Below are 57,671 nucleotides of genomic sequence, written 5' to 3'. Positions count from 1 at the left end.
TGCCAGGTTTAGCGAATAATCGTATCGTGCGTAGATTGCGGGTTCAAGTATGGATTTTGAGAATCCTTTACCTTATTATAGTCCTAAGCAATGCCTGCACGATATTATGATAGCCGGCAACTATGTTACCTTACCTATAAGTGCCAGGTTTAGCGAATAATCGTATCGTGCGTAGATTGCGGGTTCAAGTATGGATTTTGAGAATCCTTTACCTTATTATACGCTTAACCACTGCGTACACGATACTATTATTTGCTAAACCTGGATTTTGCGCATAGTTGCTTTTCCACCACCATTCTATCACATGCAAAAACCCGCAGCAAGCATTAGCTCCTGCGGGTAATAATAAGCTCTGATCTGTCTCTTAGCTCTTCCTGTTCTGTTCGTAGGTCTCTACATAATTGGCTATGAAATCTACCGTGCCGTCATAACCAAGGAGTGATGAGTTAACTGTAAGGTCATAGGAACTACAGTGGCCCCATTTCTTTGATGTGTAATAATTGTAATAGCTGCGACGCTGCTTGTCCTTCTTGATCATCAGATCGATAGCCTTATCGTCACTGGTCACATCATCAAAACGGTCTCTGATAGCTTTGATCTTGTCTGCTTCGTTACCGGTGATAAATACCCTTACTAGATTAGGAAAATCAGATAAAGCATAGTCTGCACATCTGCCGACTATAACGCATGGACCTTCTTTGGCAATGGCCTTGATGGCATCAAACTGTGCAAGGAATACCTTGTGGCTGATAGGCATGTCTACAAAGCTGGATGAATTATATCCAAAGGAATATGTATCAAGCACCAGATTGTACATAAAGGAGCTGGTAGGCTTCTCATCATGGTTTTCGATCATCTCTTCGCAAAAACCGCTTTCTTTTGCAGCTCTGGCGATCAGTTCCTTGTCATAACATTTGATCCCGAATTTAGCTGCAAGCTTTTCGCCGATCACTCTGCCGCCTGAACCAAATTCACGTCCTACCGTAATAATCGTATTCATAACAACCTCCTCCATGCCTTGTATTAGTGGTCATGTGTAAAGATTATTTTATTGCCTTGCTTTGTCTGAATATGCAAAGTTTGTTTGCATAAGCAAAGATCATCTATATAAAATAATTATATATAAAAATCGGGTAAATTACCAGTAAATAGCAATAATAGTCTGGCAATTGTATGAATTAAATCAAATGCTGCGAACACATAATATCAGGTTAACACTTCAAGGAGATGCCTAAAATAATCCGGAAGCTCAGCCCTAGTCTCGATATACTCTCCTGTTCTGGGATGTTTAAATCCCAGTATCATAGCATGTAAGCATTGTCCCTGGAGCTTGAAGCGGCTCTTACGGCCTGAAGCATATAATTCATCTCCCAGAAGGGGGTGATTAATGGAAGCCATATGCACTCTGATTTGATGGGTACGGCCTGTTTCCAGCTTACAGGCGATATAGGTCATTCTGTCATTTGGGAAGCGCTTTAGTACTTTGTAATGTGTTACTGCAGGCTTGCCGTTTATTTCATCAATGGCCATCTTTAATCTGTCATTTTTGTTTCTTCCGATAGCACCCTCTATGGTGCCCTCATCCTCTTTTATAATGCCATAGCATATTGCATGATAAATCCTGTTGATGGAATGTTCCTTGAGCTGCGCTGCGATGCTGTTATGAGCTTCATCATTCTTACAAATGAGCACAGAGCCTGTGGTATCCTTGTCTATTCTGTGCACGATACCGGGCCTCATGACACCATTGATACCGGAGAGCGAGTCTCCGCAGTGATACATGACTGCATTAACCAGAGTGCCGCTGTAATGACCTGCAGCGGGATGAACGACCATATCCTTGGGTTTATTTACTACCAAAAGATCATTATCTTCATATAGTATATCCAAAGGAATATTCTCGGCTTCTATATCGAGCTCTACAGGTTCAGGAATATCCAGACTTATCACATCTCCTGCCTTTATGCAAACAGAGCCCTTTTTGATCTCCTTGCCGTTTATTGTGGCATTGCCGGAGCTTATGAGATTTTTGAGAAAAGATCTGGAATGACCTGTATCAAGCTCGCTAAGATATTTATCTATTCTTTTGCCATCATCTTCTGCAGATACTATAAATTCAGACATAGGCATCCTTTTTTAATCATTATGGTTTTCTGTAGTGGAAGTATTATCACAAGGCTTTGTCTCAATCGTTTGATCAGCTTCATCGTTTTTTTCAATAGGTTCAGTATTCTCAGCCTTTTTGGCTGTCTTCTGACTATAAAAACTCAGGAAAGCAAAATCTTCTTCCTTGTAATAAAAAAGAAGGAAATATACAAGCAAAAAAGTTGATACTGTAACATATATATCGGCAACATTAAAGATAGGGAAATTGATCAGCTTAAAATATATAAAATCAATAACGTATCCGGTGTTGAACCTATCAAACATATTGCCTAGAGCGCCGCCTGCAATTGTGCAGAGGATAAAGTGGAGCCTTGTATATCTCTTGTCATCAGGTAGCATTAAAAGGATATATGAGATCACCAGGCATATAAGTATGGCGATGATGATAAAGAAGGTCTTTTGATTCTGGAGCATACCAAAAGCAGCGCCATGATTTTCCAGGTAATGGAGCTCTAAGACATTCCTGATTATAGGAAATGCTGCCTTATCCTTTAGATAGCTTACTGCAGCCTTCTTGGTCATAAGGTCAATGATTATCAGAAGAATGGTAAATATAATATCGAATATTATAAATTTCTTTTTATGACTGTTAAACTGAGGCATTGGATAATCATCCTTTCAACTATTATTCTCCGTCTACGAAGAGAATTTCTTTAACAGCTTCTCTTATCTCTTCATCTGTTACATCAGTGCTGATAAAGGCATCACCTATATCATGAAGGAGTATGAATCTAATATGACCGTTGTCCATTTTCTTGTCACTCTTAACAAGATCTGCGATTTCATCAGGATTCACATCTTCAACGCTGATGGGCAGTCCAAAGGGAACGAACATATCTCTTATCTCATAGCAGGTACCGGTATCAATAAGCCCCTTCTTCATGGAGATATAGGCAGCTGCAATGCATCCAAGTGCAACGCATTCACCATGGAGCAGGGTGAAATTCTTGGCCTTTTCAATGGCATGACCAATGGTATGACCAAAGTTCAGAAGGGCTCTTTCACCTTTCTCATGAGGATCATGCTCTACCACGTCTCTCTTGATCTCGCAGGAACGCTTGATCATCTTTTCTAATATCTCATGATCTCTTGTAATGATCTCGTTGAAATTCTCTATCATCCAGAAATAATAGCTCTGATCCTTGATAAGGCCATGCTTAAGGACTTCTCCCATGCCTTCAGACAGGAGCCTTCCGTTTAAGCTGTCCAGAGTAGTCACGTTGGTATATACAAGCCTGGGCATATAAAAAGCGCCTACCATATTCTTGTATCCATCAAGGTCTACACCTGTCTTGCCGCCTACTGAGGAGTCGGTTTGAGCAAGGAGGCTGGTTGGGAGCTGTATAAATGCAATGCCCCTAAGATATGTAGATGCTGCAAAACCTGTAATATCACCGGTCACGCCGCCGCCAAGAGCTGCCAGCATATCATGCCTGTCAAAATGCTTGGCAACCAGAAATTCATATATATTCTGTACTGTTGTAAGGTTCTTGTTCTCTTCGCCTGCGGGAATGGTAAATACATATACTTCGCTGCATACCTTGCAGAGCTGCTGACTTACAAGTTCTGCATAGAGAGGCCCTACATTGGAATCTGTTATGATAGCGGCTCTTCTGCCTGCAAAGCCCAGCTTGTCTACCTCAGAAGCCAGGCCGCTGTAACTGCTGTCTATCACGATGTCATATGCCTTTTGATTTTGATATTTTACTGATAATCTGTCCATACTTATCCTTTCATAACGCGATATATGCGATAAAAACAGCGGAAGCAATATATACTTACTCCCGCTGCATAAAATACTAAACCTATATAAAATATAGAATAAATAGGCAAAATCAATTAATCCCCCTTAAAGGGAGTCGCTTCTGCAATTGGAAGATATCACAGGATCTGCTGAGGACCTTCGTGTACGAAGGAAGTATTATTAAATGATCCGGTGATCATCTCCTGAAAATCTCCTGTAATATCAACGCTTGAAGGTGTGATAATAAAGATATACTTTGAAATCTTCTGGAGATTACCTGAAATAGCAAAGCAGGAGCCTGATGCAAAATCAATGATCCTCTGAGCTACTTCAACATCAAGGCCTTCCAGATTAAGGACTACTGCCCTGTTGGTCAGAAGTGTTTCTGTGATCTCTTTAGCTTCTTCAAAAGAATTGGGTTTGATGACACATACTTCCATGCCGGCACCTGATATAGTCTTCTTGTGATTGGAAATATTGGTAACAGGTTTGAATGGACTCTGTTTATTAAGCTTCTCCTCCGGAACTTCAATACTGGGATCATCTTTACCGATAGGTGCGGTCTTCAGAGCTGCGGAACCCTTGTCATAGTACTCTTCATCATTCTCGTCGTAATAATCATTCTCTTCACCAAGTCTGATGACTTTCAGGAAATTCTGCATAACATTCATATTCTCTCCTCACTCCTCGTGTACGATACCGAGGCAACAACCCTTTCCATGATCAAATATCCATCCATAGGATGAATGCTCCCAACTCCTTATATTATGACTATATTAAGGCAAAGTGTCAACCTTCTTAATAATTCATGATATCAAAACACAGTTAAATAATTTGCATTATTTATATATGATCTCGTTGTTGATCACTGTCTCTGCATCCAATACGATATAGTCGTGTTCTCTAAGACCGTAGGAGGTATTGGATTGTACTATAGCATAACTCTCATTGCTCTCCATGATATCTATTACGCAGAAGTCGGCATATCCCTTATTGATGTTATATACGCCGTGAAGGGATGATGTCATGCCAACGCTGAATTCTTCTTTACTGTCAGGAGCTATTATCACATCACCTGCACTTAGGGAATCTGTATCTATATAGTAGGTATCAAAACCTGTCTCGTTGCCATCTTCATCCTTTTCATGGAGCTTGGCATAGATATTGGTAGCTATGAATTCTGTTGATACAGAGCCGTCTTCCAATATTGTCTTTCTGTCTACACCATATTTGCCCTGGTCATTCTTATAGATATATGAGGAATCAATGGTATAAAAATCCTTATCAAGGATTGCTGACGAAGGTATTTTAAGACCTTTGACTGCATCTGTTATGAGCTCTACGTAGAGGAAGCGGTCTGATGCAAAGTTTATCATGGAATTGGTAAAGGATAGAGAAACAAAACAGTTGCCTTCATTATCTGTATATCTGGCCACCTGTCCCCATGCTGTAGCCTGGTTCTTCAAGAATCTGACTTCAATATATTCTTCTTTTTCAAGCTCCTTAGCAGTCTTTTCATCAGCTACCTGTATAACAATCTGCCAGTCTTCATCTGTAGACAGCTTATAACAAGGAGAACCGGTGGTGATGATATCTCTGGAAGTGAAATATTCAGGAGTATATTCCTCTTCATCAAAATACTCAGGCTTCATCTGCTCGAGAGTCAAGTTTTCAAAGCCGTCTATTGAATAGATCACTGTACCGCTCTCTGGTGCAAATTGATATTTGAAAGCTCCGCTTTGAGAGCCAATATCGCTTATGGAATTAAGATATGAAGAATTAACAAGCTTGGAAACAGAGCCCCTTATGCTGCTGCTAAAGTCATATACAGAAAGAAAAGATCTTTCGTCAAAGGAAGACTGGAAGGAACTGATCTCGTTTCTGAGCTTGGAATAATCAATATCAGTAAGTACTGAAGTAGAGCTGTCATTAAGACCTCTGCTGTCGGCAAGGGTATCGGATTCATCAGTGATGCATACCAGATCCCCTTTGGCAACATGCCTGTCTTCCATTGCAAAATAATATACAGGTCCTGAGCTTGATGAATTAACTACCCTCTCCTTACGAAGAGTTATAGCCCTGTAGGTATTATTCTGAGACAGACTTCCGGTAGTTACCTCATAGCCTGTAATATGCTTCTTGCTGTAGTAATTTACAATACTGATGATCACGTATATAAGAAGGCCTGCAAAAAAAATGATTGTCAGGCCACCCAAGCCTCCGCGATTATTAAATTTTCTGATATTGCTCTTAGAGCCAGCTGCCATCTATATCCCCTTGTAATAATTGTTCTTATGACCGGAAAAAGTCTGCTAATTTACGCCTGGCAGCCTTTCCGGGGCGGTACTGCAAAAAAGCCGCGGCTATGCCGCGGCTTGTAAGTACGCGTTGTAATCAAAGTGCAATAGAAATCTTGGAATGAACAGCTTCAGGGAGCTCTTCCTTGTCCATGGAAACGCTGAGAACAAAATCGATTCCGAACTTATCACTTAATTTATCAAGTTTCTCTATTGTAGGTGTTATATCATTACCCTCAAGGCAGGCAATGTTAAGGAACGAATCAAGATATACCTGCTGAAGATCATTGTCCTGTGAAATAATACCACTGATAAAGCCTATAAACTCGTCTGTAGTGTTGACCATATAATCAGGAACCACAATAAGACGTATCTTATTATTCAGTTCATACATGTGTTTGGTGTTTTTGTCGAGAAATACGACTGTTCCAAGAGTGTTCTTGATTTCGGAATTAACCTTGTCGAGAAGACATTTTGTCTTGCCCTTCCCCTTTTTACCTACGATAAGCGAAACCATAAGCGTTACCTCCCTTGAGTTATGAAATTAGGAAATTCCCTACAACTATTATAACTTTCATGGCCATCTTTTACAATAGATATCTGTTCTAAAGTAGGCTTAAATACTAATCCTTCATAAGTAGTAAGACAGCCACATTATCAAGCATTTTAACCAGTTACCGCCTCTTCAAGAAGCCGTGTCATCTCGTCATAAAGAGTGTCCGTACTGTCTGCTCTTAGTATCACAGCTATATAAGGATTGGCATATTGATCCTTGGCAAGGAGTATGAGACAGTGGCCTGCCGCACTGGTAGTTCCTGTCTTGCCTCCGATTACTGTGATATTGCCGGGAGCCTGTCTTACGCCCTTGATATAGCCGTTGGTGGCTTCAACTTCTATCTCCTTGGTGCTGCCGTCTCCTGCTGCATAACTGGTCCTGTAGGAAGACATATTGATGATCTGTACGAAATCATTATATTGCATGGCAGCATTGAAGATCAGATACATGTCATAAGCTGTGACATAGTGATCCTCCTGGGTCAGGCCGTGAGGATTGGCAAAATGGCAGCCTGTAGCGCCAAGAGCTCTTGCTTCCTTGTTCATGAGAGCTACAAAGCTGTCGGTCCCGGGGCCCAGATTATCTGCTATGAGCATGGCAACATCGTTGGCAGAATATATGAGCAAAAGGTGCAGCGCCTGATCCAGAGTCATGCTATCGCCCTTCTTGATACCTGCGAGCTGGGCTCCCGCCTCACTTATCACAACTGCATCTGTTGCAGTAAGAGTCTGAGACAGACTGCCATATTTAAGAGCTACAAGCGCTGTCATCACCTTGGTAAGAGATGCAGGGTTGACCTGCTCATTGACATTTTTGGCATAGAGAGTCTTCTTGCCTGTCAGGTCAAATAGGCCTGCCACAGAGCTTTCTGTCATATCAACCTTGTCTGTAGCGATATCAGTAGGAGCTACACAGAGATCAGATGAAAAAGTATCCAGGAATTCAACTTCATAAAGAGAACTATCAGGTCCTGCCTTTTCAGAATAAGGCAGATCATAAGAAGCAGCTCCGCATCCTGTAAGAAGCGCACTGCTAATGATCATAGAAAATATTAGTCGGGGTAAATTATTAATGCTAATAGAATACCTATTAGCATTAAAGTGGTCAGCTTTGAAAAAAGCTCTTATATAATGAAAGATGTTATTTATACATTTCACGCCACTCAAGATCTCCTCTGTCCAGGGATTTGATAAGAAGCTCCGCTGATGCAAGATTGGTAGCAACAGGGATGTTGTGAACGTCACAAAGTCTCATAACATTATTGATATCAGGCTCATGGGACTTCACAGTCAGAGGATCACGCAGAAAAATAACAAGGTCGATTTCATTATGCTCAATAGCAGCACCTATCTGCTGCTCTCCTCCCAAATGACCTGCGAGATATTTGTGTACGGTCAGATTGGTAACTTCCTCTATAAGACGACCTGTTGTGCCCGTGGCAAACAGCTCATTTTTAGATAAGATACCCCTATATGCAATGCAGAAATTCTGCATAAGTTTCTTTTTGGCGTCATGTGCAATAAGTGCAATATTCATATTATTCCTTTATTTCCTTGTCTGTCTGATTTTGGTATTGGACGTTATTAATTATATCATATTTTTACTCTTACGATAGAACAGATATCATAAAAGATACTCAGAAATATTTGTTCCTCTGCTGAAGGCTGACATTGAGCACCAGGCCTATACCTATGTATACGCTGACAATGGATGTAAGTCCGGCGCTGACAAGAGGCAGCGGTATACCGGTATTGGGCAGTACTCCGGTTGCAACGCCTATATTCATCAGTCCCTGGAAGCCTATCCAGCAGCCAATGCCTGTTGCTATGATCTGGCCTGCAAGGTCTCTTGCCCTTCCTGCGATCAAAAGACACTCTACCATTATAGCAAGCAGCAAAAAGAGTACAATACATGACCCTATAAAGCCAAACTCTTCTCCAATAACTGTAAAGATAAAGTCTGTCTGGGATTCGGAAATAAAGCCTGCATTAAGAACCGAGTTGATCTCATTGGAATTAAAGCCCTTGCCCTGCAGCTGTCCCGATCCTATGGCCATAATGGAATTCATGGTCTGATAAGCATCTGAATCAGCATAATTCTCAGGATGAAGCCAGGCCAGGATCCTCACCTGCTGATAATCATGGAGAATGGGACTTCCGGGCATCATAGCAAGGTAAAAGACAAGTGCACCAAGAGGGATAGTTATCACCAGTACAGCCGTAATGAATTTCCAGCTGATGCCGCTTACAAACATGATACATACAAATATTATGACAAACATGATACTGGTGGAAAGGTCAGGCTCAAGCAATATCAAAGCCAGAGGCGGCAATAGCAAAAGCAGACAACTGGCTATATAGCCCAAAGTTTTGACCTTCTTTTGATTGAGCAAACAAAACTTGGAATAAAACAGTATAAGAAGGGCCTTGGATATCTCCGAAGGTTGAAAACGAAAACCGCCGATATCAAGCCATCTCTGGGCACCATGGCTACCGCTTCCCAGTAGTATAACTCCTCCCAGAAGTATGATCGTCAGTGCATAATAGCCCCAGTAAAATTTTGACAAAAAGGCATAGTCAAAGAGGGACACAACGATCATAGCAACTACGCCAAGAGCAATACCCATGAGCTGCTTGCTCCTTAAGGATTCATCGGATGAACTGACAGCGATGACTCCCACTATTGAGAGACATATGACCAGAACAACAAGGATAAAATCGTAGTTCCTGTATTTATAGGTTTTAAGTCTGTTAAACACCGCTTTAATCATATAAAACCTCGTAATTATCTCTAGCAAAAGCTTACAGCTATATTAGTCGTCATTGGTACCGCCGCTAACCTGCTCTACTTCGCCGCCCAAAAGCTCTTCTCTTGTCTTTTCGCCAAAATAATACTGATATACATCATGAGTGATCTTGGCAGCATAGGTTGAAGAATAACCATAGGCAACTCTGGTCGTGATGGATATCTCAGGATTACTATACGGCGCATAGCTCACAAAAAGAGCGTGATTGGCTCTGTCCTTACGCTCCTGAGCCGTACCAGTCTTGCCGGCTATCTCAACCTTCATATCCTTATAATCCGATCTTGACTCTACCACGCCTCTCATACCCTTATGAATAGCATTCCAGTATTCAGTGGGTATGCTGTCCATGGTATTTCTTACAGATGCAGAATAATCCTCCAAAAGGTTGCCGGCTGAGTCTGTGGTCTTGTCGATCAGAGTCAGATTATAGGTGGTTCCGTTATTGGCTACACTCGTAATATACCTGGCCAGCTGTGTTGTGGTATAGGAATTGGTGCCCTGACCTATGGCAGAACGTACAGCGTCCTGATCAGATACAGAGGGTTCATTCTCTTCTATTTCAACTCCGCTCTTGTCAGTAAGACCATACATATCAGCATATTTGGCCAGTCTTTCAAGACCCATATCCGAGTCATAGCCGTTTCCATTATTTCCAAGTCTGTAGCCTACTTCATAAAAGAAACCGTTGCAGGAATTGGTAATACCCCCTGAAACATCAAGTGTCCCGTGAGCAGAGGGATATATCCAACACTTTGCCGGGGGAGAGATCTTTTCAAATATGCCTGTACAGGTGATCTCTGATGCAGTGCTGATCACGCCTTCCATTAGCCCCGCTGTTGCTGACATGGGCTTGTAGGTTGAACCGGGAGCTGTCTTTTGCTGAGTTGCATAGTTATATAGCGGATTAGACAGGTCGGCTCTCAGGCTGGCATAATACTTGGCATCTACTCCATTAGCCATCCTGTTATTGTCATAACCCGGGTAGGACACCAGAGCTTTTACGTCTCCGGTATTAACATCCACTATTACCATTGAGCCGGTACAAGGATCCAGGTTGAGCTGGGCAGGCGTGAGGTCCAGTTTCTTTATCCTGTTCATGATAAAAGTATATGAATTTTCAGCAGAACCCTTCCAGAGGGCCATTTCATCATCGTCAAGGCTTACGACCTTTTGCTCAAGCAGCAGCTCGCAGCAATCTCTACCTGTTACCATATCAGATGCCAGCATATACCTGTATAGCATCTTGTGGAAAGTCACATCCCTGGTCAAAAACTCATTTATATAATCAACGATATTGATAAAAACTTCATCTGATGCAGAATACTGGCTATCCAGGTTAAGCAAAGAGATGTCTATCCAGTTCTGCATTATTGCATAATGGAGATATTCATTCAGAGATATTGTCTCGTCTGTCTTGTACTTGATATAAGTCTCATCCTCAGAATTCTCACCTGTGAGAACTCCCTTATTTCTCAAGCTGTCTGTAATATAGGTCTCATAGTTCTTGTACTCAAGACTGAGCTGGTCATAAGGGGTTTTGGTATCTGTAAGCTCTGCTCTAAGGCCCAGGAGAACTGATGACAACTTATCATCAAATACCTCTTTGACCTTTTTCTCTGTTTCACCTGCATGGGGATCGTCAAAATGGGTTACATCAATGACCGTATTCTCGAAAAGCTTGTAATATACATCATAAACAGGGATCATGAGATCGCTGGAATTTGCAGGTATATTGACTTCCTTACTGTTGACTATCTTGGCAGAAAGTATACCTGCAAGCCTGCTCTCAAGCACATCATAAGCAAGCTCAGTCAGATCCTTGTCAATGGTAAGATAGACATCATTGCCGGCTATAGGCTCTACGTATTCGCTGGTCTCCAGTGCCTGCCCCATCTTGTCAACGTATACGGTTTCCGAGCCCTTCTTACCCTGGAGGACTGTCTCCATGGTCTGTTCGATACCGGATTTGCCTACAGTATCATTGCCGGAATAATTCATACCGGGATTCTCAGCCCTTAAAGTCTCCAGCTCTGACAAGGATACCTTGCCTGTATAGCCTATTACCTGAGCAAAATACTTGGAGTCAACATATTTTCTGGAGGTGCTCTCTTTTATGCTCACACCTTCCAGATCGATACTGTTCTCCATGATATCCGATACAGTCTGATCAGATACGTTTTCTGCAATGGAGGTATCAATATATTTCTGGAATGAGTTGAGATTCATGTTATATCTAAGGGTTGCCAGTTGCAGAAACCTTCGGCTGCTCATACCTCTTCCGGCTACAAAAGAACTCTTGTCCTGGGGATCTGTATACTCTCCGATCTTGAACTTGTTGCCAAGATAATTCATAACATCAAGAGCAGTGGAGCTTTTCTCTTCAAACTTAAGATTATCTGTCCTTGAATAGCCGTATACATCGGCAAGGAACCTTAGTAGAGAGCTTCCGCTAACGGTAAACTCAAATTCTCCGGAATCTGAAAGCTGTATATTAAGGTCACTGACTACTTCATCTCCGTTTTTCTCTACAATGTCTATTACCCTGCCCAGAGTCTCGTTAATATTGGCATGACGGGAAGAGCCGGATTCAAATACATCTTCAATAACAACAGAATTGGCCAGCTCATTATATGCCAGTAGGTTACCGTTACAATCGTAGATATTGCCCCTGGTAGCAGGTATATCCTTTTCCTTTTTGATGCGCAGCTGAAAAGAGTCCAGATAGGATTCGCCGTTTACGATCTGGAGATTGAAGAGACGGGTAACAAGCCCGCTTGTAAGAAGGAGTCCCACCAGTCCTATTATGGTAAAGCGGGATGTAAGAAATTTCAGGACTATATCTTTAAGGTCATCAAACAAATTTACGTGCCCCCTTTGATACGATCATATCCATTTTCGTATTTACGAAGAGGATAATAGGATAAACAAATACTGCTACCACACTGGTATAGATAAGCTCGGGAATAATCACATGTGTCATATAATGACCCATATCAAATCTGGCCCTGAGCAGGAACATCAATATATAATAAATAAAGCCGGATATAAAGTCACTTATACTGATAAGCGCGAGGGGAAGAATATAATTATCCGGAAAGAAGACTCTGTGGAAGAAACCGCAGATATAGCCCTCATACATATAAATGATGGCATATATACAGATAAAGTCTCCAAAGAAAATATCAGCCAAAAGTCCTGCAAAAAAGCCAGTAAAAAGTCCTGCCTTCTCCCCTCTCATCATGGCGGTTGAAGCAGTAATGATGATCAGAAGATTAGGTACAATACCACCAAAGCTGAAATATGAAAATACAGAGCTTTGAAAAATAAAGCATATGATTATAAGTACGAAAGTAACAAGAGTTTTTCTCATATTGATCCTAATACCTCAATGATGAACTCATGATACTAATCATCAGGAGTTTCAGAATTAATTACCTGTTTCTTGCTGGTTATGACCAGAACCTCATCCAGATGTTCAAAGTCCACAGCAGGCGTAAGTGTACCTGATTTGGTAAGATTATTGGAATCAGCTTCAATAGAAGTGATATAGCCTACAAGTATACCGGGAAGATATTTATCAGAGATATTGCTGGTCACTACCTTATCTCCTATGCTTACAGCATCTATATCATCCTGAAGCTTGGAAAATGTAATGACTCCCTCACTATAGCTCTCCAGGTCACCGGTTACTATAAGATTATCACCTGTATTGAGGACCATGGAGCTGGTGGAGATATTATCGGATATCACAGATGTGACCTTGGACCATCCGGGACCTATGGAAGTGATCCTGCCTACAAGTCCGCCACCTGCGATAATATTCATATCAATATCCAGACCGTCATCAGTGCCCTTATCTATAACGAAATTGCTGTACCAGTTGCCTGTATCCCTGGCTATGATCCTGGCACCGGTTTTGGAATATGAGCTGTATTCCTTGTCCAGTTCGTAGAGGTCTCTCAGGTTATCAAGCTCATACTTATCCTGAGTAAGCCTGGCATTTTCTTCCTTTAGTTCCTCTACCTGCTGTCTAAGAACACCGTTCTCCTCGCGGAGTGTGGACATATCAGCAAAGTATTCGGCCTTATCTTTAACATAGCTTCCTGCTGTGCTGATACCCTTTTGAAAAGGTACCACAAAAACACCTGCCACCGTGCCAGCGACACCGGAAAACAGGTTAGTTGTCAATGTTATTACAATAAGTGCTATGGAAACAATTGTTAAAGCAAAGAGGAGATATTTGCCCGGAATGGAAAACTTATCTCCTCTCTTATTGATCACAGGATTCATTTAACTGAGCCCTCTGCTATGGCAAGTGACTTGTACTGGTCATCCTTGATGATCTTGGAAAGACCAAGTGCAACTGATTCAACGGGTTCCTCAGAAATATTAACATTCAGTCCGCAGCCGTTGGAAATCTGCTGAGCCAGGTGACATACCTGGGAGGCACCACCTGTAAGGTAGAGGCCGTTCTTGTAAATATCCGCAGCCAGTTCCGGAGGCGTACGCTCAAGAATTGCTCTTACATTATCAAGTATGTTATCAAAGTTCTCTACAAGGGCATAATTGATAATATCTGTAGGGATCTCTCTTTCAATGGGAAGACCTGTAACAATATCCCTGCCGTATACTACAGCAGGCTTGCCCTCTTTCTCTAAGTCTCTGAGTGCTATCTTAACATTTTCAGCAGTCTTGCTGCCTACGATAAGGCTGTATTCCTTACGGATTGCGGTCCTTATGGAATCATCAAACTTTCTGCCACCTACCTTTATGAGCTTGGACTGTACTATTCCGCCCAGTGACAATACTGAGATCTCTGTAGTATCAAAGCCTACATTTACTACCAGTACACCATTGGAATTCTTAACATCCACATCCATGCCCAGTCCGTCTGCAATGGGCTTATATACTACATTGACCTTGCGGGCTTTGATATTGGATTCGTGGATCAGATCTGTAAAAGCTCTCTGCTCAACAGCTGTAATATCGTAAGGTATTGCGATGTAATAATCAGCGGCCTTGACATTGCCATTCATCTCATCGCCGATAAAGAGGCGCATGAGCATCTCCATGTGATTGATCTGGGCGATGACACCGCTGTTAAGGGGCCTTGATACAGAAATATTATCAGGAGCCTTTTCGTACATCTCGTATGCTGCATCGCCGTATGCCAGGACATTATTCTTGTTCTGGATGGCGATCATATTCTTCTGGACTGTAACAGAGTCAGTTGACTTGTTATATATCTTAATGGCATTTGTGCCAAGATCTATACCGAATAAGTTATTCAAAACAAACCTCCGAAAACTGTGAAATAAAGAAAAATAGCGTGCTTAATTATTTTACTACAAGTTGAGCTTTGTCTACAAGCCCTTTATCAAGCATATACTGCACAGTTTTCAATATTCCGAACTTGGCATGAGGAAATGTAAGGCCGCCCTGGAAGTATACTGCATAGGGAGGGCAAATTGGGCCGTCTGCGCTCAGCTCTATGGAAGAGCCTGATACAAAGGCACCTGCAGCCATGATCACCTGGCTGTCATAGCCGGGCATATCCCAGGGTTCGGGGGTTACAAAGCTGTCAACAGGAGCTGCAGCCTGGATACCTTCACAAAAGGCGATGACGCCTTCAGGCTTTCCAAAAGACACAGCCTGGATAATGTCATACCTTTCTTCAGAGCCGTTTGGAACTACATCAAAGCCGAATCTCTCATAGATATTGGCAGCAAAGATAGCACCCTTAAGAGCTCCGGCGGCAACAGTAGGCGCAAGGAAAAGACCCTGATAAAAGCTGGGGAGGACTCCAAGAGAAGCTCCTACCTCCTTGCCAAGGCCGGGACTTGTAAGCCTGTATGCCGCATTTTCGATGCAATCCTTCCTGCCTGCAATATATCCGCCTATAGGAGCCAGTCCGCCGCCGGGATTCTTGATAAGTGATCCTACCACCATATCAGCTCCAAGATCGGAAGGCTCTATTGTCTCAATAAATTCTCCATAGCAGTTGTCTACCATGCAGATGATATCGCTCTTAACAGACTTGATAAAGGAAATCAGTTCGCCTATCCTCTCAACTGATAAGGTGGGACGAGTCTGATAACCCTTGGACCTTTGGATTGTCACAAGCCTTGTTTTGTCATTTATGGCATTTTTGATGCCTTCATAATCAAAGCTTCCGTCAGGAAGAAGGTCTACCTGAGAATAGCTGATGCCGTATTCCTTGAGTGAACCCTTGGAAGGTCTGATGCCTATGACCTCTTCGAGGGTATCATAGGGCTTGCCCACAGGGGACAAAAGCTCATCGCCCGGGCGAAGATTGCTCATAAGTGCCAGGGCAAGAGCATGAGTACCGCAGGTGATCTGGGGTCTTACCAGGGCATCTTCTGTATGAAAGATATTGGCATAGACCTCTTCCAGAGTATCCCTGCCTGTATCGTTATAACCATAGCCTGTGGTACCCATAAGGCAGGCCTCCTGGACCCTGGCCTTTTGCATGGCACCTATTACCTTAAGCTGGTTGTATTCTGCGATCTCGTCAATATGATCAAATCTTTCTCTAAGGCCTTCTAAAATCTTTTCGCCAAATTCATAGACCTCCTTTGAGATCCCAAGACTTTCATATATTGAAGCTGTATTACTATTGTGCATCTTATACCTCTATTTACTGATCTAAATGTGATAAGAGCTCTTTTAATACCAGAGCATCGTCTCTATTATACATGGACTTGTCAAGCCATATCACATCCTTCTCCCTGCGAAACCAGGTCAGCTGCCTCTTTGCAAAATGCCTGGTGTTGAGCTTGATAAGATAAATAGCTCTGTCCAGATCATACTCTCCCTTAAGATAGCCCATAATCTCTCTGTATCCAAGCCCCTGCATGGATGTCATATCATCCTTAAGGCCCATATCAAGGAGACGCCTGCATTCATCTACCAGACCTTCTTCTATCATCATGTCTATCCTTTTCTCTATCCTTTCATAGAGATACTGCCTGTCATCAGTAAGGACAAAGTATCTGAAATCATAGGGAGAAGTTTTTTCATGCTGCTCTTTGTTGTGATCCGATATTCTCCTGCCGGTCTTTTCATAGAATTCAAGGGCCCTTATCACACGTTTTACATTTCCTGCAGGTATATCCTCAGCAGATACAGGATCAATGAGCCTTAGCCTGTCATGAAGTACTTCCGGGCCCTTGACCATGGCGATCTGCTCCAGACCTTTCCTGTAAGTGGTATCAGAATCAGTCTGGGTAAAATCAATATCATAAAGTACAGACTGGATATAAAAGCCTGTTCCTCCTACAAGGATCGGTATATGACCTCTTTTGTATATACCGTCCATGGCTTCCTTTGCTTTCTGCTGAAAAAGGACTACATTAAAATCTTCATCAGGCTCCAGGACATCAATAAGATGATGAGGGACACCATCTGTGTCCTTTGCCTTTATCTTATCGGTACCAATATCCATATGACGATATACCTGCATGGAATCAGCAGATATTATCTCGCCTCCTACTGCCTTTGCAAGGCTTATGGATAACCTGGACTTGCCTACTGCCGTGGGGCCTGTAAGGATTATAAGTTTATTCATATTATGAGTTTACTCCACAACCCTCTTAAAGCGCTTCTCCAGCTCATATTTGCTCATGGATATAATGGTGGGTCTGCCGTGAGGGCAATTATAGGGGTTATCAAGTGTCAAAAGTTCATCTATCAAAGCTTCCATTTCAGCCATATTCATCCTGTTGCCGCCTTTGACAGAGGCTTTGCAGGCCATAGAAGCGATCTTGTAGTATATAAGGTCAGGTTCTCTGTGATCTGAAGAGCTATCCAGCTCATCAAGTACTTCCATGAACATGCTCTTGGCATCATTTGAGCCGTAGAGATCCATGGGGATAGCCCTCATGGCATAGTCATTACCTCCAAACTCATCAATGACAAAGCCCAGCTTCTCAAAGTATTCTCTGTATCTGAGGTATATCTCGTTTTCAGAGGCTGTAAGAGTCAGGATAATGGGAGGTGTGATATTCTGGCTAAGAAGCTCCTTGGCCTTGAAACGCTTCATCATCCTCTCAAAGTTAACCTTCTCATGGGCTGCATGCTGATCTACTATATACAGCTTGTCTCTGAACTCCAGGATCCAATATGTATCAAAGACCTGGCCCAGGATCTTGTATTCTTTTCTGTTATCAGCTGAGAGCATCTTGTCATCGAACATCTCCATCTGAATGGGCTTTTCGATGATGGTAACAGTGTCTTTTTTGATAACAGGTGATTCATAACTGGCAGGTTTTGCAGCAGTTTCGCCCAGTATTTTGGTCACCAGTTTCTCATTGGCCTTGATCCTTTCAGGATTATCCTCGCCGTGCCTTGCCCAGATGGGATTCTTGTCATTGTCCGCAATCCTGACAGGGCTTGTGGCCACATTATTCAGGACTATGGCTTCTGCGGCTGACTTATCCTTCTTTTCTTCAAGTCGCTTTGCTTCAAAAGGCTCTATGGTTCTTTCTTTATCAGCCTTTGGATCCTGATCCTTATATCTGGAGGGTTCATCCTTAGTGCTGTCATCAAAAAAGAACTCTTCCTTTTTTGTATTATCAGGTGAAGGTATATGCTCTGAGGGCTGATGAGCATGACTTGCGGGATCATCATGACTCTCATTAAGGAAAAGAGCTGCTCCTATCTGATTGCCCTTTGTATCAAAATTGCCATGGAATATACCTGTCATTCCTGTAGAACCTATCTGCTCATGTAGAGCATAGGCATCAAGCCTCTTCTGCCTCATGGCAGCTGCAGCCAGATCCTCTTTTTCATTGCGCAGGGCTTCAGGGATCATCTCCTTATTACGTAGTATCTGCTGGATATTCTGCCTTACAAATTCAAAGAGGGTCTGCTGATTCTGGAATTTGATCTCCATCTTTGAGGGATGGACATTAACATCTATGAGGTCAGGCTCCATTACAAAGTGCAGGACACAGAAGGGGAATTTGTGCTGCATCAGGTACTCTCTGCAGCCCTCTTCCACAGCCTTGGACAGGAGCTTGTCCCTGATATATCTGCCGTTTACAAAGAATATCTCGCAGTTTCTGTTGGATCGATTAATGCTGGGCTCACCGACATAGCCCTCCATGGATACGCCGTCTGTTTCGCATTTGACAGGCACCAGAGCCAGGCTTACATCACGTCCGTAAATCCTGTATATCAGCTCTTTGAGATCTCCGTTGCCGGAAGTATGGAATCTGTCATCCTTGTTATTGATAAAGCTAAAGGATACAGAAGGATTATCAAGAGCCAGATGCTCCATAAGATCGGCTATGGCGCTTGCTTCTGTTCTGTCTGATTTCAGGAACTTCTTTCTGGCAGGTGTATTGTAGAAGAGATTCCTTACGATGATGGTAGTGCCTGTAGGGGCGCCTATCTCTTCAAGGCTCTTCTCTTCACCGCCCTCTATCACATATCTGCAGCCTGTAAGGGATTCCACGGTCTTTGTGATCATCTCTACCTGGGCTATGGCTGCTATTGAAGAGAGAGCTTCACCTCTAAATCCCAGAGTAGTCAGCGAGAAGAGATCGGAAATGTTAATAAGCTTGCTGGTAGCATGTCTCATAAAGGCCTTCTTTATCTCAGACCTTTCAATACCGCAGCCGTTATCAGACACTCTTATAAGTTCGCTGCCGCCGCCTCTGATCTCCACAGTGATGGCAGTAGCTCCTGAGTCTAATGCATTCTCCACCAGCTCTTTTACTACGGATGAGGGTCTCTCAACCACTTCACCCGCTGCAATCTGGTCTACTGTTATCTTATCCAGGATATTGATCATGCTCATAAGCTAAACCTCGATTATGCTTTCCACCTGTTCTTCAGATCATTCTGAAGCTTATAGAGAGTATTAAGTGCATCCAGTGGTGTAAGATTACTAATGTCTATACTCTTAAGCTCTTCAATAACATCTTCGTCGGTAGTACTTTCAAATAGTGACATCTGACCCAGGTCCACCGCGTCATAGTGCTTGGGCTTTGGCTTCCTGCCCTTTGGTCCGTCCTGAGCTGATATCTCCTTGACCTTAAGTGTGATATCGCTCTTAGCCAGTTCATCACATATCTGTCTGGCTCTGTCAGTTACCATGGCAGGTATACCTGCCAACTTTGCCACCTGTATACCGTAGCTCTTATCTGCTCCGCCCTTGATGATTTTTCTTAGGAATACTATGTCGTCACCCTTTTCCTTGACTGCTATACAGTAGTTGGATACAGAATCTATCTTGCCTTCAAGCTCTGTAAGCTCATGATAATGTGTGGCAAAAAGAGTCTTGGCGCCCAGGAGCTTCTTGTTGGCAATATGTTCTATAACAGCCCATGCAATAGAAAGGCCATCATAAGTAGAGGTACCTCTTCCTATCTCATCAAGTATCAGAAGGCTCTTTGAGCTGGCATTTCTCAGGATATTGGCTACTTCATTCATCTCCACCATAAAGGTAGACTGGCCGCTTCCCAGATCATCGCTGGCACCAACTCTGGTAAAGATCCTGTCAACTATACCTATCTCTGCGCTGCTGGCAGGAACAAAGCTTCCTATCTGAGCCATGAGCACTATAAGTGCAGTCTGCCTCATGTAGGTGGATTTACCGGCCATATTAGGTCCTGTGATGATGGATATCATATGCTTGTTATCATCAAGGTAGGTATCATTGGAAATAAAGAGATCTGTCCTGTCCATCATCCTTTCAATAACAGGATGTCTCCCCTCTTTAATATTTATTATACCGTTTTCTGATAACAGAGGCTTAACATAATGTTCTTTTTCAGCTACATAAGACAGACTGGCATATACATCCAAAAGGGCAATGGCTTTGGCTGTCTTCTGGATCCTGGACATCTCTGCTTCTACCCTGTCTCTCACATCACAGAAAAGCTCATATTCAAGGCCGTTTAATTTTTCCTTGGCTCCAAGGATAGTATCTTCCAGCTCTTTGAGCTCCTGGGTAGTATATCTTTCGCAATTGGTCAGAGTCTGCTTTCTCACAAAGTGATCAGGTACCAGGTCTTTGTTGGAATTGGTTACTTCAAAAGCATAGCCAAATACGTTGGAATATTTGATCCTGAGATTCTTGATACCTGTTGACTGTCTGGTCTCTTCTTCAAGGCGGGCCAGCCATTCCTTGCCATTTACTGCAGCCTGCCTGTAGGAATCTATATCATTATTGTAGCCGTCTCTGATTATACCGCCGTCCTTTATGGCAAGGGGTGGTTCATCTACAATTGCTGAGCCGATGAGGTCGCATATGTCATTTAATACATCGATCTCCCCTGAGAGGCGCTCAAGCTCTGCACAGCCCTTGGTATCCTCAAGAGCTATCTTGATGGCAGGCAGCATGGATATGGAATTTCTAAAGGATAAGAGATCCCTGGGATTGGCAGTCTTGTAGCTGATACGGCTCATGATCCTCTCAAGATCATATACAGGTGCCAGATATTCCCTGATCTCGTCCCTGCATATAGCATTATTCATCAGTGCTTCTATAGCTGACTGACGAGCCTTCATCTCATCAATATCTATAAGGGGCTGCTCTATAAAACGTCTGAGCATCCTGGCACCCATGGCAGTCTTGGTCCTATCCAGTACCCAGAGCAGGGACCCTCTCTTACTCTTGTCCCTCATGGTCTCAGTAAGCTCCAGATTACGTCTGGTAGAGGAGTCCAGGAGCATATACTTGTATGCCAGATAGGGAGTGATATGACCTATGTTGGAAAGGTCGGACCTGGCCATATCTTCCAGATATCTGAGCAGTGCTCCTGCAGCTATGATACCTGTGGGGAAATCACTGATGCCAAGGCCCGTAAGGGACCCTACCTTGAACTGGTCCATAATGGTACGGCCAGCCAGCTCTTCATCAAAATAATGAGCATCCAGGGTATTTAGACAGATACCCAGTCTCCCCCTCAGATCCTCTATATTGATCCCTGACACCATAAAGGCATCATTGCAAATGATCTCAGTGGGCGAATATTTGCTGATCTCATCCATGACGCTTTTGAGTCTGTCTACTTCTGTGAGATAGAAATCTCCTGTGGAGACATCGGATATAGCTATACCGGTCCTGTTATCAAAATATACCAGGCTCATGATGTAGTTATTACGGCTTTCTTCCAAAGAGCCCTGGTCAATATTGGTACCGGGGGTGACTATCCTGATGATGTCTCTCTTGACTATACCCTTAGCTGTCTTGGGATCCTCAACCTGCTCGCAGATGGCTACCTTATAGCCCTTCTTGACCAGCCTGTTCAGGTAGCTGTCTGCAGCATGAAAAGGCACTCCGCACATGGGAGCTCTCTTATCCATTCCGCAAGCCTTGCCGGTGAGCGTAAGTTCCATCTCTCTGCTGACAGTAAGAGCGTCATCAAAGAACATCTCATAAAAGTCACCCAGCCTGTAAAAAAGTATGCAGTCAGGATTCTCAGCTTTAGTCTGCAGATAATGCTTCATCATAGGTGAAACCTTATCCATATCAGGCTTGTCCGCCAAAACCTCTGTTAAACCCCTTGTTATTTCCTCCTGAGCCAAAATCTTACCTCGCAAATTTTATATAATGATCCAAGTCTGAATATAATTGTCAAATATATCAGCAGAATATTTATCCCATTTATTCTACGATATGTCCCATGTAATAAAAGCCCTTGCATTCATCAAGATGTACTTTTACAAAGCTTCCTATCATATCCGATGATGCAGGGAAATGTACCAGCATATTGTTGCTCATCCTGCCTGTCATCAGGCTGTCATCCTGCTCATTTACGCCTTCTACCAGCACCTCTGCGTCCATATCCTGCCAAAGAGTGCTCCTTGTTCTGGCTGTTTCCTGAACCAGTGACAGTACTCTGTTAAACTGCTCCTTTACCACGTCTTCCGGCACCTGATCTTCCATGTTGGCAGCGGGAGTTCCGCTTCTCTTGGAATAAATAAAGGTAAAGGCATTATCAAAGGCTACCTTGCTGATCACATCAAGAGTATCATCTACGTCACCAGCCGTCTCTCCGGGGAAGCCTACAATAATATCCGTGGTAATTGCACAATCAGGAAGCTCTCTTCTGATCTTTAGAGCCAGGTCCAGATAAGCCTCCTTGGTATATTTGCGGTTCATACGCCTTAATATCTCGCTGGAACCTGACTGCAGGGGCAGATGGATATGCCTTGCTATAACAGGTTCTTCTTTGATCACCTGTATCAGCTCATCTGAGAGATCCTTGGGATGAGGGGTCATGAATCTGACTCTCTTTATGCCCTCTACATGAGCCACTTCTCTTATGAGCTCAGCAAAAGAGATCCTCTCGTCATCAGGAAGGCCTGTTCCGTAGGAATTTACATTCTGTCCCAGGAGCATTACTTCCTTTACTCCGTCAGCAGCAAGCTTCTCTACTTCCCTTAATATCTCTCTGGGATTTCTGGACCTCTCTCTGCCCCTTACATAGGGCACGATGCAATAGGTACAGAAATTATTGCAGCCAAAGGTGATATTTACGCCTGACTTAAAGGCATATTTTCTGGAAACAGGCAGATCTTCGACAATATCTGTGCCTTCCTTCCAGATATCTATTACCATGCGGTCGGATTCAAACATGGTAGCAAGGAGCTCTGCAAATTTATAGAGATTGTGAGTACCAAATATGAGATCAACCTGTCTGTAGCTTTTTTTGATCTTCTCAATAGCAGTATTTTCCTGCATCATACAACCGCATACAGCTATCTTCATATTGGGATTGGCCTTTTTGAGGCCTCCTGCATAGCCTATTCTGCCGTAGACTCTCTGATCAGCATTGTCCCTTACAGTACAGGTATTGTATATTACAAACTCAGCATCTTCGCTTTCCCATTCTTCATAGCCCACGGCCTTGAGAATACCCAGTATCTTCTCGGAGTCCCTGGCATTCATCTGACAGCCAAAGGCAACGCTGCAGGCCCTGGGGCGGCGTCCCAGCTTGTTAGCGAGCTCATCAACATATTTCCTGACCTTGGCAATATAATAAAACTGCCTCATTGGCTCTTCCATCGGGGGAGCCATATTAAGGTCAAAGCTCTCTATGAGACCCTCTGTTTCAGGATCTGTAGCATAGATATTGTTATTTTTGATAGAAACTGATTTCATAAATTATACAATACTCCTTATTAACTCTTGGCTAAAAAACATTCTTAAACTATTAATAATAAAACCTTGTTATTAATAGCTTATGATAAATAGCTTATCTTTTATAATCTGCATAGATAGCGATTATATTCTTTATGATATCTACACATTTATACATCTCCTGCACTGAAGCGTACTCGAATCTGCCGTGGTAATTGTATCCACCTGTACAAAGATTGGGACAGGGAAGTCCTTTAAAGGACAGCATGGCTCCATCTGTGCCGCCTCTGATGGGATGCTCTTTGCTCCTAACCCCGCACATGGCCATAGCCATTCTTGCTTTCTCGATCAGATGCTTATGAGGACGCACCTTTTCGAGCATATTATAATAGCTGTCCTCCATGGTCAGCTCCACAGTGCCTGCGCCGTATTTGTCATTGAGGAACTTTACTATTTTTTCTACCAGCTTCTTTTTGGCGGCAAATTTGGTCTTATCATGATCTCTTATGATGTAGTAGCATACAGCCTTTTCACAGGTGCCCTTCATGAGAGTCAGGTGATAGAAACCCTCGCGTCCTTCAGTGTACATGGGATTCTCAAAGGGAGGCAGCATTGACTGGAATTCATAGGCAATAAGGGTAGCATTGACCATCTTGCCCTTGGCATCGCCGGGATGTACGCTCCTGCCGTGGATGATCAGTTCCACTTCAGCTGCATTAAAGCACTCGTATTCAAGCTCGCCCAATGCTCCTCCATCTACTGTATAAGCATAGTCTGCACCGAATCTCTTAAGGTCAAAAAACTTTGTACCTTCACCAATCTCCTCATCGGGTGTAAAGCAGATAGAAAGAGCTCCATGCCCATAGCCTGGATTATCATGGTAAAACTGCAGCATTGACATGATCTCTGCTATTCCTGCCTTGTCATCTGCGCCAAGAAGTGTGGTACCGTCAGTCACTATAAGGTCCTCACCCTTATGGTCTTTCAGGCTGGGGAAGGTCTTTGGAGATAATATTATCTTGTCTCCTGTTTCAGGATCCTTGTCATTAAGGATGATATCCTTACCGTCGTATTTCTCTACGATCCTGGGCTTTACATTCTTGCCGCTTGCTGCATCGGAAGTATCCATATGAGCTATAAAGCCCAGAGTAGGAGCTTTCTTGTTAGAGATATTAGACCCTATATGAGCATATACGTAGCAGTGCTCCTTGTCATAATAAACGTCACTTGCCCCAAGCTCTGTCAGTTCCTTTTCAAGAAGAGCTGCCAGCTTATGCTGGCCGGGAGTAGAGGGAGAGCTTCCTGTATGCTCATTGGACTGAGTATCATATTTTACATATCTTAAGAATCTGTCTATTACACTCTCACTGTTTGCCATTTCTTTTTTCTTTTTAGCAGTTGCCATTTTTTTATCCTCTTTATTATTCATAGCATTTTTGTTGCATGATCTTCTTTTGTAACACGAAGCTCTTTTCTTTTTGCCGCTTTGCTCTATGAGTCCAAGGCTTTCAAGGCACCTTACCACTCCGGAGAAGTAGCGTCCTTTATATTTGACTCTCTTTCCAAATTCGCTGATAGTAAAGTCATCAGGAAGATCATCCGGTATAAAGATGCTGTAATCCAAAGGCTCTTTTAATACTATCTCATCAACAAGAGCAGTGGGAACTCTGTCATATCTGTGGGAGCCTTTTTTACCATCTTTGCTCCAGCCGTCCCTTAGCCGGTATTCATCCATGTCCATCATAAGAACTATGACCTTTATCCCGGGATGAGACAAATACTCCCTTATCAGATAGAGCTCCTTAAAGATATTATAGATATTGCAGCCTGACTTTGTTCTCTTTCCTGCTGATATCTCGCCTGTATCAGGGTCTATCCACAAGATGCGTTTGCTGGATGGAAATGGGTATACTACTGTAACATTATATACAGGGAGAAAAGCCTTTAGCTTTGGCAAAAGGTGAGAAAAATTCCCGTTTTGTATCTCTATGATCTCGTTTCCCCTGCATATATCAGCTACATAGCCCGCTACTGATACCTCTTTGTCCTCTTCGCCTCCTGCGTAATAGTCTTTGACTATGCTGTGAAGGGTCTTTTCTTTGAGGACGCCGATGGAATTTCTGTCATAAGCTCCGGAGCCGTATCTTAATATTGAATTGTTAAAAGCATTTATCCTTTCAGGAGACAGCATGATCCTCCTTTGATACATCCATGAGCGACAGCAAGATATTTGACACCTTATTTTTTTAAAAAGACAGTCCTGATATAGCGAAATGTCTCTTCTTCGCCTTTATCTGCAAGCATATAGAGAAACTCTTCAAGCTTCTGCCTGGTATAGGGATGAATAGGCAGCTCTTCAGGTTTGGATGTCAGATAATATTCCAAAGGATCGGAAGACTTGTATTCATTTCCCTTGTAGGTAGCACTTGCTGCTACTCTGTCAGCCAGCATCTCGGCTATATATCTGTCAGGCATCCTGGCAGGATAACAGCCAAAGGGTGCTAAGGAATGTCTGCCTGTAAAATCAACCCAATATTCAAAATGATGCTTGTTCCTGCCCTTGTGATGCAGCCAGGAACTGGAATAACCCTTAACATCCCTCTCTTTGGCATTAGGAGACCTAAAGCCCTGGTAATACCTGGCTCCCACAAAAAACTCCGTGGGAGAATATTTTGACAGATCATGGGTCAGGCCCTGATAATACAGGCCCATTTTAAAGCAGTATTTGCATACTCTCATTCTGTGAATGGTGATGGTCTTAAAATGCCCCCAGGTGCCTGAGAGTGTAAGTCGTACTTTTTCTCCACTCCCTGATGCCATATCAGGATCACTAAAATAGAGAGAAGAAGTATCCTGTTTGTTAATATCATTCATAAAAGTATTCCTGTTATCTGAATAGTTTTACCCTGCTGGCGGATATGGAAGGAGCAACATTGGATACAAATAAGCAGATGCTCCTTGGAGCCATTGTATAGCAGTCCTTTTCTCCCTTGTCTGCGGGATTAAATTTGGATTTAACCCCCTCTTCAAGAGAAGTATCCATGATCAGCTTCCAGTCACAGCCTGCAGGGAGCCCCGGAAGGGCAAATTCCTTCTTTTCCCAATGCATGTTATATATCACATATACAAAAGAGTGATCCTCTTTTCTGTCTGTATAAAGGCCGCAATAAAGCATGCCTATAGTATGCGAATAAGTAGACAGATCAGGCTTAAAGGCTTCCTGGCCATGATATGAAAAATCCGGATAACCCACCGCCTTGTAGTCCATTAGCCTGTATGGCATAAGGCTCCTAAATACTGCATATTTGGTCCTTAAAGCGACAAGATATCTGACAAAGTCGGTAAGCTCTTTGTATTTATCAGCAGCCTTCCAGTCAATCCAGCCTGTGATATTATCCTGGCAATATGGGTTATTATTTCCGCCCTGGGAATTACCAAATTCATCGCCTCCAAAAATCATGGGCACACCTTGAGACAAAAATACCATGGCAAGAGCGTTTTTCATCTGCCTGAGCCTGAGGCTGTTTATGGCCTTTTTGCGACTTGGGCCTTCAACGCCGCAGTTCCAGGATGCATTATAGGATGCACCGTCATTGTTGCCTTCACCATTTGCTTCGTTATATTTGTGATCGAAGCTGACAAGATCAATAAGGCGCATGCCTTCATAACTGCAGATATAATGTACGCAGCCTGCAGAGATACCGGTCTCCTGGGATAAGGCTAGGAACTCCGGAAGGACATTATCGTCACCCTTGAGAAATCTCCTAGCGCAATATGTAAAATTGTCTCTGTATTCTGCAAGGTTCCTCTTAACAGGATCAGGAGTCATGCCTTTGTAGATGCTGCCCATATCAAAGCCGTAGTCCATAATCTTGATGTCAGAAAAGAGTGGTTCTCTGGCCAGCATTGCAGAGTCTATAAAGGCTCCCTTGATATGAATGCCGTCTATATGATATTCACTTACCCAGTATCTAAGGGCTGCTATCACATCCTGCATGGGCATGATATCGGTAAAATAAAACTGTACTATGACCTCAATTCCTGCCCTGTGAAAAGCCCTGATCATATGCTTGAGCTCCTTGCAGGGATCTGCACCTTTTTGGGCATAGGCGCTTCTGGGAGCAAATATAAAATTATCCTCAAAGCCCCAGAAATTAATCTTTAGCTCCTCTTCGTGCCCCTTAAGGATGACTCCGTCCTTGACAAGGGTGTTATTCTTTGGAGCGCTGACATGAGCCATAGTCCTGTCGCCAAAAATTCCCTCATTAACACCATGCTTATGTACAGACATCTGCTCTGATATGGGAAGCAGCTCTATAGCAGTAACCCCAAGGCTCTTTAGATAATCAATCTTCTCCTCAAGACCTTTATATGTACCACGAAGGCTTGAGGGCATAGACTTGTCAGCCATTGTATAGCCTCTGACATGGAGCTGATAAATAAATGACCTGTCATAGGATCTAGCAGGACGTTTATCATCTGACCATTTGAAATCATCTTCATAAATGAGGCTGATAATGTCAGAAGCTGCAGTAAAGCTGCCAAATCTGTCAAGTCCGTAGAGCCTTTTGGAATAAGGATCCGGATAACATTTGCCATCCTTGATCAGCTGATAAGCTCCAAATAGGCCTGCAGCCCTTTTTATGCATACTGAATAGATATCTCCTCTCTTGAAGCTATCAGAAAGAAATACTGTGACTGATTTCTCTTTGACGGGCTTATTGTCTTTAAGGGGATACAATACCAGACCACATGCGCCTGTATTCTTATATACGCCGCTAAAATAAAGATCCCCCCCGGATCTTCTCATTCCCAAAGGATATGGACTTGCGACAGTTAATTTCAGATCTAGATTCATACATCTCCCCGATCGGTTCTTGTCATTAATTGTAAGCAATAGCCATACTATTATAGCATAAAAAAAGAGGAAGGATCACAGTGGACCCTACCTCTGAAAGGTTGAATTACTGTCATTATCTTATTCGTTGTCTTCGTATTCTACCAGCTCGTCAAACTCAGCTTCATCAAGGTATTCATCAAAAGCCTCGGAAACAGCCTCGTACTCATCATCATCACTGATGTATTCCAGATCCGGCTCACCGTCCTTGCCTGTCAGATAACGATAAAACCACACGTTGCCGTCAGTATTCTGTCCATTCTTATCAAGAGGCAATAGTACAATATAATCCCTGCCATTAACTGTAAGGATTATCATAGTAGCACATGTAACTTTCTCTCCGTTATCAAGATCCAAGTCGACAGTGATCTCCTCTCCGTCTTCAATTCGCTGGTTGATCTTCATAGCAATATCAGAAAACAGCATACACTACCTCCTTAAGAAAATTTGCCCTATATCATTATCATAGCATATATTTATAAAATATTGATATATTTTTAAAGACTTTTATAGTATTATTCTCATCGATATAAAAGCTTAGACAAGATCAGTATTTAACGCACTTTCGTCATAAAGGCCAAATTCGGAGATAATAGGCCTGATAAATCTTGAGGGCATTTTGTTCATAGCCCCTTCTCCCCTGACATAGGAAAGATAAAGCTCCCTCTTTGCCCTGGTGAAGCCTACATAGAGCATACGCCTCTCTTCTTCTATGTCACGCTCATCTACGCTCCTTCTGGAAGGCATGATCCCTTCATTGATACCAGGGATAAATACGGCATCAAATTCCAGACCCTTAGATGCATGAAATGTCATGAGGGATACTCTTTTCTCCTTGTTGTCACTATTATTTCTTGACTTTTCTGCAGCCTTTTTCATCTCCTCTGCATGGTTTAGAAAAGATTTGATGTCAGAAAATCCTGCTGCATCACGAGACATCTCTTCAAGCATTCCCGTTACACGCTGCCTGGACGAATCTGTAAGGTCATTTGTCAGCTGTTTTCTAAGTCCGCATTCTTCAAGAATATATCTTACAGCCAGAGCAGGCCTCATCCTGGATATTATATCAAGGCTCATCATCAGCTCATCTATCTTCCTGATCATAGCAGGTTCGTTTGCATAGTAGCTCAGATAATCCTTTCTCAATATCTTATCGCTTTTAAAGGCCTCCCGCCTGATATATCTCACAGGATGATTCATGAGCTTATAAAAATCACTTCTTTTGTGGCCGCCCAAGCCAAAACGCATATATGACAGGATCATATCAATACTTTTGTCCTCATATATTGAGGAACAGGCCTGCTTGCAATAATAGTCTATGCCTGATCCGGAAAGCAAGGCTGCAAGGGGCAGAACTTCAGAATTGGTCCTGAACAGGACAGCAATATTTCGTTTAGGATCTTCATTTAAGATATGCGTGATTTTCCTGCATATATAGGCATTTTCTTTTTGGGGATCTTCAAAAGAATACATTTCCAGCTTAGAATAGCTGTTTTCTGAAGCAGGGATCACTTCCTTAGGGATCAGACACGGGGACCCAGCGATCATCTTCCTTGATACGCGTATGATCTCACTGCCGCTTCTGTAATTGATCACAAGCTTTACCAGGTGCACATTCTCATAATGATCAAGAAAAGCCTTCATCATTCCGGGATCAGCACCTCTAAAGCCATATATAGACTGATCATCATCACCAACTGCAAATACATTTCCGCTCTTTCCCCCCAGTAGCCTTATAACCTCATCCTGAACAGGATTAATGTCCTGATATTCATCTATGAGTATATATCGAAATCTCCTCTTCCATTGCCCTAGAATATCAGGATCAGCCTTCAACATATCTCTGCAGAGAATCTGCATATCATCAAAATCTATCATGCCATATTCCCTGCACAGCTTATTATAGCTTTCCATGATCTCATCAAAAGAGGCTGACAATTCTTCATTAAGCTCAATGCTATGTCCCTTGGTGGGATTATTTCTTACCCTGCTCATATCACAAAGAAGGGCATCAATATCATCCTGGGATAAAATGTCATCTATATTGTTTTTTCTGTTAATTAGGGAGACTGCTTCGTTTATAAGCCTGCATTTATCCTTATAGTTCATGATCTTTGGATGAAAAGATCTCTTTGACAGCATGAGCATCCTGTAAAAGACTGAATGAAACGTACCAAAGGTAACTTCCGGATATCGGCCGCAAGTATGAGCGCAGAACCTCTCCTGCATCTCAGAGGCCGCAGCTCTGGTGAAGGTAATGACGAGAATACTTGCAGGATCTACCCGACCATTCTCGATAAGAAATCTGATTCTTTCTGTTATGACATATGTCTTGCCGCTCCCGGGCCCTGCAAGGACAAGGGCAGGCCCCTTCATATGGGTCACTGCCTCAATCTGTGCAGGGTTACCGCCGGCAAGTCTTATACTTCCCTGTATAGACATAAGCTCCTCCCTGATACTTATCTGCCATATTGGCTTATTAATTTATGCTGAAAGCTTCTCTATAGCTTTCCTGATCCTTGTAATAGACTCTTCCTTGCCAAGTACTTCCATGATCTCTGTACCACCGCAGGGAGTCATCTCCTTGCCTGACAGAGCTATCCTGAGGGGCCAGAGTACATATCCGTTTTTGTACTCATGCTCTGTGATGAATTCCTTGATCCTGTTAAAAAGGGCATCGTTGGAATAGTCATCCATCTCCTCAATAAGAGGCAGCAGCTCCTTTAAGACTTTAAGAGAAGACTCAGCGTCAGTCTTCATCTTCTTGTGAGTATAGATGGCATTATCATATTCAGGTACTTCCTCAAAGAAGTCGATCATAGCAGGAATATCAGGCCAGATCTCGATCCTGGTTTTGATCATAGCTGCGATCTTTTTGAAGTCCAGATCCTTTGTGATAACCTGCTTCATATAAGGCAGAGCAAGCTCATAGAACTTATCATCGTCCATACGCTTTAAGTACTCGCCGTTCATCCACTTAAGCTTGGTAAAATCAAATACAGCAGGTGACTTGTTGATCCTTCTGTAATCAAATACCCTGATCAGCTCATCCAGGCTCATGATCTCTTCGTTGCCTTCAGGAGACCATCCAAGAAGAGCTACAAAGTTAACAACCGCTTCTGAGATGAAGCCCTGCTCAATAAGATCCTCAAATGAGCTGTGGCCTGATCTTTTGCTGAGCTTGTGATGCTCTTCATCTGTGATCAGAGGACAGTGAATGTACTTGGGCACTTCCCAGCCAAAGGCATCATAGAGCCTGTTATATTTGGGGCTGGAAGAGATATACTCATTACCTCTTACAACATGTGTGATGCCCATGAGATGATCGTCTACAACATTGGCAAAATTGTATGTAGGATAGCCGTCAGACTTGATCAGTACCATGTCGTCCAGTTCCTTGTTATCTACAGTGATATCTCCGTAGAGCTCGTCATTAAAAGTGGTTGTACCTTCTGTAGGATTGTTCTGACGAATAACATAAGGAATACCTGATGAGAGCTTTTCTTCTACCTCTTCCTTTGACAGATGCAGGCAGTGCTTGTCATAAACTGATACTTCCTTGCCATCTATCACCTGCTTTAAGCTCTCAAGCCTCTCAGGAGTACAGAAGCAGTAATAAGCCTGTCCCTTTTCAACAAGCTCCTTGGCGTACTTCAGATAAAGGCCTGATGCCTGTCTCTCTGACTGTACATAAGGACCTACAGGACCACCGATATCCGGACCTTCATCATGGATCAGACCGGTATCCTTAAGTGTGTTATAGATGATCTCTGTAGCGCCTTCTACATATCTCTCCTGGTCAGTATCTTCAATCCTGAGGATGAAGTCTCCACCTTCGTGCTTACTGATAAGATATGCATAAAGAGCTGTCCTTAAGTTACCTACATGCATCCTGCCTGTGGGGCTGGGAGCATATCTGGTTCTGATCTTGGTTGCCATATATATCATTCCTCCTAATAATGTTCCTAATAAAACATGGCTTAAGGACCTGAAGCCTTAAGCCATGTAATTATAACTCATTATGTCAAGATATACAATTATATGCAGGGATGTACTTCAACTTAAAGCTGGAACTTATTAACAACATCTTCCAGATTACCTGCAATATCGAACTGCTGCTTGGACATATCTGATACATTGTCTACTGTACCTGATACACCGTCAACAGTATCGAGAATCTTGGCACTGACTGCAGCAGTAGCCTGTGTGGACTCAGCTATATTCTGGATAGCCAGGGATACTTCGCCCATGATCTTCTCTACGCCATGGCTCATCTCAGATACCTTAGCAGAAATATCCGAGAAGTATTCTGCATCCTTACCATAGCTGCCTGCAGTCTCAGTGAACTTCTCATAGTCAGACATAACAGTCTCTCTGATGAAGTCAAGGAGATCGTTGGCATTCTTGGTAACATCGGTAAAAGCTTCCTGAACACTGGATACAGTATCCTGGATATTCTTTACTGCACCGGAAGTATCTGTAGCGAGCTTACCGATCTCAGTAGCAACGACTGCAAAGCCCTTACCTGCTTCACCCGCTCTTGCTGCCTCAATAGAAGCATTAAGTGACAGGAGATTGATCTGTTCTGCAATATCGGATATGGTCTTTGCCATTGCCCCGATCTCTTCAACAACAGAAGCATTATCCATGCTTTCCTTGATTTTGCCTTCAAACTCTGTACAAATACTCTTTGCAGAATCACTGGACTCCTGACAGGATTTTTCGATCTCGTAGGCCTTCTCTTTGATCTTGCCCGCATTCTCACTACTTTCCTCGGTCTTTTCAGCAAGAGTATTCATATTGGAGTTAACTTCCTCAGCAGAAGCATTTACCTGCTCAGTAGCTGCACTGGCGCTGGTCATGGCATCATTGATATCCATCATGCCCTTCTGGATCTCTTCAAAGTCCTCCTTGAGGGCATCAGAAGCATCACTGAGAGTCTGGGACGAATTTGCAATTTCGGTTGATTTCTCAGCAATATCACTGATCATATCCTTATTGCTGCTATACATTGAGTTCAGAGCTTCGCCCATCTGACCCAGCTCGTCTTTGCTCTTTACCTTAAGGTTATCTACTCTGAAGTTACCCTTTGCCAGCTCGCCTGAGAATTTCTGTACCGCCTTGATGCTCTTTGATATACTGCTAACTGACAGGATCACTATACCAATAGCAAGAAGCAGTGCTATAACTGCTACGATGACCAGATCTCTGACCATCTTGTCTGTTGATTCACTGAGCTGGCTTTCTGCCACCTTGATGCCCAGGATCCATCCTGTTTCAGGGATCACTCTGTAATAAAGCCTGTATTTTTCACCATTTTCACTAAAGCTTGTGTTGCCTGTCTGATTGGCGATCATCTCAGCACCTGCTGCAGCAAGAGATGTATTATCGTCAGCAGTGATATTCACAGCATTCATGATCTTGTCATTATCAGTACCTGCGATATATGTGCCGTCACCAGCGATAAGAAATGCGCGTCCTGTTTCACCAATCTCTATACTATCAACCAGTGATGTGATAGTCTCAAGGGAAATACCGCATGTAGCACATCCAATGAGGGTATCTCCTTCAAAAATGGCAACCGCAGTTGTTGAAAGTGTATTGCCGGAGGGTTCATCGTAATACGGCATACCAATCTGTGCTTCACCTTTTTTCAGTGAATAGCAGGCTGTATAGAAGGGCCTGTTCAAATAGTCATATTCAGGAGTATTGTACTCCATGGTAAATATGACTTCGCTTCCTGATTTGTATACATATGGACCAAAATATTTTTCATTTTCATCTCTTACATAGGGTTCAAGCCAGATACCTGAACCAAGGAACATATCACTGGATTCAATGATCTCCGTGATAAGATCCTGATACTCTTCAAGAGATGCACTTTTATAAGTGGAATCTACAGCTTCAGATAAAGCAATAGCTGCTGATTGGACAAATGTAAGCTTTTTGCCGATGTCATTAACATTGCTCTGGGTATGAGCGCTCATCTCATAACCGACTCTTTCATCAACACTCTTGATAGAAGAAACCGCAGCAACCGCTGTCAGAGCTATCATAGCTATAGCTATGATAGGGACGATCATCGCAAGCATCCTTACTTGAATACTCTTAAATTTCATATTCTTTCCTCCATGTTAATATCATTTTGAGTCAGCGCATACGGATACGCTACAAAAGATATCGGAAAGAATTTTCAAAAAATAAGACCCGAGTTTCCTAAAAATTCAGAAAAAAATCGGGCCTTTAAAAGGTTTTAACGAGTTCCGGTGGAGCCAAATCCGCCCCTGTCAGGGCCTGTAAGATGATCTACCTCAGTAAAAGTAATTACTGGTTGTTTTTCAAAAATTCTGAACTGGCAGATCCTGTCACCTTTATGGATGATAGTATCTCTCATAGCCAGTACAGGCATCCTCCACATGTCCTGATCACCGCTGTAGGAGTTGTCTACCACTCCTACGCTGTTGGTCTGGATGATCCCAAAATTTTTAAAAGTGGAGCTCCTTGGTGCTATATGGGCTTCATAGCCATCAGGAAGCTTCATGGCTACTCCAAGAGGTATCAGAGCAGCTTCACCTTTTGCCAAAGTCACATCCTCAAAGGCTCTGAGGTCAAACCAGTCGGATTTGCCATCTATGAGCTCTATCCTTTCCATATCATCAGAAAAGTATTTGATTGTTATATCCAGCATGATCTCCCCCTATATTAGCTGTTCTCATTTACATATACAGAAACTCTGCTCTGGATGATATCACATACCTCCTGAACAGATTTCTGTCCTTCAAAGAAAGGTGTGCTCTCTTCGATGATAATATCAGCAATCTCTGAATTGTAGGATATATGTTCATCTACAGACTTGACAAAATCCATCATCTCATCACGCTCTTCCTGAGTAAGAGGATCGATCTTAATCTCCTCATTTCCCAGGTAGATGCTTGAATTATACTCCTGCATCTTATTAAGGATATGAACATCTCCGCCGTCCTGATCATTAAGATCCATCATGGATACATCAGCATTTTCTTCAATAGATGATGTCAGTACAGGGAAGTCATATTCTATATTATCCTGGTATTCCTTTGACAGGAATCTCTTAATGAACTGCCATGCTCCGTCCTTGTCCTTAGATGATGCATTGATAGCAAACTGAAGCGAAGGCACCAGGCAGCTTCCGTTGCCCTTGGCTCCGGGGAAGCCTATGAGCTTAAAGTCTTTGCCAAAGTATCCGTTCCTCTCCTGAACATATTCTGAGAAGCCGTAGAGATATAGAGGCTTGGCAAGAGCTTTACCGGATCTGTACCAGGAATCTGTATCTTCGTCCCATACTTCATCAGGTGTAGTCTTGGGAAGCTTTTTGCAGAATTCAAGGAGCTTTGCAAACTCGCCATCGTTAAAGCTGCACTTATGCTCATCCCAGTTTATAAACGAATAAGAATCAAGGTAAATAGCCATATAGAGGAAGCTTTCTCTATTGGTGACACCAAATACATTACCCAGATCAATATTATTCTTCTGAGCTATAGCAATTACATCATCAAAGTCCCAGCTATCCTTGCCTTCCAGAAGAGACTCTCTGGCAGCAACGGTATATATCTGGAAGGAAGGAACTACAAAATAGCTCTTACCATTTGTCTTAAAGGACTCTACCACATTTGAAAGATAATCTGCCGTATCAATCTCCTCATCCTTTTCAATATAAGGATCAAGACATTCAAGTACTCCCTTGGAAATATAGGAATTAAGAGGCATATCACTGTCTGCCAGAATGATATCAGGCGCATTTCCTGAGATGATATCAGTATTTAGCTTCTTTAGACCTGCCTGATAATCATCCTCTGTATCATACTTGGAATAATCCTTTACAGATATCCTGTATTCACCGCCCAGCTTGTTGAACTCCAGGATCTGCTTCTGAACTGTATAGTTGAGATAGTGGCAGCCAAGAGTAATGACCTTCTGCTTGGCAGCTTCCTTTGGATCTACCTTGACAAGCCTTGATACTCTGAAGTTATTAACACCTGTATTATCATCATAGCTGCTCAGATATACCACAAAGTCGCCATTGGAGAGCTGGCAGGCAGTGTATACATCATCTGGATTAATGTCAGAATCAATATATGAGCACCTGTCTATGATCTCATTGTCACCGATATCATAGGTTGAGACGCCGTTTGAATCGGTAAAGAGCATATCATGCTCAGCTGACTCTTTGGGAGTTGAATAATTATATAGGGAAACAGGGAGCTTTACAAAGTTTGTGAGCTTTCCGGTATTTGCATCCACTTCGCAAAGGTTTCCCTTATTATCATCGCTTACTGTAGCATATATCTTATTATCCTTGCCAATAAAAACTGAGCCTATATCAGTATCAGTCTTGATCGTTCCCTTTATAGAACCGTCGTTCTTATCAATATTGGTAATACCATTACTGCCCTGGAGGAATATACCATACTCATCATGGACTACCATGGAGTTGTAATAGATATAATCGTTGCTGCTGGAGGTCTTGCTGACCTGGCTGTTCCATAGCTCCTTGCCTGAAGCGTCATATTTGTAGATGACATAGGTGTCCTCTGATACATTGCCGTCATCAGATACAAAATAGGAATCCAACAGAGTGTAAATATTGCCTTCCTTATCAGGGATGGTGTACTGGATATAATTTGAATAATTATCATTCGTTTCTAAAGGAATATCCAGTTCCTGTACGTCTGAGCCGTCCTCATTAAAGCTCACTATCCTGTATGAGCTTGTGCTGTAATCCTCGCTGTACTTGGTACCGCTGGCAAAGAGCCTGTCATTCTTACATACTAAGGAATACAGATCTGTAAGATCTGCATCAACAGTTATAGCCTCTTCTTTGTAGATAAGGTCATAATTACGTTCTCCTGCCTTACCGGCTCCGCCCCCGCGTGCGCCGCAGCCTGACAGAGCTGACATTGCCATCACTCCTGCAAGGAGGAGACAAGTTGCTTTCTTTGATCTCTTCATATTCACTCGCTTTCCGCAGGGCGTCTCTTTGACTGCCATGCATATACTTTATCTGCAATGCCGTTAATAATAGATCTTGCAGTAAAACCTTTGTTACGATATATCACTACACCTATGGAAAAAGCATCTGCAAAGGCAAGGACCATGGAAGCTAAAATAAAAATCTGTAATATGCTTATGATGTCCTCTGCTGCTCTTGCAATGTTTTCCCAGTAGGGAAGCTTATAATCCGTCAGCTGCATTGACCTGGAAGGAAAAGATAAAAATACTTTGACCATTTCCGAAAGGCCAAACCTGTTTCTGTTGTCTACAATGGTCATATCGCTTTCATCATAATCCAGCTTGTCACTGACAATCCTCATACCAAAGCCGTCTACTTTTTCAGGCAGCATTACTTCAAAAGCACCTACGGGAGTTTCATTCATGGCATAGAGGCTTTCATATGACATATAAATAACACTCCTGTCCAGTCCCGCAGCATCTGATATCCTGCCCCTTTGCCTTGCCACCACGCCGCTGATAATATGGGGAATATCATTGATCAAAACGGTCTTGCCCTGCACGTCGTCAGATCCAAACAATGACCAGGCCAGGTCCTCATCTATCACTATGAGATCCTTCATTTCATTGTCCTTGTCAAAAAATGACCCATTTACCAGCTTCAGCTCATGGAAAAGGAAAAAGTCTCCGCCTACTCCTACTGCTCTCACATTTGAAGTCTTGCCGGTGCTGCCTACATTGACATTATCTATAGCCGAATAGCAGTCCTTAAAGAGCCTCTCTCCGTTTTCGGATTTAATGGAGTTCTCAGTCATGGCCTTGTCCAGATTGTATTCGATCTCTTTGATGCTGCCGGCGCTCAACATGGCCTTCTCGGCAAAAAAAGCAGTAACCTGGCCATAGCTCTTATGACTGTCCCAGCTCATATACGCGTTTTGATCCAGCATGGATCTGATGATAGCGCCTCTTACAAGGGTCAGGATGATACATATCATTATAAGTATAGGCAAAACTATCATCCTGAACCTGGCAAGGCAAAAGAGCTCACGTATTTTCTTTAACAGCTTTCCGGCTCTGATACTAAGCTTTTTATCTTTCATAATCACAGATCACTCTCCGATAATCTCACCTGGTCTCCGGATTTAACAGGGCCACTGGCAGTAGTGATCACATAGGAATAGTTCTCAAAGCTGCCGCTGATGGCTGAATTGATGTCATCTGAGGCAAGTACCTGGATATCAGCTCGTCTGGCAATATATCTGTTGCCAAGAGGTGAATTCCTGCTCTCTATGATCAGGATGAACTTGCCGCTGTTATCCTCCTTGATAGCCGAGTTGGGCACTACCATGTCATAGTCTGCTCCCTGCTCTCCCAGAGTCAGAGAAACAGAATCTCCTGCAGCTATATCAGGGCATTCCACCTTAAAATTCAGCCTCCTTGAGGAGGAAGGATTCTCAGGATCATTGGTGATGGAGATCAGAGTAGCCTTGAACTGGTCGTAATACCATGCGTTCTGAGGCTGTGCCTCCATTCCTACCTTGACCTTTCTTGCCTGATCGGCTGATACATTAAAGCTAACTGTAATATCAGTACCTGAGAGCTGTATGGAGCAGAGAGTCTCTCCCTGAGGTACTGTTTCTCCTGCATGATAGTTGATTGCAGTGATAACGCCGTCCTGAGGAGCAGTAACCTTTGTATCTATGACCTTGCTCTTTAATTTATCTGCCTTATCCTTGGCATCTGTATAGGCTTTTCTCAGGGATATGAGACCTATCTCAGCCTTGATCTTGGCCAGGATCTCATCTCTTTGTCTTGTTGCATTCTCCAAAACAAGGGCTGTTTCTTTTTTGTGCTGGTTCTCAGATTCGATCCTGCCGTCATAATAAGCTGCATTTCTCTCTTCCAGATTGCCAAAGTCGGTAAGCTTGATCTTCTCATCACTGGCAGCATTTAGCTTGGATTCTGCCACATAGAGCTGACCTATCACATCATCAAGCTCTATCTGAGCACTGATATAGCTGCTCTGTTCAGACTCGGACAGCGTAGCACCGCCGTCAATCTTTTCTGTATAGCTCTGTACCAGAGCCAGCAGCTCTTCCTTCTTGGCAGAAAGGTCAGTTACGTCCTTCTCCCCCTCGGATATCTGAGTATCCAGCCTTGTAAGCTGGTACTTGATATCAGCATCAGACATTGTGGTAGAACCGGCAGCAGGATTGTCATGATCATTATTGGCAGTCACATAAAGGCCTGCGATAGTCTTTTCATACTGGAGCATATCTATGCCTGCCTGTACATCGGTATCATCCTTAAGAGCCAGATTATAAGCGGAATTGGCCTGACCCATCTGAGTGATATAGCTGTCAAGTGAGATCTCTCCCCCTGCCCTTATAGCCTGTACATCTGCAGCAGGTATGCTGGTATCAAACATTGCAAGCTCATAAGCATCCTTGGCCTGCTGAGCAGCATTTTCCGCGTCTGTCAGCTCTGTTGACTGGCTGTCTTCCAGTGTACAGATGGTATCTCCGGCCTTTACTTCGCTTCCTACCTTTACATCCAGAAGCTCTATGGTCCTTGATTCTGACAGGACTACATTATAGGGCTGGCCTGCATCAGCAGTACCGCTGCCTCTGATCTGTGGAGATATGCGCCCGTCCTGTACATAGGCAGTTGCCACCATGGGCAGAGTCATATTTCTTATTGTATTGGAAAAGAAGGTAAGGAGAAGCAGTATCACCAGAAAGAGGATCGTAAAGTTCTTGATCTTGTCCTTTCTCTTCATGGTGATATATTCCTGCCTGGTCATGCCATCAGGAATATTCTCATATTTTACCCTTCTCTTCTTTGAAAGCTTTTTGGCTTCGGCATCAAGAGCTTCTTCCAGATCATCCTCACTATAGATCTGATCATCTGCGTTTTTCTGAATATTTTCAGCTTCACTTGTCACTACAGGATATTCTTCATCTTCAATATGGCTGCTTGCAGTCATTTGAACTTTTTCTTCACTTTTGTTCTCGTCCGCGCTATCAATACTGATAGTATCCAAAACCTTGTTTTTAATATCATTATCGTTAGCTTTTCTTTTCATGACTTAATGATTTCCCCTTTTGATTATTGTCTTATCACTTATCAGCAAAACCCGTTGTCAATAATATCTGAAACTAGCCTTTGACTCCTCCCTGATAAACAATACCGTTTACCAGATACTCTTCTCCATAGAGAAATACCAGTAGAGGCGGCACCATATATATAACAGCAACCGCAAACGCAAGGGATATCTCTCCCTGATTGATCTGGGACAAAAATACCGACAACGGATACTTATATTCATCTGTCAATAGTATCAGCGGCTGTTCTACCATATTCCAGTAATCTATGAATATAAGAATAGCTGCTGATGCCAGCGCGCCCTTACACAGGGGAAGTACTATCTGTCTGTATACCTGCCATTCTCCTGCTCCGTCTATCCTTGCAGCATCAAATATTGCCTTTGGTATCCTCCTGATATACTTGGTGAGAAGATATACCGCAAAAGGACTGAATATACCGGGCAGCCATATTGCCCATGAGCTGTCTACCAGATGAAAGAAATTAGCTACCAGATAGTTAGGTACCAGCGTGACCTGATATGGCATCATCATTATGATGGTATAGAAAAAGAATAGTACATTCTTTCTCTTTGATGGATATTTGGCAAAGCCATAGGATGCCATGGATGCAGCTATCAGCTGGAATACCACTATGGGCACTGTATATATCATTGAGTTCCAGAATTTCTCCAGATACTCAGGACTTTTGAGCAGTACTGTAAAATACTGTGATAAAGTCACTCTGTCAGGTATGAACTTAAGCTCCACTGTTTTGGAGACAAATACCTTGCCGCCATAACTGCTGGTGGAAAATATAGAGCCGTAATCGGCTGTTATCTCTTCGGGGCCCATAAAGGAATTGGTAAATGTCAGTATCAAAGGCAAAAGGAACATCACTGCAAATAGCCCGCAAACCATAGTTCCAAGGATAGTCATTATTACAGACATTTTCTTCCCCAGCCTGTGACTGATTATATATTGCCTGTATCTTGCTACCTCTTCTTCAATCTCTTTTTTAGAGTATCGTCTGACATCTTTTGAGACATCCTCCCTTTTGGGAGCTCTCTCGATAATACATTCCCTGTATGGCAGCCCGGAATGGCTTTTATTTATCATTATTCTTCCATATCCCTTCCTATTCTTGATTCGATGACAAAAAGGACAGCCACGATCGCAGCCACTGCCAATGACATAAGTATGGCAGCTGCTGAAAGATTCTGATAATCCAGGGTCTCGAACATATTGTTCATATAATGCTGCAGCATATATAGAGCTTCATGAGGATGCTTGCCCGTCATCAGGTATATCTCTCTGAATACCTTAAAGGAATTGATCAGACTCATAAGAGCTGTAAAAATAATGGTCGGTGAAATATATCTGATCTTGATCATAAAAAGCAGCTGCAGCTTGTCAGCACCTTCAAGAGAAGCTACTTCATACATCTCTTCAGGTATATTGGACAGCGCTGACATAAATAGGATCATATTGTATCCCAGGCTCTTCCATAGAAATAGGACCAGGATAACAAAAGGAGCCTGATAAGACTTGAGCCAGTCAACAGGTGGCATCCCAATAAGAGCGCCAAGTATCTTATTGGTAAGGCCGTTATAATTGAACATGACCTGCCAGATCAGCACTATGGAAGCAATGGGCACTACCATAGGCGAGAGGAACATGGTCCTGAACACACTCTTTGCAGGAATCCTGGACTCCATGATAAGAGCCAGGAAAAGGGATAGTATAACTGCAAGAGGTACAGCAACTGCAGAAAACCGCAGTGTATTGCCCAGCGCCTGATTATAAGCATGATTAGCTATCACTCTTGCAAAATTATCAAAACCAACGAATACGTTTTGTATGGGATTATTAACAAGGGAAAAATATACTACAACGCCGTATGGTGCCCCGTAAAAAATCAGTACTCCCAATAAGCTTGGGGCAAGAAAGGCGTAAGAAACAAGTCTGTCCCTGGTCATTTTCGCCTTAAGTTTATTCATGACAGATCAAATATCTCCTCACCGTAGTGTAAATTCGCAGCATTCACCTCTACATCAGCGATTATATATATGCAATCTTAAAACTGTCTTAAAAGCCGGAAAATCCCCCCCCTTGATACTAAATATATTTTATGCTATATTTGCGTGGGTGAAAATCACAATCTTATTTTCTGGTGACAATCTGTGTTCACAGATAGTTTTTTCCATGAATAAATAAACGTTTTTTCGCAGCGTACGGGTGCGTTTGTTTTCGTATGCTCAAAAGCATGATGCTGATCCAAATAACGAAAGGAGTCGTAATATGTTCAGTACTATCACAGCAGGTGCCATACATGGCATCAACAGTTATCTGATAGGTGTTGAGATCGATGTATCTCAAGGCCTGCCATCTTTTAATATGGTGGGGCTGCCCGGCGCGGAAGTCAGGGAAGCCCAGGAAAGAGTCAAGGTGGCTCTCAAGAATTCAGGGATCAAGATTCCGCCCAGCAGGATCACAGTAAACCTCTCTCCTGCGGATCTGAGAAAGGAAGGCGTTAGCATAGATCTTCCTGTGGCAGTAGGTATCCTGGCCTGTATGGGTGAAATAGAAAAGGAATCGCTTGAGGGCTGCTTTATCATAGGTCAGCTGGGCCTGGACGGAGAAGTCAGGGCTGTAAGCGGAGTACTGCCAATGATCAGGAAGGCGATAGAAAGCGGAATCAAAACCTGTATCCTGCCCTATGACAATGCAATGGAAGGTGCCGTCTGCGCAGAAGACGCCAGGATAATAGGTGTCAGAAATCTAACAGAATGCATCGCTTATCTTAATTCAGATGCAAAGGAAAGAGACAGACTGATCCCCCCTGCCAAAGTAGACATAGATAGGATCTTTGCAGATGAAGAAGGTGATGACAATCTGGACTTTGCAGATATATATGGGCAATCAGCACTAAAGCGGGCTATGGAGATTGCTGCAGCCGGCTTTCATAATGTGCTCATGATAGGGCCGCCGGGAGCAGGTAAAAGCATGATAGCCAAAAGATTGCCGGGAATACTCCCTCCTCTTTCACTTGAAGAAAGTCTTGAAGTATCAACAATTTACAGCGTTGCAGGTCTTATGCCCCCGGGAAAAGCCCTGATCACCAAAAGGCCCTTTGAAGCTCCTCATCATTCAATTACAGCCTCTGCGCTCACAGGCGGCGGCAAGATTCCAAGGCCCGGAGTAATATCTCTATCTCATAGAGGAGTACTCTTTCTTGATGAAATCGCAGAGTTCTCCAGAACTACCCTGGATATCATGAGACAGCCCTTAGAAGACCATAAGATCAATATAGCACGTGCTGCCGGCAACTATTCTTATCCTGCTGCGTTCATGCTCATCGCAGCCATGAATCCCTGTCCCTGCGGTCATTATCCCGATAGAGGCAAATGCCGCTGCAGCCAGAAGCAGATAAATAACTACATGGGCCATCTGTCCGGCCCCTTGCTGGACAGGATAGATCTGAGCATTGATGCACCAAAGGTTGACTATATAGAGCTATCGGGAGGAAGCACCGCATCTGAATCCAGCAGCAGCATCAGGCAAAGGGTCCTAAAGGCAAGAGAGATCCAAAAGCTGAGGTTTAAGGATGCCAATATATCTTTTAACTCGGAAATGACCCCCAGGGACATTGAGAAATACTGCAAATTTGGTCCCTCTGAGAGAAGGTTTATGGAGAAACTCTACGCATCCATGGACCTGTCAGCCAGAGCCTATCACAGGATCATCAAAGTAGCCAGGACCATCGCAGACCTTGACGGGTCCGAGAATATACAGGAATGCCATCTTGCTGAAGCTGCCTGCTATCGAATGAACGATCCCAGACAGAAAAGCTATATGGAATAATACATTAAACAATCAGAAAGGATCTGTAAAATGACAGTCAAAGAAGAGATATGTTTTCATATGCTGGCCTCTATAGAAGGCTTTGGCAAGAGGACATTATTCAAATTATATGACAGATACGGAGATATTGAAGAGATATCAAGACTAGGTGAAGATGTACTAAAGAATTATATGAGTGCAGGAGCTCTTGGAAACTTTATAAGTAAAAGGAAATGCTTTGATGCCGCAGAGAGCTACAAAGAAATGCGCAAAAAGGGAATACGCATCATACCTTTCATATCCGATGAATTTCCATCCAAGCTTCGTAATATTCCCGATCCTCCTGCATCTTTATATCTCCTTGGTGAGCTCCCGTTGGAGTCATACCCATCTGTAGCCATAATAGGAGCCAGGATGTGCAGTGAATACGGCAGGTTCGCCGCAAGAGAATTTGGCATGGGTCTTGCCGAATCTGGTATTCAGATCATAAGCGGGATGGCCATGGGTGTTGACGGGATCAGCCAAAAAGCAGCACTGTCTGTATCAGGCAGATCTTTTGCGGTCCTTGGCTGCGGAGTAGATATCTGCTATCCCGCAGATAACAGAGAGCTATATGAGGAATTAAAAAAAGGAGGAGGTATAATCTCAGAATACCCTCCGGGAACAATGCCCCAAAGAGGCTTTTTCCCTGTGAGAAACAGGATAATATCCGGACTGTCTGATGCTGTACTTGTAGTAGAAGCCAGAAAAAAGTCAGGTACACTTATCACTGTAGATATGGCCCTCGAACAAGGTCGAGAGATATTTGCAGTACCCGGCAGGATCACTGACAGAATCAGCGACGGCTGCAATGACCTGATAAGACAAGGCGCCGGTATCGCTACTTGTGTGAATGATATCAAAGAGAGCTTTTTCACAGGTCTTGATGGGGATAAAAAGGATGATAGTGCGCAAAAAGTGAGGACTAATGAAGCCTCGTCTCCTGCCATTCATCTGACTGACATGGAAAAAGCTGTATTATCTGTGATGGATATCTATCCTATGTCCTCATCCCAGATCCTGGAAAAACTCTCACTATCAGGTATTAACTGCAAGGCATCCGAATTACTGCCTCTTCTTACAATGATGCAGCTAAAAGGCTATATCAGCCCCCAGGGCTCTTATTATATAAAATAATCAAGATAACCCACCACCTTTAGGTGGTGGGAATATCTTGATTACGGGTGCGGGGTTATAAGCCCCGTACCCGTAGAACTGCGTCAGCAGTGATTTTATAACGAGCAAAAAGCGAAGCGTTTGCGAGTTTAACTAAAAGCTTAAATATTTGATAATGGATAAGGGTGGTCCAATAACCCCGTCCCCCTCTGGTCCATTTACACTGATAAATTTTTCTATTTTAGCCGATAAGAATTTAAACGGGGAATTCACCAAATTAATTCATTTGGATAATAAGTTTGAAGATGGTACGGAGGTCATTATGGCTGATATCAGAGATATCCTGTATGCAGCAAAAGAAGCCGGAGCGTCAGATGTTCATATAACCGTAGGTATTCCGCCTAAGATGCGAGTAAATGGAGAACTGGTATCTCTTGACAGTTTTGGCAAGATGCTGCCCAAAGACACACTTATCATAGCTGATTCCATAATGAACGATACTCAAAAAAAGCTCTTTGAAGCGGCAGGCCAGCATGATATGTCCTTTTCCATTCCGGAAATAGGTCGTTTTCGTGTGAATGTTTTTAAGCAAAGAGGCTCTGTGGCTCTTGCTATGCGTGTGGTTTCTACTGTCATTCCTTCGTATGAGAAGCTGGGAATACCAAGAAGCGTAGTGGAACTGTATTCAAGAAAAAGAGGCCTGGTATTGGTCACAGGACCTACCGGTTCAGGTAAGTCCACCACACTGGCCTCTATAATAGATCTGATCAATAAAGAGCGTGAAGCTCATGTTATCACACTGGAAGACCCTATTGAGTACCTGTATCATCACAATAAGTCTATAGTCAATCAGCGTGAAATAGGTCTTGATTCCGATTCTTATGCTGCAGCACTACGCGCTGCACTTCGTGAAGATCCTGATGTTATCCTGGTAGGTGAGATGCGTGATCTCGAGACCATATCTACTGCTATCACAGCTGCAGAGACAGGTCACCTGGTCTTCTCTACACTTCATACCATAGGAGCAGCCAGTACTGTAGACCGTATAATAGACGTATTCCCTCCTCACCAGCAGCAGCAGATCAGAATACAGCTGGCCAACGTGCTGGAAGCAGTCATCTCCCAGCAGCTCATCCCTACCGCAGATGGCAATGCCCGTGTGGGAGCCTTTGAAGTAATGCATTGCAACTCTGCTGTGCGTAATATGATCCGTGAAGGCAAGACCCATCAGCTGATTACTGTCATGCAGACCAACCGCAAGATGGGTATGATCACTATGGACGAAGCTATCATCCAGCTGTATCAAAAACGTATCATCTCAAGAGAGATGGCTGTCCAGTTCTCGCAGGACCAGGATACAATGCAGATGAAGATGTTCCATGCAAGATAAAGCTATTAGCCATAATCCTCAAGGAGAAAACGGGCAAGTACACTGTTGCTAAGGCTAATGCCAAGAGGAGTAAGTCTGATACTGTGTCCCAGATCCTCTATGAAGCCCTGGCTTATAAGCTCCGGCAATATATCGCAATAGAAGGCATCCAGCTCTTTACCAAAGCTGTTATAAAAATCATCTCTTGATATACCCTTCATTTCCCTAAGTCCCAGGAACATAGTCTCTTCTATCTGGGCTTTGATGCCCACGTTCTCTATCCCTGCATAGGGGGAAGTGGGAATAGGATTGCGCATAAAAAGGTAGGCTGCCACTTCCTTGGCAGAGAGCTTCTCATGCTGATCCCAAAAGGCATTATAGACAGCTATATCAGAGCTGTTAGCCCAACGGATATTGTCATACATGCCGCTGGCGCCAAGACCAAATGCCAGATAATCTCCTCTTTCCCAATAGACCTTATTATGTCTGCATTCATAGTCACCGTCATTACGTGAGTAGTTGGATATCTCGTATCTGTGATATCCTGCAGACTCTAATACCAGGAGTGTATCCTCATACATCTGTCTCTCTTCGTCTTCTGAAGGAAGAGGAGGATAAATACTATCTTCTGCAGCAGGGGCATTCTCTCCTGCTACCAGCCCCTCTCTTACAAGCTCATCTTCAATATCAGCATGATCCCTATCGTTAACCTTCATATAATGCTCGTACATAGGAGTACCAGGCTCTATGATGAGGCTATAGGCCGAGATATGCTCAGGTTTTAGTGCGAGGACCTTCATGAGCCCCTCATTATATGAGGCAGCGCTTTGCCCGGGAAGGGCACTCATGAGATCCACATTGATATTGTCAAAGCCGGCAGCCCTGGCATTATTAAATGTCTCATGGAAATCAGCACTGTTATGAACGCGGCCCAGAACCTCCAGTTCCCTGTCATTCATAGACTGAGCACCAATACTGATTCTGTTAACACCGGCATTTCTATATTCCTGTAATTTTGCAAGACTTGCAGAGCCGGGATTTACTTCAATAGTGATCTCGGCATCTTTCCTAAGTTCAAATACTTCCCTGACTTTATCAAGGATGCATCTGATATATGAAGCATCCACATATGAAGGCGTACCGCCTCCTATGAAAATGCTCTTAATACTATTATCCTTTTCGGGAGATTTATTGTAGCTTCTAAGGCTCTCCACCAGTCCCCTGCCAGATGATATCTCATTTATCAGAGCTGTAAAATAACTGCTCATAGTAGCTTCGTCAGGGCAAAAAGACAAAAAATCACAGTAATTACACTTCTTAACACAAAAAGGTATATGTATGTACAGAGATAAGCCGTCAGTCATAATGTCACCATATGTTATTTGCCTTCATCCAACTTCAGTACGCTAAGGAAGGCCTTCTGAGGTATCTCAACACTTCCGATCTGCCTCATCTTCTTCTTACCTTCCTTCTGTTTCTCAAGGAGCTTTCTCTTACGGCTGATATCACCGCCATAGCACTTGGCAAGCACGTCTTTGCGCATAGCCTTGACTGTTTCTCTGGCTATTACCTTGCCGCCCACTGCCGCCTGGATAGGGATCTCAAAAAGATGCCTCGGGATCTCATCCTTGAGCTTCTCACACATCTTACGACCTCTTTCATAAGCGCCATCCTTATGCACTATAAAGCTAAGAGCATCTACGTTCTCCCTGTTGATCAGGATGTCCAGCTTAACCAGATCTGATCTCTCATAGCCCTTGATCTCATAATCAAAGGAAGCATAGCCTCTGGATCTGGATTTAAGTGCATCAAAGAAATCATATATGATCTCATTAAGGGGCAGATCGTATTTGAGTATAGCCCTGGTCTGCTCCACATAGTCAGTAGACAGATATTTGCCCCTTCTCTCCTGACATAGCTGCATAATAGAACCAATATAATCCGTAGTCACCATGATCTCGCCGCTGACTATGGGTTCTTCCATATATTCAATCTCGGAAGGATCCGGCAGATTAGAGGGATTGGTCAATTCTATCACACTGCCGTCTGTCTTGTAGACCTTGTATACAACGCTGGGGGCTGTGGTTACCAGGTCCAGATCGTATTCTCTCTCTAGTCTCTCCTGTACTACTTCCAGATGAAGGAGTCCCAGGAATCCGCATCTAAAGCCAAAGCCAAGAGCCTGAGAGGTCTCCGGCTCATAGAAAAGCGATGCATCATTGAGCTGGAGTTTTTCCAGCGCATCACGAAGATCGGGATATCTGGCTGAATCAGCAGGGTATATGCCGCAATATACCATGGGCATGACCTTCTTATATCCGGGAAGTGCTTCCTCGCAAGGATTCTCAACAGCTGTTACGGTATCACCCACACGGCTGTCCTGGATATTCTTGATAGAAGCGGTAAAATAGCCTACCATTCCGGCAGAAAGCTCATCACAGGGAATAAACTGTCCGGGGCCAAAATAGCCAACTTCTACAACTTCCTCTTCTGCTCCGGTCTGCATAAAGCGTACCTTCATGCCCTTTTTGAGTACGCCGTCCCTGATTCTGACAAATACTATTACGCCTCTGTAAGGATCATATATAGAATCAAATATAAGGGATTTAAGAGGAGCATTTGCATCTCCGTCAGGTGCGGGAATCCTGCGGACAACATTCTCCAAGACTTCCTCAATACCTATGCCGCTCTTGGCAGATATAAGAGGTGCATCCTGAGCTTCGATACCTATGATATCCTCTATCTCATCCTTGACTTCCTGAGGCTGGGCACTGGGAAGATCGATCTTATTGATAACCGGGAAAACGTCAAGATCATGATCCAAAGCCATATATACATTGGCCAGTGTCTGGGCCTCTACTCCCTGTGTGGCATCTACTACAAGCACTGCTCCGTCGCAGGCTGCCAGGCTCCTTGAGACTTCATATCCAAAGTCAACGTGGCCGGGCGTATCTATCATATTAAGGATATATTCTTCTCCGTCTTGGGCCTTATAAACCATACGTACAGCCTGGCTCTTGATGGTGATGCCCCTCTCACGCTCGATATCCATATTATCGAGCACCTGAGCACTCATCTCCCTGCTGGTCAAGACACCGGTCTTCTCTATAAGCCTGTCTGCCAGAGTAGACTTACCATGGTCTATATGGGCTACAATACAAAAATTTCTGATTTTGCTCTGATCTGTAAAAGACATTATTACCTACCTGTAAATTATTATTAATGAATTTTGACCTTTATGTCATATAATAACATGAACATAACCTTATTTCCACGAATACATGTATGTATAACAACATACATTCTTGGATAAATAATCCAAGAATGTATGCAAATAGGCCATTTGAGAGCGGCTAGGGCCGCTGGGCCTATTTGCCAGATTCATGTTCTCACGAAACACGCAGTAAATGCGTGTTTCTGAAGGTACGTCTAATAACATATACATATATACACTCGATATAGAATAATATCAGCGCTGCTGCAGAAGTTTTTTTCTGTAGTGAGCATTCACTTCAAATGGTATCTATTCTTGGAGTCTTTATCCAAGAATAGCTGTTTTACTTATTCTTCATACGCAGCCTTCTAAACGCCCACGAGAAAGATGTTTGAGCAGGCGAAGCCATGCGAGTTTCTTTCGAGTGTGGCGTATAAATAGAAGGCTGTGGAAGAATATAGTAAAACACCATTTGGAGTGCCGCGAACAAAGAAAAAACTTCTGCAGCAGCGAGGAATCATTTCTATGTCGTGTGTATAGCCGTTAAACTCGCAAACGCTTCGCTTTTTGCTCGATATAAAATCACTGCTGACGCAGTTCTACGGGTACGGGGCTTATAACCCCGCACCCGTAATCAAGATATTCCCACCACCTAAAGGTGGTGGGTTATCTTGATTATTTTATATATAAGAAAAATCGCCGGATATGGATCCGACGATTATAATCTCATCTATATGCCCCTGTCAGAGGGAACAGAAGTATACAGCAATATAAATCAAAAATCTGATTACATCTTAGCTACAGCCTGAGCCAGACGGGAAACCTTACGAGAAGCTGTGTTCTTCTTGAAGATGCCCTTGCTCTCAGCCTTGTCGATAGCTGATGTAGCATTGATAAGAGCCTTAGCAGCCTCGTCCTTGTTGCCGGACTCGATAGCAGCTCTAACCTTCTTGATCTCAGTCTTTACAGCAGACTTGATAGCTGTGTTACGCTCTGCGCGCTTTGCACTTGTCAGGATCCTCTTCTTGGCAGATTTGATATTAGCCATAATTACCTCCGAAAAATAATTTAATTTTAATTATCAGGGTGGGCATTTTGGCCGGACACGGACAGCAAATGCTCACATACGTCAAACAGTTTATGATAAAATCGCCATAATGTCAAGAGCCAAAGTAAATGCAGGCTTTGAAAAATAATTAATGAAATATGATCATTAGGTATTTTGAGAAAGCTCTGCATCAAATATCATTCGCAATCCCTGATATACTCTTCTGTCATCTCCATGATATCAGTAAGATAATCCATATCGTTAAGGACATCCCCTGTTTCAAGAGAATGATCAGCATCCGGAAGCATATACATCTCTATATGGTTTAATGTAGCAAGCTCCATGAGCTTTTCGCCGTCAGTATACTGATCTGCATCGCCGCTAAAAGCAATTCCGTAGCCATCATTAACATAGCTAAAGGTATCTTCCAAAGGTGTATAGTAGACATTACCTGTCAGAAGCCCCTTTTCTTTGGCATATCTGGCGGCAAGGACAGTGCCTATGCTCTTGGAAAAGAATATGATAATATCCTCATCTCCCTGATAAGCTGTTAGATCCACAGAATCCAGACAGTTTACTGTAGCATTCCAGGCATCATCCATACAGGCTTCTACGTTTTTTCTATTGCCCTTTGACTCAAAGCTAAGATTTCCATAGTCCACCTGGATAATATCAAATCCATGTGCCATAGCCAGCTTTCTGCTGTAATATAATAGCGGCTTGTCTTTGGTGTAACCGATGCCGGGAAAAAACACTGCCAGCTTCTTCATAATACTCCTATATGCATTAGTTATTTCCAGCCCAGGTGATCCCGTAGATACTCTCCATAAGTTTGCGGATCTCATTCATCATCCCTTCGCAGGCTGACTTCTCGTCCTTATAACGTATAAGGCCCAGCTTCTTCTTGTGATCTCTGAAGAAGACCTCCCAGTATTCACCGCATTTCTCAAGGCAAATACGATTATTCTTCTCTCCGCCCACCTTATAAAGCTTCTTCGGAACCAGATGCTCCTTAAAAAACTTCTTAAGATCTTTTGATGTCATGTGCTACCCCCTTATTACAAAAACAAACAGTACTCTGTTTTCAAAACCCTTACATGTAGTATTGATTACTACATACAATATATCACAGGTTTTATCAGTATTCCAGCGTTTTCATAATAAAGAGCGCATGTTATGTTACTAAATATTTCTTACCTATGATCAATCTTCCATAATGGGCATTGTAAAGTCCACAATAGGATGAGCAGGTTCCTTGCAGGGCTTAATGTGGAGAGCCTTGAGCACAGGGCCTTCTCCCTGATATTCCTCTACATATTCCTTTTCAACTCTGGCTGTAAGCTCTACCCAGCTCTTTTCCTCGTAGTTGTCTATCTCATCACAGTCGCAGGCAAAGCCCAGAAACTGCATATCCTGAGCACAGCAGTTCATTGAAAGGCGCCCCGGTACGAATCTCTTGCCCTTAAATTCCGGGGGCTTGGCAACAAGAGCCTTGAACCTTACATTCTTGCCCTCATAGCGGTCTACATGCTCAAGAGCATCCAGATAGAACATTCCATAGCCATAATTATTCAGATCTATGGGATCTGCCTTAAGATCAAAAGGAAGGTCCTCATCCAGAGTAACATCTACTTCTCCGTTCATATTCTCGAAGATGATATCGCACTGCCTGTTTACAGCCTTCACATTGCGCTTATAGGTGGGAAGCTTCTCATTCATGCCGTCGCATCTGTTAAAGAGGATCATATCTGAGTTTCTGATATGCTCTACAAGGAGGGACTTCATGTTAGTGTAATACATCTCAAAGGTCTTGCAGTTGATCATAGTGATCTGCTGCTCCTTGTTCCAGGTTGAGGGAAGCTCTATCTTTCTGAAATCCCACATACCATTGAACTCTATGAGGATTCTTTCGGGATCATGCTTTTTATCCAACTCCTGTAGCTTCTCCAGTGTAAAGTCTTCCTCGTCCTCAATAGTCTCAAGGATAGTATTGGTAGACTTAAGGAGCTTGGCCTCATATCCGTTCTCGCCTTCTTCGCAGACTATGAGCAGGGTCTTGCCCTTGGTACGAAAATAAGGCTGAGCAATGGTATAACGGAAAAAGTCCGTCTTACCACTGTCCAAAAATCCATTTATTATATATACCGGTTTCATATAAACCTTCTTTCCGATCATTTTTAAAACTCCACTAATTATCTTCTTCTGAAAAGGTCTTCCAGTGCATCTTCCTTCAGATCAGATCCGATGACTACAATCTTCCCTGTTACATCAGGATTGCCCTTTCTGAACTGAGTCTCTTCAGGTACATGATCAAATTCGATCCAGTTGCCTTCGCTATCCTGGACAATACCCTTGCTTCTAAGCACGAAGCCGTATTTATCAACGTCTTCAACCTTAGTCAGCATCTCTTCGATATCAGCCTGAGAATATCTCACAGGAGTCTCAAGAGCCCAGCTCTGGAATATCTCATCAGCATCGTGGCCACCATGATGGTGGTGGTGATGATGGTGATGGCGGTCACTGTGATGTACTACTACGCCTTCTTCATCAGCTTCTGCCTCATGATGGTGATGATGGTGCTCATGCTCATCTTCATCATGATCGTGATGATGGTGCTCATGCTCATCTTCATCATGATAGTGATGATGGTGCTCATGCTCATCTTCGTCATGATCATGGTGGTGGTGCTCATGCTCATCTTCGTCATGATCGTGGTGGTGGTGCTCATGCTCATCTTCATCATGATCATGGTGGTGGTGCTCATGCTCATCTTCGTCATGGTCGTGATCATGGACCTTCATCATCTCAGCCAGCAGCTCTTTTTCCAGGTCATGATTGCCTTCAAAGGTATCAAGGATCTCCCTACCTGTCAGATCTGCAAGGGGAGTTGTGATGATCACAGCCTTCTTATTCAGGCTCCTGATCAGCTCAGCAGCTTCTTCTATCTTCTCTTCAGAAGCCTTATCTGTCCTGGTGAGGATGATAGTGCCGGCGCTTTCGATCTGATTAGTAAAGAATTCGCCGAAGTTCTTAAGGTATATCTTTGCCTTAAGGCAATCTACTACTGTCACAGCGCTTCCCAGCTTCATCTCAGGGAACTTGGCTGTAACATTGCTGATAGCAGCAGCTACATCTGAGAGCTTGCCTACTCCTGATGGCTCGATGATGATCCTCTCGGGAGAATAAGTATTCATGATCTCAGTAAGATTAGTATCAAAATCACCTACAAGCGAACAGCAGATACATCCTGCATTCATCTCTTTGATCTCGATACCGGCTGACTGAAGGAAACCTCCGTCAACACCTACTTCACCAAACTCATTTTCAATAAGTACAGTCTTGGTACCAGCAAGCGCTTCAGCCAGAAGCTTTTTGATAAGTGTAGTCTTACCGGCTCCAAGGAAGCCGGAAATAATATCAACCTTTGTCATAGATTTATATTGCCCCTAAATTCAGCACAGGGGCTTCTCCTTTCTCAAATAGTGATCAATAAGGATATATTTAGCCTAAAAGGCAGTTTGCTGCCTCATGCAGCTTAGTTCTTAAATGAGTGAACAGGAGCAGGTATCCTTCCTCCTCTGTTAACAAAAGCGCTGCAGTCAAAGGAGTTAACAGGCATGATAGGTGCATGACCTAAAAGTCCGCCGAATTCCACCTTATCTCCCACCTTCTTGCCCGGGCAGGGGATCAGTCTGACTGCTGTAGTCTTCTGATTGATCATACCTATAGCCATCTCATCAGCAATGATACCGGCCACTGTAGTAGGCTTTGTATCGCCGGGAACTGCGATCATGTCAAGACCCACAGAGCATACGCAGGTCATAGCTTCAAGCTTTTCAAGTGTAAGAGCTCCTGCTTCGACTGCATCGATCATACCCTGATCTTCACTTACAGGAATGAACGCTCCTGAAAGACCACCTACATATGAAGAAGCCATAACACCGCCCTTCTTGACCTGATCATTAAGGAGGGCCAGAGCTGCGGTAGTACCGGGGGCGCCGGCTCTTTCAAGGCCGATCTCACAGAGGATATCTGCAACTGAGTCACCGATAGCCGGAGTAGGAGCAAGAGACAGATCAATGATACCAAAAGGTACGCCCAGTCTCTGGGATGCTTCCTTGGCTACCAGCTGTCCCACTCTTGTAACCTTAAAGGCAGTCTTCTTGATAGTCTCGCAGAGCACTTCAAAGCTCTCTCCTCTGACCTTTTCAAGTGCAGTCTTTACAACGCCGGGCCCGCTGACACCTACATTTATGATCCTGTCAGCTTCAGTTACGCCGTGGAAAGCACCTGCCATAAAGGGATTGTCATCAGGTGCATTGCAGAATACCACAAGCTTGGCACAGCCATTAACTTTGCAGTCCTTACTGGCAATTGCAGTCTGAGTCACTATATCACCCATGAGCCTTACAGCATCCATATTGATACCGGTCTTGGTAGAGCCTACATTTACTGATGAACAGATGTAGGAAGTCTCTGCCAAAGCCTTGGGTATAGATCTGATCAGCAGTTCATCGGCCTTTGTCATGCCTTTGGATACCAGTGCAGAATAGCCTCCGATGAAGTTAACGCCCACTTCCCTGGCTACGTCATCCAAAGTATGAGCAATCTTTACGAAATCATCGCTGGTCTTACATGCAGCTGCGCCAACTATAGCAATGGGAGTCAGTGATATCCTCTTATTGACAATGGGAATACCATATTCCCTTGATATCTGCTCGCCTGTAGATACCAGATCCTTTGCTGATTCATATATCCTGTTATGTATCTTGGTGCAGAGAGTGTCCAGATCGGAATCCATACATTCCAGCAGGCTGATGCCCATGGTAATGGTCCTTACATCCAGATTCTCCTTTTCGATCATATCATTAGTTTCTGAAACTTCTCTTATCCCGATCATAAAACTCCTTTAAAAAAGAATTAAATAATTATATATGGTTTACAGTCTGTGCATTGAATCGAAAATCTCTTCTCTCTGCATCTTGATAACTACTCCGATCTCTTCGCCCTTCTTCTCAAGGAGGTCTGCAAGCTTGTCAAAGTCAGCGTCCCTTCCGCTTACGTCTACGATCATCATCATATTGAAATATCCGGATACGATAGTCTGTGAAATGTCCAGGATATTTACCTTTTCATCTGCCAGACATGTGCAGACTCTGGCGATAATGCCTACTGTATCCTGTCCTACTACTGTGATAATGGCTCTTTTCATAAATATTCCTCCTTAAAACTCAATAACAGGGCTCATAGAGCTTCTGCCTGCAACATACATGGGAAAATCCCCGCTGTGGTAAGGGGTGCTGCTCATATCTACCAGTACTCTGACTGTCTCATAAGCCAGTTCCGGCAGATTATTATGATCTGACAGATGCCCCAGGATAATGCCTTTAATATTATCATTAAGAAGCCTGATGAGCAGTTCACCTGAGCTGTCATTTGACAGGTGCCCCTTGTCTCCTGCGATCCTCATCTTCAGATTATAAGGATAAGGACCTGTCTCCAGCATCCTGGAGTCATGATTGGCTTCCAGGAGCAGAGCCTTGCAATCTTTTAAGCACTCAACTGTATAATCATCAAAGCATCCAAGGTCGGTAGCAACAGCGCAGCTGCTCTCTGAGCCTGTGATCCTGTATCCCACAGGTTCTCTTGCGTCATGGGATATCCTGATGGCTCTAACAGTCAGATCCCCGATCTTCACTTCTTCATCAGCTCTTATAATATGAAAAAGGTCGTCAGATAATACCTTTTTCTTATCAGCAAGCCTGATACCCTCAATGGTGCCTTCTGTAGCATAGATGGGTATGGGCCATTTCTTGCGTATGGTATATAGCGCAGCTATATGGTCAATGTGCTCATGTGTAACAAATATACCCGAAATATCGGGCAGGTCAAGCTCCAGTTCTGTCAGAGCCTCTAAAATCTTCTTTCTGGTGCAGCCGGCATCTACGAGAATGTGTGTATTATCAGAACCTATATAGGTGCTGTTGCCGCTGCTGCCTGAAGCCAGTGATGCAAAACGCATACTTCCTCCCCCTTGATGAGCGCATGCGCATCTGCCCCCATCTTTTAATCCTATATAGAATACAACAAAACACTCCCCTCTGCAAAGGACTATTCCGGATAATTATTTAAGGCGCTGATGTGGAAGTTAAGTATTTCCGGAAAAATAATTCCCCGTCATATATAAAATAATCAAGATAACCCACCACCTTTAGGTGGTGGGAATATCTTGATTACGGGTGCGGGGTTATAAGCCCCGTACCCGTAGAACTGCGTCAGCAGTGATTTTATAACGAGCAAAAAGCGAAGCGTTTGCGAGTTTAACAGCGATCATAGAATGAAAAAGCGTAGCAGCTTTAAGGCTGCTACGCTAATTATGCTGACTTTTG

The 57,671-nt window shown here is 43.3% G+C and carries 45 protein-coding genes; 3 read left to right on the top strand and 42 right to left on the bottom strand.

Annotated features, from left to right (window positions below):
- Nucleotides 1-364: 364 nt before the first annotated feature.
- The 32 genes from G636_RS0114925 to G636_RS0114770 form a co-directional block, all read right to left on the bottom strand.
- Nucleotides 365-1,000 carry a cytidylate kinase-like family protein gene (locus G636_RS0114925; protein WP_026508703.1) on the bottom strand — a complete coding sequence of 212 codons (636 nt, stop codon included), beginning with the start codon at nucleotides 998-1,000 and terminating at the stop codon, nucleotides 365-367.
- A gap of 206 nt (nucleotides 1,001-1,206) precedes the next feature.
- Nucleotides 1,207-2,130, bottom strand: a complete 924-nt coding sequence (locus G636_RS0114920) for an RluA family pseudouridine synthase (protein WP_026508702.1) — start codon at nucleotides 2,128-2,130, stop codon at nucleotides 1,207-1,209.
- A 6-nt stretch (nucleotides 2,131-2,136) separates the two neighbouring features.
- Complete coding sequence (lspA, locus tag G636_RS18860; RefSeq protein ID WP_081668516.1) at nucleotides 2,137-2,769, bottom strand: signal peptidase II; 633 nt, start codon at nucleotides 2,767-2,769, stop codon at nucleotides 2,137-2,139.
- Between the two features lie 22 nt (nucleotides 2,770-2,791).
- Nucleotides 2,792-3,889, bottom strand: coding sequence for a 3-dehydroquinate synthase (gene aroB, locus G636_RS0114910; protein ID WP_026508701.1), 1,098 nt, complete (start codon nucleotides 3,887-3,889; stop codon nucleotides 2,792-2,794).
- Nucleotides 3,890-4,047: 158 nt separating this feature from the next.
- Nucleotides 4,048-4,581, bottom strand: coding sequence for a cell division protein SepF (locus G636_RS0114905; RefSeq protein ID WP_026508700.1), 534 nt, complete (start codon nucleotides 4,579-4,581; stop codon nucleotides 4,048-4,050).
- Between the two features lie 168 nt (nucleotides 4,582-4,749).
- Nucleotides 4,750-6,177 (bottom strand): HlyD family efflux transporter periplasmic adaptor subunit, encoded by a 1,428-nt coding sequence (locus tag G636_RS0114900; RefSeq protein WP_026508699.1) that lies wholly within the window; start codon nucleotides 6,175-6,177, stop codon nucleotides 4,750-4,752.
- A gap of 127 nt (nucleotides 6,178-6,304) precedes the next feature.
- Nucleotides 6,305-6,724 carry a hypothetical protein gene (locus tag G636_RS0114895; RefSeq protein WP_026508698.1) on the bottom strand — a complete coding sequence of 140 codons (420 nt, stop codon included), beginning with the start codon at nucleotides 6,722-6,724 and terminating at the stop codon, nucleotides 6,305-6,307.
- Between the two features lie 149 nt (nucleotides 6,725-6,873).
- Nucleotides 6,874-7,806 carry a D-alanyl-D-alanine carboxypeptidase family protein gene (locus G636_RS0114890; protein ID WP_081668538.1) on the bottom strand — a complete coding sequence of 311 codons (933 nt, stop codon included), beginning with the start codon at nucleotides 7,804-7,806 and terminating at the stop codon, nucleotides 6,874-6,876.
- A 97-nt stretch (nucleotides 7,807-7,903) separates the two neighbouring features.
- Complete coding sequence (locus G636_RS0114885) at nucleotides 7,904-8,299, bottom strand: methylglyoxal synthase (protein ID WP_026508696.1); 396 nt, start codon at nucleotides 8,297-8,299, stop codon at nucleotides 7,904-7,906.
- Between the two features lie 100 nt (nucleotides 8,300-8,399).
- Nucleotides 8,400-9,533: an FtsW/RodA/SpoVE family cell cycle protein gene (locus tag G636_RS0114880; RefSeq protein ID WP_026508695.1), complete on the bottom strand. Its 1,134-nt coding sequence runs from the start codon at nucleotides 9,531-9,533 to the stop codon at nucleotides 8,400-8,402.
- Between the two features lie 42 nt (nucleotides 9,534-9,575).
- On the bottom strand, nucleotides 9,576-12,428 hold the full coding sequence (locus tag G636_RS18855; protein ID WP_035779818.1) for a penicillin-binding transpeptidase domain-containing protein: 2,853 nt from the start codon (nucleotides 12,426-12,428) through the stop codon (nucleotides 9,576-9,578).
- The gene (mreD, locus tag G636_RS0114870; RefSeq protein WP_026508694.1) at nucleotides 12,421-12,939 is read right to left on the bottom strand and encodes a rod shape-determining protein MreD; all 519 of its coding nucleotides are present in this window, start codon (nucleotides 12,937-12,939) and stop codon (nucleotides 12,421-12,423) included. Before mreD ends, G636_RS18855 begins: the two co-directional genes overlap by 8 nt.
- A gap of 35 nt (nucleotides 12,940-12,974) precedes the next feature.
- Entirely contained in the window at nucleotides 12,975-13,859 is an 885-nt protein-coding gene (mreC, locus tag G636_RS0114865; RefSeq protein ID WP_026508693.1) for a rod shape-determining protein MreC, read from the bottom strand.
- Nucleotides 13,856-14,860, bottom strand: a complete 1,005-nt coding sequence (gene mreB / locus G636_RS0114860) for a rod shape-determining protein (protein WP_026508692.1) — start codon at nucleotides 14,858-14,860, stop codon at nucleotides 13,856-13,858. Before mreB ends, mreC begins: the two co-directional genes overlap by 4 nt.
- Before the next feature lie 46 nt (nucleotides 14,861-14,906).
- A complete protein-coding gene (locus tag G636_RS0114855; RefSeq protein WP_026508691.1) occupies nucleotides 14,907-16,214 on the bottom strand; it encodes a methionine gamma-lyase family protein in 1,308 nt (435 codons plus the stop codon).
- A 13-nt stretch (nucleotides 16,215-16,227) separates the two neighbouring features.
- Nucleotides 16,228-17,157: a tRNA (adenosine(37)-N6)-dimethylallyltransferase MiaA gene (miaA, locus tag G636_RS0114850; protein ID WP_026508690.1), complete on the bottom strand. Its 930-nt coding sequence runs from the start codon at nucleotides 17,155-17,157 to the stop codon at nucleotides 16,228-16,230.
- Nucleotides 17,158-17,166: 9 nt separating this feature from the next.
- A complete protein-coding gene (mutL, locus tag G636_RS20680; protein ID WP_026508689.1) occupies nucleotides 17,167-19,392 on the bottom strand; it encodes a DNA mismatch repair endonuclease MutL in 2,226 nt (741 codons plus the stop codon).
- 14 nt (nucleotides 19,393-19,406) lie between these two features.
- Nucleotides 19,407-22,070, bottom strand: a complete 2,664-nt coding sequence (gene mutS, locus G636_RS0114840) for a DNA mismatch repair protein MutS (protein ID WP_026508688.1) — start codon at nucleotides 22,068-22,070, stop codon at nucleotides 19,407-19,409.
- 136 nt (nucleotides 22,071-22,206) lie between these two features.
- Nucleotides 22,207-23,706 carry a tRNA (N6-isopentenyl adenosine(37)-C2)-methylthiotransferase MiaB gene (miaB, locus tag G636_RS0114835; RefSeq protein WP_051227061.1) on the bottom strand — a complete coding sequence of 500 codons (1,500 nt, stop codon included), beginning with the start codon at nucleotides 23,704-23,706 and terminating at the stop codon, nucleotides 22,207-22,209.
- Between the two features lie 94 nt (nucleotides 23,707-23,800).
- Nucleotides 23,801-25,063, bottom strand: a complete 1,263-nt coding sequence (gene pepT / locus G636_RS21315; RefSeq protein ID WP_026508686.1) for a peptidase T — start codon at nucleotides 25,061-25,063, stop codon at nucleotides 23,801-23,803.
- An 860-nt stretch (nucleotides 25,064-25,923) separates the two neighbouring features.
- Nucleotides 25,924-26,505, bottom strand: a complete 582-nt coding sequence (locus tag G636_RS0114825) for a DUF5662 family protein (RefSeq protein WP_051227095.1) — start codon at nucleotides 26,503-26,505, stop codon at nucleotides 25,924-25,926.
- Nucleotides 26,506-26,572: 67 nt separating this feature from the next.
- Nucleotides 26,573-28,543, bottom strand: a complete 1,971-nt coding sequence (locus G636_RS18850) for an alpha-amylase family glycosyl hydrolase (protein ID WP_051227060.1) — start codon at nucleotides 28,541-28,543, stop codon at nucleotides 26,573-26,575.
- A 120-nt stretch (nucleotides 28,544-28,663) separates the two neighbouring features.
- Nucleotides 28,664-29,008 (bottom strand): DUF1292 domain-containing protein, encoded by a 345-nt coding sequence (locus G636_RS0114815; RefSeq protein ID WP_155832414.1) that lies wholly within the window; start codon nucleotides 29,006-29,008, stop codon nucleotides 28,664-28,666.
- A 111-nt stretch (nucleotides 29,009-29,119) separates the two neighbouring features.
- Entirely contained in the window at nucleotides 29,120-31,024 is a 1,905-nt protein-coding gene (locus tag G636_RS0114810) for an ATP-dependent helicase (protein ID WP_026508683.1), read from the bottom strand.
- A gap of 42 nt (nucleotides 31,025-31,066) precedes the next feature.
- Nucleotides 31,067-32,521, bottom strand: a complete 1,455-nt coding sequence (gene gltX / locus G636_RS0114805; protein WP_035779817.1) for a glutamate--tRNA ligase — start codon at nucleotides 32,519-32,521, stop codon at nucleotides 31,067-31,069.
- Nucleotides 32,522-32,643: 122 nt separating this feature from the next.
- Entirely contained in the window at nucleotides 32,644-34,701 is a 2,058-nt protein-coding gene (locus G636_RS0114800; protein ID WP_026508681.1) for a methyl-accepting chemotaxis protein, read from the bottom strand.
- 134 nt (nucleotides 34,702-34,835) lie between these two features.
- A complete protein-coding gene (locus G636_RS0114795) occupies nucleotides 34,836-35,270 on the bottom strand; it encodes a dUTP diphosphatase (protein WP_196803124.1) in 435 nt (144 codons plus the stop codon).
- Between the two features lie 14 nt (nucleotides 35,271-35,284).
- Nucleotides 35,285-37,570, bottom strand: a complete 2,286-nt coding sequence (locus G636_RS0114790; protein ID WP_026508679.1) for an extracellular solute-binding protein — start codon at nucleotides 37,568-37,570, stop codon at nucleotides 35,285-35,287.
- A gap of 2 nt (nucleotides 37,571-37,572) precedes the next feature.
- A complete protein-coding gene (locus G636_RS0114785; RefSeq protein WP_035779816.1) occupies nucleotides 37,573-38,670 on the bottom strand; it encodes an ABC transporter permease in 1,098 nt (365 codons plus the stop codon).
- 2 nt (nucleotides 38,671-38,672) lie between these two features.
- Nucleotides 38,673-40,655 (bottom strand): efflux RND transporter periplasmic adaptor subunit, encoded by a 1,983-nt coding sequence (locus G636_RS0114780; protein ID WP_026508677.1) that lies wholly within the window; start codon nucleotides 40,653-40,655, stop codon nucleotides 38,673-38,675.
- 73 nt (nucleotides 40,656-40,728) lie between these two features.
- Nucleotides 40,729-41,772: a carbohydrate ABC transporter permease gene (locus G636_RS0114775; protein WP_330364014.1), complete on the bottom strand. Its 1,044-nt coding sequence runs from the start codon at nucleotides 41,770-41,772 to the stop codon at nucleotides 40,729-40,731.
- Nucleotides 41,772-42,653, bottom strand: coding sequence for a carbohydrate ABC transporter permease (locus G636_RS0114770; RefSeq protein WP_026508675.1), 882 nt, complete (start codon nucleotides 42,651-42,653; stop codon nucleotides 41,772-41,774). Before G636_RS0114770 ends, G636_RS0114775 begins: the two co-directional genes overlap by 1 nt.
- A gap of 301 nt (nucleotides 42,654-42,954) precedes the next feature.
- Here G636_RS0114770 and G636_RS0114765 point away from each other — a divergent pair, with 301 nt between their 5' ends.
- The 3 genes from G636_RS0114765 (at nucleotide 42,955) to G636_RS0114755 (ending at nucleotide 47,041) form a co-directional block, all read left to right on the top strand.
- Nucleotides 42,955-44,517 (top strand): YifB family Mg chelatase-like AAA ATPase, encoded by a 1,563-nt coding sequence (locus tag G636_RS0114765; protein ID WP_026508674.1) that lies wholly within the window; start codon nucleotides 42,955-42,957, stop codon nucleotides 44,515-44,517.
- Nucleotides 44,518-44,547: 30 nt separating this feature from the next.
- Complete coding sequence (gene dprA / locus G636_RS0114760; protein ID WP_026508673.1) at nucleotides 44,548-45,672, top strand: DNA-processing protein DprA; 1,125 nt, start codon at nucleotides 44,548-44,550, stop codon at nucleotides 45,670-45,672.
- Nucleotides 45,673-45,973: 301 nt separating this feature from the next.
- Complete coding sequence (locus G636_RS0114755) at nucleotides 45,974-47,041, top strand: type IV pilus twitching motility protein PilT (protein ID WP_026508672.1); 1,068 nt, start codon at nucleotides 45,974-45,976, stop codon at nucleotides 47,039-47,041.
- A gap of 5 nt (nucleotides 47,042-47,046) precedes the next feature.
- On the opposite strand, the gene hemW is transcribed toward G636_RS0114755, so the two are convergent.
- The 10 genes from hemW to G636_RS0114705 all read right to left on the bottom strand — a co-directional run bounded on the left by hemW (nucleotide 47,047) and on the right by G636_RS0114705 (nucleotide 57,304).
- Nucleotides 47,047-48,384 carry a radical SAM family heme chaperone HemW gene (gene hemW, locus G636_RS0114750; RefSeq protein WP_026508671.1) on the bottom strand — a complete coding sequence of 446 codons (1,338 nt, stop codon included), beginning with the start codon at nucleotides 48,382-48,384 and terminating at the stop codon, nucleotides 47,047-47,049.
- A gap of 14 nt (nucleotides 48,385-48,398) precedes the next feature.
- Nucleotides 48,399-50,216, bottom strand: a complete 1,818-nt coding sequence (gene lepA, locus G636_RS0114745; RefSeq protein WP_026508670.1) for a translation elongation factor 4 — start codon at nucleotides 50,214-50,216, stop codon at nucleotides 48,399-48,401.
- Between the two features lie 805 nt (nucleotides 50,217-51,021).
- Nucleotides 51,022-51,282 carry a 30S ribosomal protein S20 gene (rpsT, locus tag G636_RS0114740; RefSeq protein ID WP_026508669.1) on the bottom strand — a complete coding sequence of 87 codons (261 nt, stop codon included), beginning with the start codon at nucleotides 51,280-51,282 and terminating at the stop codon, nucleotides 51,022-51,024.
- A 197-nt stretch (nucleotides 51,283-51,479) separates the two neighbouring features.
- Nucleotides 51,480-52,052 carry an alpha/beta hydrolase gene (locus G636_RS18845; RefSeq protein WP_051227058.1) on the bottom strand — a complete coding sequence of 191 codons (573 nt, stop codon included), beginning with the start codon at nucleotides 52,050-52,052 and terminating at the stop codon, nucleotides 51,480-51,482.
- 16 nt (nucleotides 52,053-52,068) lie between these two features.
- Nucleotides 52,069-52,326: a hypothetical protein gene (locus tag G636_RS0114730; protein ID WP_026508668.1), complete on the bottom strand. Its 258-nt coding sequence runs from the start codon at nucleotides 52,324-52,326 to the stop codon at nucleotides 52,069-52,071.
- Nucleotides 52,327-52,485: 159 nt separating this feature from the next.
- On the bottom strand, nucleotides 52,486-53,436 hold the full coding sequence (locus G636_RS0114725; RefSeq protein WP_035779815.1) for a TIGR03943 family putative permease subunit: 951 nt from the start codon (nucleotides 53,434-53,436) through the stop codon (nucleotides 52,486-52,488).
- A 38-nt stretch (nucleotides 53,437-53,474) separates the two neighbouring features.
- On the bottom strand, nucleotides 53,475-54,713 hold the full coding sequence (locus G636_RS0114720) for a CobW family GTP-binding protein (protein WP_026508666.1): 1,239 nt from the start codon (nucleotides 54,711-54,713) through the stop codon (nucleotides 53,475-53,477).
- Nucleotides 54,714-54,817: 104 nt separating this feature from the next.
- On the bottom strand, nucleotides 54,818-56,182 hold the full coding sequence (locus G636_RS0114715) for a PFL family protein (RefSeq protein ID WP_026508665.1): 1,365 nt from the start codon (nucleotides 56,180-56,182) through the stop codon (nucleotides 54,818-54,820).
- A 39-nt stretch (nucleotides 56,183-56,221) separates the two neighbouring features.
- Nucleotides 56,222-56,494 (bottom strand): ACT domain-containing protein, encoded by a 273-nt coding sequence (locus tag G636_RS0114710; protein WP_026508664.1) that lies wholly within the window; start codon nucleotides 56,492-56,494, stop codon nucleotides 56,222-56,224.
- 12 nt (nucleotides 56,495-56,506) lie between these two features.
- Nucleotides 56,507-57,304, bottom strand: a complete 798-nt coding sequence (locus tag G636_RS0114705; RefSeq protein WP_026508663.1) for an MBL fold metallo-hydrolase — start codon at nucleotides 57,302-57,304, stop codon at nucleotides 56,507-56,509.
- Nucleotides 57,305-57,671: the final 367 nt, after the last annotated feature.

The organism is Butyrivibrio sp. MC2013 (genome assembly GCF_000424585.1).
In the GTDB taxonomy this organism is placed as follows: domain Bacteria; phylum Bacillota; class Clostridia; order Lachnospirales; family Lachnospiraceae; genus Butyrivibrio.
Note: the sequence above shows the minus strand (reverse complement) of the source record. Positions and strands in the feature narration are given on the sequence as shown.

Bases quoted from the DNA above. Each gene is read 5' to 3' on its own strand.
- G636_RS0114775 (WP_330364014.1), bottom strand. From the start codon at position 41,772: ATGATAAATAAAAGCCATTCCGGGCTGCCATACAGGGAATGTATTATC.
- dprA (WP_026508673.1), top strand. From the start codon at position 44,548: ATGACAGTCAAAGAAGAGATATGTTTTCATATGCTGGCCTCTATAGAA.
- G636_RS0114855 (WP_026508691.1), bottom strand. From the start codon at position 16,214: ATGCACAATAGTAATACAGCTTCAATATATGAAAGTCTTGGGATCTCA.
- aroB (WP_026508701.1), bottom strand. From the start codon at position 3,889: ATGGACAGATTATCAGTAAAATATCAAAATCAAAAGGCATATGACATC.
- G636_RS0114715 (WP_026508665.1), bottom strand. From the start codon at position 56,182: ATGATCGGGATAAGAGAAGTTTCAGAAACTAATGATATGATCGAAAAG.
- mutS (WP_026508688.1), bottom strand. From the start codon at position 22,070: ATGGATAAGGTTTCACCTATGATGAAGCATTATCTGCAGACTAAAGCT.
- G636_RS0114905 (WP_026508700.1), bottom strand. From the start codon at position 4,581: ATGAATGTTATGCAGAATTTCCTGAAAGTCATCAGACTTGGTGAAGAG.
- G636_RS0114705 (WP_026508663.1), bottom strand. From the start codon at position 57,304: ATGCGTTTTGCATCACTGGCTTCAGGCAGCAGCGGCAACAGCACCTAT.
- G636_RS0114900 (WP_026508699.1), bottom strand. From the start codon at position 6,177: ATGGCAGCTGGCTCTAAGAGCAATATCAGAAAATTTAATAATCGCGGA.
- gltX (WP_035779817.1), bottom strand. From the start codon at position 32,521: ATGGCAACCAAGATCAGAACCAGATATGCTCCCAGCCCCACAGGCAGG.
- G636_RS0114765 (WP_026508674.1), top strand. From the start codon at position 42,955: ATGTTCAGTACTATCACAGCAGGTGCCATACATGGCATCAACAGTTAT.
- G636_RS0114725 (WP_035779815.1), bottom strand. From the start codon at position 53,436: ATGAAACCGGTATATATAATAAATGGATTTTTGGACAGTGGTAAGACG.
- G636_RS0114810 (WP_026508683.1), bottom strand. From the start codon at position 31,024: ATGTCTATACAGGGAAGTATAAGACTTGCCGGCGGTAACCCTGCACAG.
- G636_RS0114815 (WP_155832414.1), bottom strand. From the start codon at position 29,008: ATGCTGTTTTCTGATATTGCTATGAAGATCAACCAGCGAATTGAAGAC.
- hemW (WP_026508671.1), bottom strand. From the start codon at position 48,384: ATGACTGACGGCTTATCTCTGTACATACATATACCTTTTTGTGTTAAG.
- G636_RS0114895 (WP_026508698.1), bottom strand. From the start codon at position 6,724: ATGGTTTCGCTTATCGTAGGTAAAAAGGGGAAGGGCAAGACAAAATGT.
- G636_RS0114880 (WP_026508695.1), bottom strand. From the start codon at position 9,533: ATGATTAAAGCGGTGTTTAACAGACTTAAAACCTATAAATACAGGAAC.
- mreC (WP_026508693.1), bottom strand. From the start codon at position 13,859: ATGAATCCTGTGATCAATAAGAGAGGAGATAAGTTTTCCATTCCGGGC.
- miaA (WP_026508690.1), bottom strand. From the start codon at position 17,157: ATGAATAAACTTATAATCCTTACAGGCCCCACGGCAGTAGGCAAGTCC.
- G636_RS0114795 (WP_196803124.1), bottom strand. From the start codon at position 35,270: ATGCTGGATATAACAATCAAATACTTTTCTGATGATATGGAAAGGATA.
- mreD (WP_026508694.1), bottom strand. From the start codon at position 12,939: ATGAGAAAAACTCTTGTTACTTTCGTACTTATAATCATATGCTTTATT.
- G636_RS0114925 (WP_026508703.1), bottom strand. From the start codon at position 1,000: ATGAATACGATTATTACGGTAGGACGTGAATTTGGTTCAGGCGGCAGA.
- G636_RS18845 (WP_051227058.1), bottom strand. From the start codon at position 52,052: ATGAAGAAGCTGGCAGTGTTTTTTCCCGGCATCGGTTACACCAAAGAC.
- G636_RS0114790 (WP_026508679.1), bottom strand. From the start codon at position 37,570: ATGAAGAGATCAAAGAAAGCAACTTGTCTCCTCCTTGCAGGAGTGATG.
- G636_RS0114770 (WP_026508675.1), bottom strand. From the start codon at position 42,653: ATGAATAAACTTAAGGCGAAAATGACCAGGGACAGACTTGTTTCTTAC.
- G636_RS0114710 (WP_026508664.1), bottom strand. From the start codon at position 56,494: ATGAAAAGAGCCATTATCACAGTAGTAGGACAGGATACAGTAGGCATT.
- G636_RS0114825 (WP_051227095.1), bottom strand. From the start codon at position 26,505: ATGGCATCAGGGAGTGGAGAAAAAGTACGACTTACACTCTCAGGCACC.
- lspA (WP_081668516.1), bottom strand. From the start codon at position 2,769: ATGCCTCAGTTTAACAGTCATAAAAAGAAATTTATAATATTCGATATT.
- pepT (WP_026508686.1), bottom strand. From the start codon at position 25,063: ATGGCAAACAGTGAGAGTGTAATAGACAGATTCTTAAGATATGTAAAA.
- G636_RS0114890 (WP_081668538.1), bottom strand. From the start codon at position 7,806: ATGATCATTAGCAGTGCGCTTCTTACAGGATGCGGAGCTGCTTCTTAT.
- rpsT (WP_026508669.1), bottom strand. From the start codon at position 51,282: ATGGCTAATATCAAATCTGCCAAGAAGAGGATCCTGACAAGTGCAAAG.
- G636_RS0114720 (WP_026508666.1), bottom strand. From the start codon at position 54,713: ATGACAAAGGTTGATATTATTTCCGGCTTCCTTGGAGCCGGTAAGACT.
- G636_RS0114785 (WP_035779816.1), bottom strand. From the start codon at position 38,670: ATGAAAGATAAAAAGCTTAGTATCAGAGCCGGAAAGCTGTTAAAGAAA.
- G636_RS0114730 (WP_026508668.1), bottom strand. From the start codon at position 52,326: ATGACATCAAAAGATCTTAAGAAGTTTTTTAAGGAGCATCTGGTTCCG.
- G636_RS0114755 (WP_026508672.1), top strand. From the start codon at position 45,974: ATGGCTGATATCAGAGATATCCTGTATGCAGCAAAAGAAGCCGGAGCG.
- lepA (WP_026508670.1), bottom strand. From the start codon at position 50,216: ATGTCTTTTACAGATCAGAGCAAAATCAGAAATTTTTGTATTGTAGCC.
- G636_RS0114780 (WP_026508677.1), bottom strand. From the start codon at position 40,655: ATGAAAAGAAAAGCTAACGATAATGATATTAAAAACAAGGTTTTGGAT.
- G636_RS0114885 (WP_026508696.1), bottom strand. From the start codon at position 8,299: ATGAATATTGCACTTATTGCACATGACGCCAAAAAGAAACTTATGCAG.
- G636_RS18850 (WP_051227060.1), bottom strand. From the start codon at position 28,543: ATGAATCTAGATCTGAAATTAACTGTCGCAAGTCCATATCCTTTGGGA.
- miaB (WP_051227061.1), bottom strand. From the start codon at position 23,706: ATGAAATCAGTTTCTATCAAAAATAACAATATCTATGCTACAGATCCT.
- G636_RS0114800 (WP_026508681.1), bottom strand. From the start codon at position 34,701: ATGAAATTTAAGAGTATTCAAGTAAGGATGCTTGCGATGATCGTCCCT.
- G636_RS0114920 (WP_026508702.1), bottom strand. From the start codon at position 2,130: ATGCCTATGTCTGAATTTATAGTATCTGCAGAAGATGATGGCAAAAGA.
- mutL (WP_026508689.1), bottom strand. From the start codon at position 19,392: ATGAGCATGATCAATATCCTGGATAAGATAACAGTAGACCAGATTGCA.